The organism is uncultured Pseudoflavonifractor sp., assembly GCF_944387805.1.
GTDB lineage: Bacteria > Bacillota > Clostridia > Oscillospirales > Oscillospiraceae > Pseudoflavonifractor.
In genome coordinates, this window is the sequence record NZ_CALXGI010000012.1 from 1 (window position 1) to 56157 (window position 56157).

57 protein-coding genes and 1 riboswitch are annotated in these 56157 nt (G+C 60.7%); of the genes, 40 read left to right on the forward strand and 17 right to left on the reverse strand.

Translation table 11 applies throughout. The features are described 5' to 3' along the window. Positions 1–493 precede the first annotated feature (493 nt). Positions 494–1171 carry a tRNA (guanosine(46)-N7)-methyltransferase TrmB gene (gene trmB, locus Q0K06_RS05090; RefSeq protein ID WP_294549583.1) on the forward strand — a complete coding sequence of 226 codons (678 nt, stop codon included), beginning with the start codon at positions 494–496 and terminating at the stop codon, positions 1169–1171. Positions 1172–1243: 72 nt separating this feature from the next. Here trmB and Q0K06_RS05095 read toward each other — a convergent pair whose 3' ends face one another. Continuing rightward, positions 1244–1990 (reverse strand): hemolysin III family protein, encoded by a 747-nt coding sequence (locus tag Q0K06_RS05095; protein WP_294549393.1) that lies wholly within the window; start codon positions 1988–1990, stop codon positions 1244–1246. Positions 1991–2316: 326 nt separating this feature from the next. Here Q0K06_RS05095 and Q0K06_RS05100 point away from each other — a divergent pair, with 326 nt between their 5' ends. Both Q0K06_RS05100 and Q0K06_RS05105 read left to right on the forward strand, forming a co-directional pair. Further along, the gene (locus Q0K06_RS05100) at positions 2317–4287 is read left to right on the forward strand and encodes a bifunctional UDP-sugar hydrolase/5'-nucleotidase (RefSeq protein ID WP_294549397.1); all 1971 of its coding nucleotides are present in this window, start codon (positions 2317–2319) and stop codon (positions 4285–4287) included. A gap of 33 nt (positions 4288–4320) precedes the next feature. Beyond that, entirely contained in the window at positions 4321–5064 is a 744-nt protein-coding gene (locus Q0K06_RS05105; protein WP_294549400.1) for a class I SAM-dependent methyltransferase, read from the forward strand. Positions 5065–5114: 50 nt separating this feature from the next. On the opposite strand, the gene spoVAE is transcribed toward Q0K06_RS05105, so the two are convergent. Continuing rightward, positions 5115–5483, reverse strand: a complete 369-nt coding sequence (gene spoVAE, locus Q0K06_RS05110; RefSeq protein ID WP_294549403.1) for a stage V sporulation protein AE — start codon at positions 5481–5483, stop codon at positions 5115–5117. Positions 5484–5498: 15 nt separating this feature from the next. Beyond that, positions 5499–6524, reverse strand: coding sequence for a stage V sporulation protein AD (gene spoVAD, locus Q0K06_RS05115; RefSeq protein WP_294549406.1), 1026 nt, complete (start codon positions 6522–6524; stop codon positions 5499–5501). 176 nt (positions 6525–6700) lie between these two features. On the opposite strand from spoVAD, the gene Q0K06_RS05120 reads away from it, so the two are divergent. From Q0K06_RS05120 to Q0K06_RS05165, 10 genes are all read left to right on the forward strand, one after another. Beyond that, a complete protein-coding gene (locus Q0K06_RS05120) occupies positions 6701–7318 on the forward strand; it encodes a hypothetical protein (RefSeq protein WP_294549410.1) in 618 nt (205 codons plus the stop codon). Between the two features lie 86 nt (positions 7319–7404). Continuing rightward, complete coding sequence (locus Q0K06_RS05125) at positions 7405–8142, forward strand: acyl-ACP thioesterase domain-containing protein (protein WP_294549412.1); 738 nt, start codon at positions 7405–7407, stop codon at positions 8140–8142. Positions 8143–8306: 164 nt separating this feature from the next. After that, complete coding sequence (guaB, locus tag Q0K06_RS05130; RefSeq protein WP_294549415.1) at positions 8307–9782, forward strand: IMP dehydrogenase; 1476 nt, start codon at positions 8307–8309, stop codon at positions 9780–9782. 163 nt (positions 9783–9945) lie between these two features. Continuing rightward, the gene (locus Q0K06_RS05135) at positions 9946–10737 is read left to right on the forward strand and encodes a cell wall hydrolase (RefSeq protein WP_294549418.1); all 792 of its coding nucleotides are present in this window, start codon (positions 9946–9948) and stop codon (positions 10735–10737) included. A 127-nt stretch (positions 10738–10864) separates the two neighbouring features. Continuing rightward, complete coding sequence (gene yfcE, locus Q0K06_RS05140; protein WP_294549421.1) at positions 10865–11407, forward strand: phosphodiesterase; 543 nt, start codon at positions 10865–10867, stop codon at positions 11405–11407. Positions 11408–11540: 133 nt separating this feature from the next. Further along, positions 11541–12410, forward strand: coding sequence for a helix-turn-helix transcriptional regulator (locus Q0K06_RS05145; protein ID WP_294549424.1), 870 nt, complete (start codon positions 11541–11543; stop codon positions 12408–12410). A gap of 145 nt (positions 12411–12555) precedes the next feature. Further along, on the forward strand, positions 12556–14982 hold the full coding sequence (leuS, locus tag Q0K06_RS05150) for a leucine--tRNA ligase (RefSeq protein ID WP_294549586.1): 2427 nt from the start codon (positions 12556–12558) through the stop codon (positions 14980–14982). Positions 14983–15171: 189 nt separating this feature from the next. Beyond that, entirely contained in the window at positions 15172–15354 is a 183-nt protein-coding gene (gene rpsU, locus Q0K06_RS05155; protein WP_294520882.1) for a 30S ribosomal protein S21, read from the forward strand. 109 nt (positions 15355–15463) lie between these two features. Continuing rightward, on the forward strand, positions 15464–15637 hold the full coding sequence (locus Q0K06_RS05160; protein WP_294549427.1) for a hypothetical protein: 174 nt from the start codon (positions 15464–15466) through the stop codon (positions 15635–15637). A gap of 149 nt (positions 15638–15786) precedes the next feature. Continuing rightward, positions 15787–17151 (forward strand): MATE family efflux transporter, encoded by a 1365-nt coding sequence (locus Q0K06_RS05165; protein WP_294549432.1) that lies wholly within the window; start codon positions 15787–15789, stop codon positions 17149–17151. A gap of 169 nt (positions 17152–17320) precedes the next feature. Here the strand turns inward: Q0K06_RS05165 and Q0K06_RS05170 are convergent, their stop codons facing one another. The 5 genes from Q0K06_RS05170 to Q0K06_RS05190 all read right to left on the reverse strand — a co-directional run bounded on the left by Q0K06_RS05170 (position 17321) and on the right by Q0K06_RS05190 (position 21204). Beyond that, complete coding sequence (locus Q0K06_RS05170) at positions 17321–17758, reverse strand: cupin domain-containing protein (RefSeq protein ID WP_294549435.1); 438 nt, start codon at positions 17756–17758, stop codon at positions 17321–17323. Positions 17759–17769: 11 nt separating this feature from the next. Continuing rightward, complete coding sequence (locus Q0K06_RS05175; protein WP_294549438.1) at positions 17770–18897, reverse strand: aldo/keto reductase; 1128 nt, start codon at positions 18895–18897, stop codon at positions 17770–17772. 21 nt (positions 18898–18918) lie between these two features. Continuing rightward, positions 18919–19668: a carboxymuconolactone decarboxylase family protein gene (locus Q0K06_RS05180; RefSeq protein ID WP_294549442.1), complete on the reverse strand. Its 750-nt coding sequence runs from the start codon at positions 19666–19668 to the stop codon at positions 18919–18921. Positions 19669–19877: 209 nt separating this feature from the next. Beyond that, a complete protein-coding gene (locus Q0K06_RS05185; protein WP_294549445.1) occupies positions 19878–20228 on the reverse strand; it encodes a MerR family transcriptional regulator in 351 nt (116 codons plus the stop codon). Positions 20229–20316: 88 nt separating this feature from the next. Further along, positions 20317–21204 (reverse strand): LysR family transcriptional regulator, encoded by an 888-nt coding sequence (locus Q0K06_RS05190; protein WP_294549447.1) that lies wholly within the window; start codon positions 21202–21204, stop codon positions 20317–20319. A gap of 176 nt (positions 21205–21380) precedes the next feature. Here Q0K06_RS05190 and Q0K06_RS05195 point away from each other — a divergent pair, with 176 nt between their 5' ends. Continuing rightward, the gene (locus tag Q0K06_RS05195) at positions 21381–21857 is read left to right on the forward strand and encodes a flavodoxin (protein ID WP_294549450.1); all 477 of its coding nucleotides are present in this window, start codon (positions 21381–21383) and stop codon (positions 21855–21857) included. Positions 21858–22081: 224 nt separating this feature from the next. Here Q0K06_RS05195 and Q0K06_RS05200 read toward each other — a convergent pair whose 3' ends face one another. The 6 genes from Q0K06_RS05200 to Q0K06_RS05225 form a co-directional block, all read right to left on the reverse strand. Further along, on the reverse strand, positions 22082–24319 hold the full coding sequence (locus Q0K06_RS05200) for a DUF6273 domain-containing protein (RefSeq protein WP_294549453.1): 2238 nt from the start codon (positions 24317–24319) through the stop codon (positions 22082–22084). Positions 24320–24351: 32 nt separating this feature from the next. Next, entirely contained in the window at positions 24352–25380 is a 1029-nt protein-coding gene (locus Q0K06_RS05205; protein ID WP_294549456.1) for an aminotransferase class I/II-fold pyridoxal phosphate-dependent enzyme, read from the reverse strand. A gap of 73 nt (positions 25381–25453) precedes the next feature. Continuing rightward, entirely contained in the window at positions 25454–27136 is a 1683-nt protein-coding gene (locus Q0K06_RS05210) for a glutamine--tRNA ligase/YqeY domain fusion protein (protein ID WP_294549459.1), read from the reverse strand. Positions 27137–27273: 137 nt separating this feature from the next. Next, on the reverse strand, positions 27274–28224 hold the full coding sequence (locus Q0K06_RS05215) for an NAD(P)-dependent oxidoreductase (protein WP_294549463.1): 951 nt from the start codon (positions 28222–28224) through the stop codon (positions 27274–27276). A gap of 114 nt (positions 28225–28338) precedes the next feature. Next, positions 28339–28893: a Fe-S-containing hydro-lyase gene (locus Q0K06_RS05220; RefSeq protein ID WP_294549466.1), complete on the reverse strand. Its 555-nt coding sequence runs from the start codon at positions 28891–28893 to the stop codon at positions 28339–28341. A gap of 3 nt (positions 28894–28896) precedes the next feature. Further along, a complete protein-coding gene (locus Q0K06_RS05225) occupies positions 28897–29586 on the reverse strand; it encodes a hypothetical protein (protein WP_294549469.1) in 690 nt (229 codons plus the stop codon). 204 nt (positions 29587–29790) lie between these two features. On the opposite strand from Q0K06_RS05225, the gene Q0K06_RS05230 reads away from it, so the two are divergent. The 12 genes from Q0K06_RS05230 to Q0K06_RS05285 all read left to right on the forward strand — a co-directional run bounded on the left by Q0K06_RS05230 (position 29791) and on the right by Q0K06_RS05285 (position 41460). Further along, positions 29791–30273, forward strand: coding sequence for a sigma-70 family RNA polymerase sigma factor (locus Q0K06_RS05230; RefSeq protein WP_294549473.1), 483 nt, complete (start codon positions 29791–29793; stop codon positions 30271–30273). Next, positions 30266–31267 carry a DUF4179 domain-containing protein gene (locus Q0K06_RS05235; RefSeq protein WP_294549476.1) on the forward strand — a complete coding sequence of 334 codons (1002 nt, stop codon included), beginning with the start codon at positions 30266–30268 and terminating at the stop codon, positions 31265–31267. The genes Q0K06_RS05230 and Q0K06_RS05235 overlap by 8 nt, the downstream gene beginning before the upstream one ends. A gap of 52 nt (positions 31268–31319) precedes the next feature. Then, a complete protein-coding gene (locus tag Q0K06_RS05240) occupies positions 31320–31574 on the forward strand; it encodes a hypothetical protein (protein ID WP_294549479.1) in 255 nt (84 codons plus the stop codon). 42 nt (positions 31575–31616) lie between these two features. Next, entirely contained in the window at positions 31617–32483 is an 867-nt protein-coding gene (locus Q0K06_RS05245) for a class I SAM-dependent methyltransferase (RefSeq protein ID WP_294549482.1), read from the forward strand. 27 nt (positions 32484–32510) lie between these two features. Continuing rightward, positions 32511–33359 carry an energy-coupling factor transporter ATPase gene (locus tag Q0K06_RS05250; protein ID WP_294549485.1) on the forward strand — a complete coding sequence of 283 codons (849 nt, stop codon included), beginning with the start codon at positions 32511–32513 and terminating at the stop codon, positions 33357–33359. A 68-nt stretch (positions 33360–33427) separates the two neighbouring features. Continuing rightward, positions 33428–34297, forward strand: coding sequence for an energy-coupling factor transporter ATPase (locus Q0K06_RS05255; RefSeq protein ID WP_294549488.1), 870 nt, complete (start codon positions 33428–33430; stop codon positions 34295–34297). Then, the gene (locus tag Q0K06_RS05260) at positions 34298–35104 is read left to right on the forward strand and encodes an energy-coupling factor transporter transmembrane component T (protein ID WP_294549492.1); all 807 of its coding nucleotides are present in this window, start codon (positions 34298–34300) and stop codon (positions 35102–35104) included. 375 nt (positions 35105–35479) lie between these two features. After that, a complete protein-coding gene (gene truA / locus Q0K06_RS05265; protein WP_294549495.1) occupies positions 35480–36229 on the forward strand; it encodes a tRNA pseudouridine(38-40) synthase TruA in 750 nt (249 codons plus the stop codon). Positions 36230–36263: 34 nt separating this feature from the next. Then, entirely contained in the window at positions 36264–37460 is a 1197-nt protein-coding gene (locus tag Q0K06_RS05270; protein WP_294549498.1) for a DUF5711 family protein, read from the forward strand. Positions 37461–37498: 38 nt separating this feature from the next. Beyond that, the gene (locus Q0K06_RS05275; RefSeq protein ID WP_294549501.1) at positions 37499–38203 is read left to right on the forward strand and encodes a CvpA family protein; all 705 of its coding nucleotides are present in this window, start codon (positions 37499–37501) and stop codon (positions 38201–38203) included. A gap of 41 nt (positions 38204–38244) precedes the next feature. Continuing rightward, positions 38245–38778: a CDP-alcohol phosphatidyltransferase family protein gene (locus Q0K06_RS05280; RefSeq protein WP_294549504.1), complete on the forward strand. Its 534-nt coding sequence runs from the start codon at positions 38245–38247 to the stop codon at positions 38776–38778. Positions 38779–38925: 147 nt separating this feature from the next. Next, the gene (locus Q0K06_RS05285; RefSeq protein ID WP_294549507.1) at positions 38926–41460 is read left to right on the forward strand and encodes an ATP-dependent Clp protease ATP-binding subunit; all 2535 of its coding nucleotides are present in this window, start codon (positions 38926–38928) and stop codon (positions 41458–41460) included. Positions 41461–41514: 54 nt separating this feature from the next. On the opposite strand, the gene Q0K06_RS05290 is transcribed toward Q0K06_RS05285, so the two are convergent. Further along, on the reverse strand, positions 41515–42225 hold the full coding sequence (locus Q0K06_RS05290) for a 4Fe-4S binding protein (RefSeq protein ID WP_294549510.1): 711 nt from the start codon (positions 42223–42225) through the stop codon (positions 41515–41517). An 87-nt stretch (positions 42226–42312) separates the two neighbouring features. Here Q0K06_RS05290 and Q0K06_RS05295 point away from each other — a divergent pair, with 87 nt between their 5' ends. From Q0K06_RS05295 to Q0K06_RS05305, 3 genes are all read left to right on the forward strand, one after another. Beyond that, positions 42313–42975 carry a Crp/Fnr family transcriptional regulator gene (locus Q0K06_RS05295; protein WP_294549513.1) on the forward strand — a complete coding sequence of 221 codons (663 nt, stop codon included), beginning with the start codon at positions 42313–42315 and terminating at the stop codon, positions 42973–42975. Between the two features lie 92 nt (positions 42976–43067). Further along, positions 43068–43613: a sigma-70 family RNA polymerase sigma factor gene (locus tag Q0K06_RS05300; protein ID WP_294549516.1), complete on the forward strand. Its 546-nt coding sequence runs from the start codon at positions 43068–43070 to the stop codon at positions 43611–43613. Next, positions 43610–45040, forward strand: coding sequence for a hypothetical protein (locus Q0K06_RS05305; RefSeq protein WP_294549519.1), 1431 nt, complete (start codon positions 43610–43612; stop codon positions 45038–45040). The genes Q0K06_RS05300 and Q0K06_RS05305 overlap by 4 nt, the downstream gene beginning before the upstream one ends. A gap of 74 nt (positions 45041–45114) precedes the next feature. Here the strand turns inward: Q0K06_RS05305 and murC are convergent, their stop codons facing one another. After that, positions 45115–46491: a UDP-N-acetylmuramate--L-alanine ligase gene (gene murC, locus Q0K06_RS05310; RefSeq protein WP_294549522.1), complete on the reverse strand. Its 1377-nt coding sequence runs from the start codon at positions 46489–46491 to the stop codon at positions 45115–45117. Between the two features lie 79 nt (positions 46492–46570). Between murC and Q0K06_RS05315 the strand changes: the two genes are divergently transcribed. The 11 genes from Q0K06_RS05315 (at position 46571) to Q0K06_RS05365 (ending at position 55046) form a co-directional block, all read left to right on the forward strand. Further along, on the forward strand, positions 46571–47824 hold the full coding sequence (locus Q0K06_RS05315; protein ID WP_294549525.1) for a tRNA nucleotidyltransferase: 1254 nt from the start codon (positions 46571–46573) through the stop codon (positions 47822–47824). 11 nt (positions 47825–47835) lie between these two features. Then, positions 47836–48174, forward strand: a complete 339-nt coding sequence (locus Q0K06_RS05320) for a hypothetical protein (protein WP_294549528.1) — start codon at positions 47836–47838, stop codon at positions 48172–48174. A gap of 121 nt (positions 48175–48295) precedes the next feature. Beyond that, positions 48296–48577 (forward strand): YabP/YqfC family sporulation protein, encoded by a 282-nt coding sequence (locus Q0K06_RS05325; RefSeq protein ID WP_294549531.1) that lies wholly within the window; start codon positions 48296–48298, stop codon positions 48575–48577. 18 nt (positions 48578–48595) lie between these two features. Continuing rightward, complete coding sequence (locus Q0K06_RS05330) at positions 48596–49846, forward strand: sporulation protein YqfD (RefSeq protein ID WP_294549534.1); 1251 nt, start codon at positions 48596–48598, stop codon at positions 49844–49846. Positions 49847–49888: 42 nt separating this feature from the next. After that, complete coding sequence (locus Q0K06_RS05335; RefSeq protein WP_294549589.1) at positions 49889–50845, forward strand: PhoH family protein; 957 nt, start codon at positions 49889–49891, stop codon at positions 50843–50845. A 26-nt stretch (positions 50846–50871) separates the two neighbouring features. Further along, positions 50872–51363 carry a hypothetical protein gene (locus tag Q0K06_RS05340; protein ID WP_294549537.1) on the forward strand — a complete coding sequence of 164 codons (492 nt, stop codon included), beginning with the start codon at positions 50872–50874 and terminating at the stop codon, positions 51361–51363. Beyond that, on the forward strand, positions 51360–51857 hold the full coding sequence (ybeY, locus tag Q0K06_RS05345; protein WP_294549540.1) for an rRNA maturation RNase YbeY: 498 nt from the start codon (positions 51360–51362) through the stop codon (positions 51855–51857). The genes Q0K06_RS05340 and ybeY overlap by 4 nt, the downstream gene beginning before the upstream one ends. Continuing rightward, on the forward strand, positions 51854–52111 hold the full coding sequence (locus Q0K06_RS05350) for a hypothetical protein (protein WP_294549543.1): 258 nt from the start codon (positions 51854–51856) through the stop codon (positions 52109–52111). Before ybeY ends, Q0K06_RS05350 begins: the two co-directional genes overlap by 4 nt. 62 nt (positions 52112–52173) lie before the next feature. Beyond that, a complete protein-coding gene (gene era / locus Q0K06_RS05355) occupies positions 52174–53067 on the forward strand; it encodes a GTPase Era (RefSeq protein WP_294549547.1) in 894 nt (297 codons plus the stop codon). Between the two features lie 300 nt (positions 53068–53367). Continuing rightward, positions 53368–54126, forward strand: a complete 759-nt coding sequence (gene recO / locus Q0K06_RS05360) for a DNA repair protein RecO (protein ID WP_294549549.1) — start codon at positions 53368–53370, stop codon at positions 54124–54126. Between the two features lie 97 nt (positions 54127–54223). Beyond that, positions 54224–54340, forward strand: a riboswitch (THF riboswitch). A 91-nt stretch (positions 54341–54431) separates the two neighbouring features. Continuing rightward, the gene (locus Q0K06_RS05365) at positions 54432–55046 is read left to right on the forward strand and encodes a folate family ECF transporter S component (RefSeq protein ID WP_294549552.1); all 615 of its coding nucleotides are present in this window, start codon (positions 54432–54434) and stop codon (positions 55044–55046) included. 38 nt (positions 55047–55084) lie between these two features. Here Q0K06_RS05365 and Q0K06_RS05370 read toward each other — a convergent pair whose 3' ends face one another. Further along, positions 55085–56023 (reverse strand): S1 RNA-binding domain-containing protein, encoded by a 939-nt coding sequence (locus Q0K06_RS05370; protein ID WP_365924765.1) that lies wholly within the window; start codon positions 56021–56023, stop codon positions 55085–55087. Positions 56024–56157 lie beyond the last annotated feature (134 nt).

A 56157-nucleotide genomic window follows, 5' to 3' on the forward strand; every position in this document is an offset into this window, starting at 1 on the left:
TCGAACCTGCGGCATCCTGCTCCCAAAGCAGGCGCGCTACCAACTGCGCTACACCCGGATATGAAGTTGTGGGGTGGTCTGGGCGGATTCTCCCAAAGCAAGCGCGCTACCAACTGCGCTACACCCGGATATGGAATTTTCCAACTGTGGTCAAATATGGGGTCAGCGCCGGTTTTGGACCAATTTCCGGCGAGGGATAAAACTCCGTCAGCCTTAGCGTCCCAGAGCTTTCCGGGATTTTTGGGAAATGCGGCTCGAACTCCGGCCTCACGCTCCCAAAGCAAGCGCGCTACCAACTGCGCTACACCCGGATATGAAGTTGTGGAGTAATCTCCTGGAATTTGCCTCAGCTTAAAGGATATGCCAGCAGATTGATAAGACATATTATATAGTATACGATAAAAGAGACGATATTGCAAGAGTGCCTTTACAGAAAAGTGTGGGATATGGTATGATACTAACGATTTTTAAGAGAGGTGCAGACAGTATGCGAATGCGGAAAAAGCCAAATCTGATTCCGAGGATGGAGCGCTGTGCGGCATGTCAGATTCGCGATCCTGAGACCCGGCGCGGGCACTGGAGGGACCTGATGCCGGCGGCCAGAGAGCTGCGATTGGAACTGGGCTGCGGCAAGGGAAGATTCACCGCGGAGACGGCGGCGCAGAATCCGGATATTCTTTTTATTGCCGTGGAGCGTGTGCCGGACGCCATGGTCATTGCTATGGAGCGGGTGACAGCTCAGGAGCTCCACAATGTATTTTTTGTAGACGGCGACGCGGCTAAGCTGCCGGAATATTTTGCCCCCGGCGAGGTAGACCTCATCTATATCAACTTTTGCGATCCCTGGCCCACCAAGCGGCACGCCAAGCGAAGACTGACATTTTCGGCCTTTCTGAAAAAGTACAGGGAAGTACTGAAGGAAGGGGGACAGATCCACTTCAAGACGGACAACCGGGATCTGTTCGAGTGGTCGCTGACCCAGTTTCCCCAGGCGGGCTTTGAACTCTCTGAAGTGACCCGGGATCTGCACGCCAATGGTATCTGCGGCGTAATGACCGACTATGAGGAGAAGTTCCATAATATGGGGACGCCCATCAACCGCTACGTGGGTACGATGAGGGAGCTTCCGCCCGAGGAGCCTGAGACAGAGGAAGAGAAGAAAGCGGAATAAAACACGGCATTGGAATGCGAGAAGAGCCTGTGCGGTTGAAGGAACCACACAGGCTCTTTTGATGCGCACCATTTAAAGGAAGCAGAGTACCCGGTACATCAACATAAAATGGCAGATGCTGCCCAGAACAATAAAGACATGGAAAATTTCGTGGCAGCCGAAATGGGGATTATTCCGACCAGGCCATTTCAGGGCATAGGAAACGCCGCCGACTGTGTAGAGCACGCCGCCGGCCAGAAGCCAGGAAAGGCCGGTCCAACCCACCGTCAGGTAGAGAGGATAGACAGCCACCACGGCCATCCAGCCCATGAAGATATAGATAGCGGCAGTGAGCTGGCGGGGCATATTGATCCAGCCCATGGTAAGGACAATGCCGGCCAGAGCCAGAACCCAGATAATGGAGAACAGCGCCCAGCCCCAGGCGCCCACTGTGCGGAGCACGGTCAGGCAGATGGGGGTGTAGCTGCCGGCAATGAGCAGGTAGATGGAAGCGTGGTCAAACTTGCGCAGGGCGATACGGCCGCGCACACCGGTATGCAGGCAGTGGTACAGGGTGCTGGCGGTGTAGAGCCCAATCATGGACGCACCATAGATGGCAAAAGAGACAATGTGCCAGCCGTCCAGCCCCATCAGAGCGGAGCGAACCAACAGCAGTACAGTTCCCAGCACGGCCAGCGCTGCGCCTGCGCCATGGGTAATGGCGGACCAGGGACGCAGACCATCGTAGGGGTTCCGTCCTTTTTCCTGGGGACGGCGGCTGACTCTGACAGGGGAGACCCGTGGAGCAGAAAATTCGGGATACATCGTAAGTTCGTCCATAAGAAACCTCCATGCGCTGCTGCGCGGTTGAAAAAATGAGGTGTTCTCCGCCGCACGCTGCGGACGGGGAGAGGTGTACAGAGGAAAGAAACAGTATAGAATATTGGCTCTGCTGTTCTTTGGTATAGTATAACACGGTTATTCTTTGATATCAATAGAAAAATCATGTAATCTAATATTTAAAATTATATTAAAAAATATGGGTAAAAAAGGAAAATAAAAATATGCCCTGGAGGATGAAGTAGTTTGTATAACTTGTGCAAATTTAGCTTTCAATTTCGCTGGAATTATGGCATAATGAGAGCATAACACTGGGAGGGACGTTCATGAAAAAGCGTACAAGGCAAATCCTCATACTGTTTGTCACCTTAATATTGGCGGTGGGGTGCCTGCACACGCCTGCATTTGCCCAGGAGGAAGAGAGTAAGATCGCCACAATTCTGTTTACCCATGATATGCACTCCCATCTGTTGCCGGCTGAGAAGGAGGGAGGCGGGGAGTACGGAGGCTTTGCCAGGCTGATGACTGCGCTGGAACAGGAGCGGGCCCAGGCGGCGGCCTCTGGGTATGCCTGCATCACCGTGGACGGCGGTGACTTCTCCATGGGCACTCTGTTCCAGACCATTTACACCACCCAGGCCAGTGAGCTGCGCAGCCTGGGCGCCTTGGGGTATGACGCGGCCACCTTTGGGAACCACGAGTATGAGTATCGGGCGGACGGCCTGGCCAAGATGCTGGAGGCGGCTGCCCGGAGCGGAGACCCGCTGCCTGCCCTGGTCCAGGCCAACTATGTGACGCCCAAGGATCCGGAGGGAGACGCGGAGGTGGTGCAGGCCATGGCCGACTGCGGCGTCACGGACTATGTGATAATCGAGCGGGACGGGGTGCGTTTCGCTGTGTTTGGCGTCCTGGGTGAGGACGCCGATGCCTGCGCGCCCATGTCCGGCATGGAATTCGAGCCCATTGCCCAGGCGGCGCAGCGGGTGGTGGATGAGATCAAAGCCAAAGAGGAGTACGATTTTCTCATCTGCCTGTCTCACAGCGGAACCAATCCAGACCCCAAAAAGTCGGAGGATGAGCTGCTGGCCAAAAGTGTGGATGGCATCGACTTCATCGTCTCCGGACACACCCACTCCACAATGGTGGAGCCCACCATTGTGAACAACACTGTGATCGGCTGCACGGGAGAGTACTGCACCAACCTGGGTAAGGTGACCATCAAGAAGGATACAGAGGGGAATAACGCGGTTCTGGACTACGAGCTGATTCCCATTGACGAGAACGTGGCTGAAGACCCCCAGATTGCCGCCCAGGTGGCCGGGTACAAAGAGCTGGTGGAGACAGAGTACCTGTCTCAGTTTGGAATGACCTTTGACCAGGTGCTGGCATACACCCCATTTGATTTCACGCCCATCTCCCAGTTTGCACGGGAGCAGGAAGAGGACAGTCTGGGCAACTTGATTACGGATGCCTATATCTACGCCGTCCGGCAGACTGAGGCAGGCACCAATGCGGCGCCCATCACTGCGGCTTTTGTCAACTCGGGCGTTATCCGGGCCAGCTTTTCCCAGGGGGACATTACGGTCTCCGACGCCTTCAACGTCAGTTCAATCGGGTCGGGAGCGGACGGATCTCCGGGCTATCCGCTGATCGACGTGTGGCTCACGGGCAAAGAGCTGAAGACTGTGCTGGAGCTGGATCCGTCGGTGGGGCCCATCTTCTCGGGCGCCCAGCTGTACAGCTCTGGCATATGCTACACCTTTAATATGCACCGGATGATTTTCAACCGGGTCACCGACCCGGCGCTCCTCAGCTCCAACGGCGCTACCTCGCCCATTGACGACAACAAACTCTACCGGGTGGTGACCAACCTCTACTCCAGTCAGATGCTGGGCACCGTAACCGACATGTCCTACGGCATACTGAAGATTACCCCCAAGGACGAGTGGGGCAACCCCATCACCGACTACGAGGATCATATTATTCACCTGGAGGACGGTTCTGAGCTGAAGGAGTGGTACGCGGTGGCCACCTATCTGACTTCCTTCGCGCCCAACGACGGCGTGCCCCAGGTACCCCAGCGGTACGCAGGGCCGGAAGGACGCAAGGTGCGGGATGACAGCGTCAACCCCATCGCGCTGCTCCGCCAGCCCAACTGGATTACCCTGATTGTGCTGGGTGCAGCGCTGCTGCTGGTGGCGCTGGTGGTGTTCATCATCTACCGGGTGGCAACCAGACGCCGCCGCCGTTCCCGCCGCTCCGGTATCCGGAGAGGATACCGGGGTTACCGGGGCTGAAAAAATCCCAAACAGGAAAGCAGAGAAACATCCATGAAAGAGAATCAATACGATGACAGCCGCTTTTTTGAGCAATACAGCCGTTTCCCGCGCTCTGTGGAGGGGCTGAGCGCCGCCGGAGAGTGGCACGCGCTGAAAGCGCTTCTCCCCGACTTCCGGGGCAGGCGGGTGCTGGACCTGGGGTGCGGCTTCGGCTGGCACTGCCGGTACGCCGCAGAGCAGGGCGCAGCAGAGGTGCTGGGCATTGACCTGTCGGAGAAGATGCTGGCCCAGGCTGAGGTGCGCAACGCCCATCCCATGATCACCTACCGCAGGGCGGCCATTGAGGACCTGGACCTGCCGGAAAGCTCCTTTGATGTGGTGATTAGTTCGCTGGCGCTCCACTATGTGGAGGATTTGGACCAGGTGTGCCGGATGGTGTACCGCCTGCTGACGCCGGGCGGAACCTTTGTGCTCTCCTGTGAGCATCCCGTGTTCACCGCCAGAGGGGACCAGGAGTGGTACCGGGACGGTGAGGGGAACATCCTCCACTGGCCTGTGGACCGCTACTTTGACGAGGGCGCCCGGACGGCTCATTTTCTGGGCTGCGACGTGACAAAATATCACCGCACTCTGACCAGCGATGTGGGGGCCCTGCTGAAGGCGGGGTTTGTCCTCACGGATTTGGTCGAGCCCCAGCCGGATCCCGGACTCATGGATGTGCCCGGCATGGCGGACGAGCTGCGCCGCCCCATGATGCTGATTCTCTCCGGCCGTAAGCCGGCAGAACCGGCGTAAACGAGAAAACAGAAGGCTCCCGGACTGCTTAAACGGTTCGGGAGCTTCTTTTAGTCCTTGGGCTTGGGCCGGAAGATGAGGGCGGCAAGCCAGCTGAAGAAAATGGCGGCGGTGATACCCCCGGCTGCAGCGGTGATGCCGCCGGTGAGGACACCCAGCACACCCTGCTCCTCCACTGCCTTGGCTACGCCCTTGGCCAGCAGATAGCCGAAGCCGGTGAGGGGTACGGTGGCGCCTGCGCCGCCGAACTCCACCACGTATTTATACAGTCCCAGGCCGCCCAGCACAACGCCGGAGACCACATAGGTCACCAGAATGCGGGCGGGGGTCAGCTTGGTCTTGTCGATAAGCAGCTGGCCGATGAGGCACAGCAGGCCGCCGCACAGAAAGGCGCGGCCGTATTCCCACAGTATTTCCATTGTCATGCCTCCTTATTACGCCGTCTCACAGCCCGGGGCCGCCAGGGCCGCTGCGTGACAGATGGCGGGAATGGACTCCCCCTGCTGAGTGGAGGTGGGGGAGAGAAGGGCCCCGGTGCCGCAGAAGAGGAGCCGCTTCCAGCGGCCCTTCTTCAGGCCGTCCATCAGGTACCCGTTGAGCACCACGGCAGAGCAGCCGCAGCCGGAGCCGCCGCAGTGGACATCTTGGCCCTCCAGGTCATAGATCATGGTGCCGCAGTCAGCCAGGTTGGACAGATCCACACCGTCTCGACGGAACAGGTCCAGCACAATATCCCGGCCCAGCTGGCCCAGATCACCGGTGAGAATCAGGTCGTAGCTGGATGGCCTGCGCCCAGTGTCCTGAAGGTGGGCTTTGATGGTCTCGTAGGCGGCGGGAGCCATAGCCGCCCCCATGTTGTTGGCGTCTTTGATTCCCTTGTCCACAATCTTGCCTGTGGTCACATGGGTTACCCGGGGGCCGTTTCCCTGCGCGGCAAGGATGGTACAGCCCGAGCCGGTTACCGTCCACTGGGCTGTGGGAGTGCGCTGGCCGCCGTATTCCAGCGGGGTACGGTACTGCCGCTCCGCCGAGCAGAAATGGGAGGAAGTCAGGGCCGCCGCATGAGAGGCAAATTTGCCGTCGATCATCAGCGCCGCCAGGGACAGGCTCTCCGCCATGGTGGAGCAGGCGCCGTACAGCCCATAGAAGGGAATATCCTGCCCCCGCAGGGCAAAGCCGCTGCCAATGCACTGGTTCAGCAGGTCCCCGGCAAAGATATAATCCAGGACCGTGGCGGCCATCCCCGCCTTGTTCAGCGCCATGGAGAGGGCCAGCCGCTGCATAGCGCTCTCCGCCTTTTCCCAGCTCTTTTCTCCAAAACTGTCGTCCTGCTCGATGTGGTCGAAGAAGGAGGAGAGCGGACCGTCCCCCTCCTTTTTGCCCACTACGCTGGCATAGCCCGCCACAGCCGGCGGACAGGCCAGCGCCACCGTCTGGACACCCAGACGCTTTGTCTCCATATGCGCCACCTCACATGTTTGGATATGGACCTAGTTTGAACAAAAAGAGAAGAAAATATAAGCATACATTTTGTCGGTGGATGTGCTGGTCAAACAGCAGTATTTGAGGTATAATGCTATTATCTGCCCGCAGAGACGGCATTGCTGTTTCCAGCGGCGAAATGAGGGATTTTTTCATGGAACAAGAGATCAAACGGACGCTGGCCTATATCTGCCCCTCCTGTCATCAGAGCGTGATTGTAGAGCGCAGCGTCTTTCAGCTGGCCGCCTCGGCCAACGAGCTGCCCTGTCCCTGCGGCAAGTCCGCCCTCCGGGTGGAGATGATGGGAGATCGGGTGAAGCTGACCGTGCCCTGCCTGTTCTGCCAGACCGAGCACACGGTCACCTGCTCCGCCAAGGCCTTCCTCCACGAGAAGGCGCTGGCCTTTTCCTGCGGCGCGTCCGGTCTGGACTGCTGCTACGTGGGGGAGGAGGGCCCGGTGTTCGCCGCCGTGCGCCGCCTGGAGGAAGCGGTGGACAAGCTGGAACAGGACGCGGGGGAGAAGGGGGCATTTCTGGACGAGCTGGTGATGCACGAGGTGCTCTCCGAACTCAAGGATATCGCGGCCAGAGGCGGCATTTCCTGCGCCTGCGGCTCCAAGCGGTGGAAAATGCAGGTCAATTACAGCTCCATCGACCTGTTCTGCGCCGACTGCGGCGCGGCCATGCGCATCCCCGCCGCCACCGCCTCGGACATCGACGATATCTGCTGCAAGAACACCATTGTGATCCACGGCGCCCACAGCGGGAGCTGAGGAGAAGTGTTGTCACCGGAGCCGGACGGTGAGACTGCCGTGGAAGCCACCGACAGCCTGGTTATACTGGGAAAGGAAGAGAAAACGTGAGCGTTTATTATGAAAACACCTACCCTGTGGACTCCCGGGACGTGGACCCCTTTGACCAGTGCAGGCCGTCGGCTCTGCTGGGGATTCTCCAGGAGGCGGCTACCTCGGCGGCGGTGGAACTCCACGTGTCCCGGGACGAGATGATCGCGCGGTACAACGTGTTCTGGATGCTCTCCCGCATCTGGTACCGCCTCTTTCGCCCTCTCCACTGGAGCGAGCCGGTAACGGTGCGCACCTGGCACCGGGGCGGCAAGGGCGCGGCCATGTACCGGGACTTTGACCTTTTTGTGAAGGGAGAACCGGTGGGGGAGGCGGTATCCTCCTGGGTGCTGGCCGACCTGGACACGCATAAGCTGTTCCGCCTCAGCAATGTGGAGGAGTTTTCAGACAGCGACGGCGGCGAGCTGTGCAAGGACAGACGCCTCACCGGACTGCGTATGCCGGCGGGACTGACTCTGGCCGAGCACCGTACCCTCCATTACAGCGACGCCGACATCAATGGACATGTCAACAACGTCCGCTATGCCGACTTTGCCTGCGACGCCCTCCACCTGGAGCGGCTGGACGGCGGGCAGTATGTGTCTGAGCTTCAGCTGTGCTATCTGGCCGAGTGCCGCCCCGGCGAGGCCATCGACCTGTTCACCGGAGCGTCGGAAGGCAGGCATCTGGTCCAGGGTATGGGCGAAGAGGGCAAAATCCGCTTCGACGCGGCCCTCACTTTGGCAAACCTGTAAGAATGGACAGGCCGCCTCTTGACAAGACGGCCCGTCCGCCGTAAAATAGGAAAAATTTATTCGGATGGGACAGGTGTCCATTTGCTTTGCAGAGCTCCCTGCACATGGAGTTTTATCCCGTACGCCGAGTGAAAATTCACTGGAAAAGATAAAGGAGATGCGATATGGTCAATACCGATGAGCGCCAGAAGTTTACCAAGCAGGGGCTGACCTTTGACGATGTGCTGCTGGTCCCCGCAGAGAGCAGCGTGCTCCCCGCAGACATCGACCTGCACACCCAGCTAACCAAGAAGATTCAGCTGAACATCCCTCTCATGAGCGCCGCTATGGATACCGTTACGGAGTACCGCATGGCCATCGCCATTGCCCGTGAGGGCGGCATCGGCATCATCCACAAGAATATGTCCATCGGCGCCCAGGCCGAGCAGGTGGACATGGTCAAACGCAGCGAGAACGGCGTTATCACCAACCCCTTCTGGCTGGCCCCGGGCCACACCCTGGCCGAGGCAGATGAGCTGATGGCCAAGTACCGCATCTCCGGCGTGCCTATCTGCGACAATGGAAAGCTCATCGGTATCATCACCAACCGGGACATGAAGTTCGAAGTGGACATGTCCCAGCTCATCGACAATGTGATGACCAAGGACAATCTGGTTACCGCCAAAGAGGGCATCACCCTGGAGGAGGCCAAGGAGATCCTCCGCAAGCACAAGATTGAGAAGCTGCCTCTGGTGGACGATGAGTTCCGCCTCAAGGGCCTTATTACCATCAAGGACATTGAGAAGGCTACCGTGTACCCCAACTCTGCCCGTGACGCCAAGGGACGGCTGCTGGTGGGTGCTGCAATCGGCGTGACCGACGATGTGCTGGACCGTGTGGCTGCTCTGGTAGAGGCCGGCGCCGATGTGCTGTGCCTGGACTCCGCCCACGGCCACAGCCACAACATTATCGACTGCGTCAAGCGTATCAAGGCCCTGTACCCCGACGTACAGCTCATCGCCGGCAACGTGGCCACCGCCGAGGGTACCCGCGCCCTTATTGAGGCGGGCGCCGACTGCGTGAAGATCGGTATTGGCCCCGGCTCCATCTGCACCACCCGTGTGGTAGCCGGTATCGGCGTGCCCCAGATTACCGCTGTATACGATGCCGCCTGTGTGGCGGACAAGTACGGCATTCCCATTATCGCTGACGGCGGTATCAAGTACTCCGGCGACATCGCCAAGGCCATTGCTGCCGGCGCCAACGTGGTCATGCTGGGCTCCCTGCTGGCCGGCTGCGAGGAATCCCCCGGCGACACCGAGGTCTATCAGGGCCGTCAGTTCAAGGTCTACCGGGGCATGGGTTCCCTGGGCGCCATGGCCAAGGGTTCCAAGGACCGCTACTTCCAGCAGAACAACAAAAAGCTGGTGCCCGAGGGCGTGGAGGGCCGCGTGCCTTACAAGGGATCCACCTCCGACACCATCTATCAGATGATGGGCGGCCTGCGGGCCGGCATGGGCTACTGCGGCTGTCCCACCGTGTACGACCTGCAGAAGAAGGCCCAGTTTATCCGGATTACGGCTGCCGGTCTCCGGGAGAGCCATCCCCACGACGTGTATATCACCAAGGAGGCCCCCAACTACACCATCAGCGCCCAGTAAACGCAACAGAAAAGTACCCGTATCTGAAGGATACGGGTACTTTTCTGCATTTTCTCGGGGTGAGACAGGAAATGACAAAGAAAACTCTTGCAATTTGGAAACAGATAGGTTACAATATGGCAACAAAAAGTTTCCAAACAGAAACGGCATGAGGAGTGGACACATGAAGAAGCGTTTTTCCTGCGCCTTACTCGGACTTGCACTGATGATTGGCCTCAGCGGTCATGCGCTGGCGGCAGAGAACGTCACTGCCCCTGTGGTGGTGGACGGCGTGGAGCAGACGAATTTTCACGCCACCCTTTACGGCGATACCACCTACACCTCCTTCTACGGCGTCACCCTGGCCCTCCGGCCCGACGCGGTCATCACCTGGGAGAACAACCAGCTGGTGGCCCGGGCGGACGACTTCACCATGTACGCCCGCATCGGCACCAACTTTCTGGTTATCAACGACCGGTACCTGTACATCCCCGACGGCGTGAAGGTTGACGACACCGGCGACACTCTGGTGCCCACCCGCGTGCTGGCCACCGCCCTGGGCGCTTCCATCGGCTGGGACGGAGCCGTGACCTACACCTCCGGCGGCACCCCGCTCTCCTCGGGCAGCACCTACTACGACGCCGCCACCGTGGATCTGCTGGCCCGGGTTATCACCCACGAGAGCGGCAACCAGCCCCTGGCGGGTAAGATTGCCGTGGGAAACGTCATCCTCAACCGGGTGGCCAGTCCCTCTTTCCCCAATACAGTGGCGGAGGTGCTCAGCCAGCCCAACCAGTTCCCCGGCGCCACCAGCTGTGAGCCCAACAGCGAGTCCATCCTGGCCGCCAAGCTCTGCCTGGAGGGCGCCATGGAGGCCCCCGGCGCCTACTGGTTCAACGGCGCAGGTATCTCCTGCTGGGCCTCCAACAACAAGAGCCACATCGTCACCATCGGCGGACATTCCTTCTACGGTTAATCAGACAGCGGCCTCCTTTCAGGAGACCGCTGTTTTTTCACTCTTGACTTTCAGGCGGGAACATGGTATTCCTGTCACTGGAACATAAAATGCCGCCCGGCGGACGCGCCGGAAGAGGAGAATGAATATGAATCTGATGATTGCCTCGGATATCCACGGCTCTGCCCGGTACTGTCGAGACCTGCTGGCCGCCTTTGACAGGGAGAAGGTCGGCCGTCTGCTCCTGTTGGGGGACCTGCTGTACCACGGCCCCCGGAACGACCTGCCTGACGAATACGCCCCCAAGGAGGTCATCGCCCTTTTGAACGGGCGGAAGGACCGCCTGCTGTGCGTCCGTGGCAACTGCGAGGCCGAGGTGGACCAGATGGTGCTGGAGTTCCCCGTGCTGGCTGACTATGCCATACTGTGGGCGGGGGAACGGATGATTTTTGCCACCCACGGCCACCACTACAACAAAAACGCCATGCCGCCCCTTCGGCCCGGGGATATCCTGCTCCACGGCCACACCCATGTCCCGGCCTGGGAGCCGGTAGGGGAGAATCTGTACCTGAACCCCGGATCGGTGTCCATCCCCAAGGAGGGGAGCGCGCGGGGCTATATGACCTTTGACGGAGAAACCTTCCTCTGGAAGGAACTGTCCGGCCAGGTCTACCACACGTTCCGACTGTAATCGGGCCCGGCGTGCCGCTTTACTCCCTAAAATCTCGCGCCGCAACTGACAGTTGCGAAAAATCCAGGGCTGCTTGGTGGACAAAAATTGTGCGCCGAAGCTATACTGAGAAAAAAGCGAGAGGAGAATTTGCATGACATTGGGGGAGACCATCGCCCGTCTGCGGGCGGAACGCCGCATGTCTCAGGAAGCTTTGGCTGACGCCATGGGGGTGTCCCGGCAGGCGGTATCTAAATGGGAGACCAACGGATCGGTGCCTGATCTGGACAAACTGGTAAAGCTGGGCGAGCTGTTCGGCGTGACCCTGGACGAACTGGCGAAGGGCGCTCCAGCAGGAGCAAAGCGGCGGGAGACTGCGTCCCATGGCGCGCTGCGGCAGTCCGAAATTCCTCGGGAGAGGCTGGTGCTGGGCGGGGTTCTTCTGGCGGTTGGACTGATGGGCCTGCTGTTTCTGTTCCTGCTGGCCGGACTTGAGGGGCTCAAATTCGGCCTGATGTTCCTGGCTCCCTTTGTGCTGAGCGGGCTCATCTGTATGAAGGCCCGTCGTCACGCAGGCCTGTGGTGCGCCTGGGGAGTATATCTGCCCCAGCAGGTCTACTGGACCTATGCCACTGGCCTGAGATGGACCGCAGCCCTGCGAATTCTTACGTGGACGCCGGAAGAGAACTATATGCGCCTGGTCATTGCCTGGGTTATGCTGCTGGCGTGGGTGCTGCTGGTGATTGGGACGGTACGGACCTTCCGAAAAACCAGCCTCCCGCCGGGGCGGAGAACCTGGATCTGTCTGGCGGCAGCCTGGGGGATGGCCCTGCTCTGGCCGCTGCTCTGGCAGGGGCTGACCGCCGCCCTGTATCATATGGGAAAGACGATTTCCACCGCCTGGGTTCTGGCGCTGAACATTGTACCTGGGGCTGTCTGGCCGGCGTTCCTGGCAGCCGCTTTGGCGCTGACCGCCGCAGCTCTCCGGGGCTGCCGCAGGAAAGGCCCACCTATCATCTGCTGAAAAGAAGGCCGCTGTTGGTTCCAGCAGCGGCTTTTTTGCGCATGGAGAGGGAAACCACTTGCAAGCCCGGTGTTTTTCAAGTATAATAGCACAGATAATGTGTCCCTGCGGGGAGAACGACAGATGGAAAGAAAGCGTGAGAGATTTGAAGTACGATTTTGCCAGTATTGAGCCCAAGTGGCAGAAGAAATGGGCGGAAGAAAAGACATTCCACTGTGAGAACCACAGTGACAAGCCCAAGTTCTACGCTCTGGTGGAGTTTCCCTATCCCTCCGGACAGGGCCTCCATGTGGGCCACACCCGCCCCTATACCGCCATGGACGTGGTGGCCCGTAAGCGCCGCATGGACGGGTACAACGTGCTCTTCCCCATGGGATATGACGCCTTCGGCCTGCCGACCGAGAACTACGCCATCAAAAACCACATCCACCCCGCCAAGGTGACCCACGACAACATTGAGAACTTCACCCGGCAGCTTCATATGCTGGGTTACTCCTTCGACTGGGACCGCGTCATCAACACCACCGACCCCAGTTACTACAAGTGGACTCAGTGGATCTTCCTCCAGCTGTACAAGCACGGCCTGGCCTACAAGACCACTATGCCGGTGAACTGGTGTACCTCCTGCAAGTGTGTGCTGGCCAACGAGGAGGTTGTGGAGGGCGTGTGCGAGCGCTGCGGCTCTCCCGTCATCCGCAAGGAGAAGAGCCAGTGGATGCTGAAGATTACCGAGTATGCCCAGCGTCTTATTGACGACCTGGACGACCTGGACTATATTGAGCGGGTGAAGATCCAGCAGAAGAACTGGATTGGCCGCTCCACCGGCGCTGAGGTGACCTTCAAGGCCACCACCGGAGATGACATTGTGGTGTACACCACCCGGCCCGACACTCTCTTCGGCGCCACTTATATGGTTCTCTCTCCCGAGCACGAGCTGGTGAAGGGATGGCTGGAGAAGGGGATTCTGAATAACGCCGACGATGTGAAGGCCTATCAGCGGGCCGCCGCCTCCAAGTCTGACCTGGAGCGCACTGAGCTGAACAAGGAGAAGACCGGCGTGTGCCTGGACGGTGTGAAGGGAGTCAACCCGGTCAACGGCAAGGAGATTCCCATCTTTATCTCCGACTATGTGCTCTCCACCTACGGCACCGGCGCCATCATGGCCGTGCCTGCCCACGACGACCGCGACTGGGAGTTTGCCAAGAAGTTCGGCTGCGAGATTATTGAGGTGGTCTCCGGAGGCGAGGACGTGCAGAAGGCCGCCTTTACCGCCAAGGACGAGACCGGCATCCTGGTCAACTCCGACTTCCTCAACGGCCTGACTGTGAAGGACGCGATTCCCGTTATCACCAAGTGGCTGGAGGAGAAGGGCATTGGCCACGCCAAGGTGAACTTCAAGCTCCGGGACTGGGTGTTCTCCCGCCAGCGGTACTGGGGCGAGCCCATCCCGATGGTGTACTGTGAGAAGTGCGGCTGGCAGCCCCTGCCCGAGGATCAGCTGCCTCTGCTGCTTCCCGACGTGGACTCCTACGAGCCTACTGACGACGGCGAGTCTCCCCTGAGCAAGATGACCGGCTGGGTGAACACCACCTGCCCCCACTGCGGCGGCCCCGCCAAGCGGGAGACAGACACCATGCCCCAGTGGGCCGGCTCCAGCTGGTACTTCCTGCGGTATATGGACCCCCACAACGACAAGGCCCTGGCCTCCCCGGAGGCTCTGAAGTACTGGTCCCCGGTGGACTGGTACAACGGCGGCATGGAGCACACCACCCTCCACCTGCTGTACAGCCGGTTCTGGCACAAGTTCCTCTACGACATCGGCGTGGTGCCCACCAAGGAGCCCTACCAGAAGCGCACCTCCCACGGAATGATCCTGGGCGAGGGCGGCGAAAAGATGTCCAAGAGCCGGGGCAATGTGGTCAACCCCAATGACGTGGTGGCCCAGTACGGTGCCGACACCATGCGCACCTATATCATGTTCATCGGCGACTTCGAGAAGGCCGCCTCCTGGAGCGACAACGCCGTCAAGGGCTGCAAGCGCTTCCTGGACCGTGTTTGGAACCTGTCGGAGAATCTGACGGACAGCATGGATTATTCCGCCGCAAACGAGAGCGCCATCCACAAGACCATCAAGAAGGTGTCCGACGACATCGAGGCCATGAAGTTCAACACTGCCATCGCCGCTCTCATGGCCCTGGTCAACGACTTCTACGCCAACGGCTGCTCCAAGGGCGACTACGCCGCTCTGCTGCTCATGCTCTCCCCCTTCGCGCCCCACATGGTGGAGGAGCTGTGGGAGACTCTGGGCTACGCTGCCCAGCGCGGCGGAATGGCCTGCCAGCAGTCCTGGCCTGCCTACGACGAGAGCAAGACCATTGACGCCCAGGTGCAGATGGCTGTCCAGGTGTGCGGCAAGCTCCGCGCGACCATCACCGTGCCCATGGACAGCGATGAGGCCACTGTGGTGGCCGAGGCCATGAAGGACCCCAAGGTCCAGAAGTTTACCGAGGGCAAGAACCTGGTCAAGACCATTCTGGTGCCCAACAAGCTGGTCAACCTGATCGCAAAATAAGCGGAAGATCACCGCGGGGCACTGTGGTTAGTTCAAGGAAAATTTTTTCCCTTCAAAAGATTCCCTTGACAAGAAGCTGAATTTTTCATATAATACTACTGTTAAAGCCATATCTAGTAGGCGCAACCGCCTATGCCTGTGGCCCTTTCGTGGCAGACAGGTCTGCCGCGTCGGAGGGAGGGGAAATCAATGTCGGAAGTCCGTGTGAAAGAGGGCGAGTCCCTGGAGAACGCCCTGAAGCGTTTTAAGCGCAGCTGCGCCAAGTCGGGCGTCCTGGCCGAGGTGCGTAAGCGCGAGTGCTATGAGAGTCCGAGCGTCAAGCGCCGCAAGAAGTCTGAGGCCGCGCGCAAGAACCGCAAGAAGTTCTACTAAGAATATAAAACCCCGCAGCCGAAAGGCTGCGGGGTTTTTGCTGTTCTGACGCAGAAAGGGAGTATCAACCGCTCCATTTCTGCGCACACTGTGGGCGAGGTGATGCGGTATGAGGCGGGAATACAACGACATGTATGCCCTTTTCCGCCATGAGCCGAGAGCGGAGGAGTACTTTGAGCGGCTGCCCAGCTATCTGCAGGACCGAATTCGCCCCCGGTACCAGATGGTAAACTCATTTGCTATGCTGGAGACGTGCGCAGAGCGGTTCTGTGAGCCGGAATGAATAGAAGTTGGGGCCAGAGACGGACCCAAATGCGTCAGATCTGACAATTGAAAAATTTTGTCTGTGCTCTATAATGGGGAAAGTTCCTTTTGGAACTTTCCCCATAGTCTATGTTTGTGTGCAGAATTCAGCAGAGAGCCAGGTGTGTAATGGAAAAGACAATAGTAAAGAAGCGAGAGACAGCTGGTCGGGAGAACAACATTCTCCTGCTGACCGGTCCGATTTTTGTAGAGCTGCTGCTCCAGATGCTGGTGGGCAACGCGGATCAGATCATGGTGGGCTGGGTGGACCCCAACGGTGTGGGCGCCATCGGCAATGCAAATCAGGTGACCAACCTGCTGCTGCTGGTGTTCTCCGTGGTGTGTACCGCCTCCATGATCCTTGTTTCACAGTACATCGGCGCGCGGGACACCAGAAGCGTCAACGAGACCTATACCGTGTCCCTCTTCACCAACATTGTATTCGGCGTGGCGGTGAGCCTGATTTTGATGCTGGGGTGCGGACCTATTTTCCGCCTTATGGGCGTCCATGAGGAGATTTTTGAAAAAACCTGCCTCTACATGCGCATCATCGGCGCGGGCACGGTGTTCCAGGCGGTGTATCTGACCTTCACTGCCTTCTTCCGATCCAGCCAGATGATGAAGGAGACCATGGTTATCTCCGTATTCATGAACTGTCTGAACATTGCGGGCAACTATATTCTCATTAACGGCGTGGGTCCCCTGCCCGCTCTGGGGATTGCCGGCGCGGCCATTTCCAGCAGCCTGAGCCGTCTGGTGGGTGTGGTTGTCATCGCCCTGCTGTTCTGGAAGAAGTTCGGACCGGTGATTCAGTTTTCCCAGCTGAGGCCCTTCCCCAAGGGGCAGCTGCGGCGGCTGCTCCGCATCGGTGTGCCCGCCGGCGGCGAGTCAGTGAGCTACAACATGTCCCAGATCTGCATCCAGACCGTGTGCAACCGCTTCGCCACCTACGTAGTGAACACCCGTGTGTACGCCAATATCTTCGCCAACGTCACCTATATGTTTGGCTCCGCCATGAGTCAGGCCTGCCAGGTGGTGGCCGCCCGGCTCATGGGTGCGGAAGAGGTGGAGGAGACCAACCGGCAGGTGTACCGCACAGTGCTCTTTTCCCTGGTAATCTCGGGGACCGTATCGGTGCTGCTGTTTCTGCTCTGTGAGCCGGTATACAGCCTCTTTACGACTGATCCCCAGGTGCTGACCCTGGCCAAGACCATTATGCTCATTGAGATCCCCCTGGAACTGGGCCGGGCGGTAAACATGACCATGTGCCGGGCCCTCCAGGCCTGCGGAGATATCCGGTTCCCCATCATCATCTGCGTCATTGACGCCTGGATTGTGGGCGTGGGCGGCAGCTGGCTGCTGGGCGTGGTGTTTGATATGGGCCTGGCGGGCCTTTGGATTGCCATGGCGGCGGATGAGTGCATTCGGGCTGTGCTCTTCCTCTGGCGCTGGCACAGCCGAGCCTGGGTGGATAAGCACCTGCTGACGGCGTGAAAGAAAAGACTGTCTGTGAGTCTGGCATTAGTAAAGAAGCCTGTTAAGCGCTTATCAATAGAGCAGGGGCATGTGGAACGCCACATGCCCCTGCTCGCTTCTTTATATATCAGGTGAAGCCGTAGTCCCGGCGCACAAAACAATTTGTGTGGAACCGCTCATCTGTGTCTTACCCCAACTGCGCGTAGTCCTCGTCTGAAACCGCTTCCAGCCATTCGTTGGAGGTATCTGTGCCCGGCACCTCTACAGCTATATGGGAAAACCAGCTGTCCTTTTTGGCGCCGTGCCAATGTTTGATTTCAGGGGGGATGGTAATAACCATACCGGGAACCAGGCTGACGGCAGGCTTACCCTCCTCCTGATACCAGCCCTCGCCGGCAGTACAGATAAGCAGCTGTCCGCCGCCCTCCTTCGCATGGTGAATGTGCCAGTTGTTGCGGCAGCCGGGCTCAAAGGTCACATTAGCCAGAAAGACCGGACACTGGCCGGGGGTGGTCAGGGGATTGAGGTAAGAATTGCCTACAAAAAACTGCGCATAAGCGGTGTTTGCCTGTCCCAGACCGAATATATTTTGCCGGGCGAATGCCTCTCGATTCATACACTTCATAGAATACCTCCTTACAGCATGGAGCTGAAATCAGCCATAGCCTCTGAAATCTTCAACTGCTGCGGGCAGACGGCTTCACAGCTGCGGCAGCCGATGCAGGCACTGGGCTGCTTATCTGCCGGAATGGCGGAGAGCGCCATGGGGGCGATGAAGCCGCCGCCGGTAAATCGGTGCTCGTTGTACAGCGACAACAGGTGAGGAATATCCAGCCCCTGAGGGCAGTGACTGGTGCAGTAGCGGCAAGCAGTACAGGCCAGCGCCTTGGGGTTGGTCATCTCGCCGCCCAGGGTCAGAAGAGCATCCCATTCCTTTTCTGTCAGAGGCGCTTCGGTCTCAAAGGTGGAAAGATTGTCCCTCAACTGTTCCAGATTGGACATGCCTGAGAGAATGACCGTTACAGAGGGAATACGCTGCAGGAACCGGAAGGCCCAGGAGGGAATAGGACGCTGAGGATCAAGAGCCTGGAGCACCGCAGATTCCTTTTCGCTGAGGCGGGCCAGCCGGCCGCCCCGGAGGGGTTCCATCACCCACACGGGGATGTGGTACTGTTCCAGCAGCTCCACTTTTTCCTTTCCGCTCTGGAACGTCCAATCGATGTAGTTGAGCTGAAGCTGGCAGAATTCCATATGCTCGCCATAGGCCTCCAGAAACCGCTTCAGTACTGGCATGGCTCCGTGGCAGGAGAAGCCCAGGTGACGGATACGGCCATTTTTCTTCTGTTCCAGCAGATAGTCCAGAATACCGTATTTGGGGTCCAGATAGGCGTCAATATTCATCTCGCACACATTGTGGAACAGATAGAAGTCGAAGAAGTCCACCCGGCACTTTTTCAGCTGCTCTTCGAAGATCTCCTTGACCTTGCCCATGTTGCCCAGGTCATAACCGGGGAATTTGTTGGCCAGGTAAAATTTCTCCCGGGGATAGGCGGACAGAGCTTTCCCGATGGCCAGCTCAGAATTGCCGCCGTGGTAAGCCCAAGCGGTGTCGTAGTAGTTGACGCCATGCTCCATGGCCAGGGCCACCATCTCCTCCACGGCGGCCTGATCCACAACGGCGTCATTCCCATCCACCACAGGCAGGCGCATGCAGCCCATACCCAGGTTGGAAAGCTTCATACCTTGAAAATCCTTATAAATCATGTGAACAGCTCCTTGCATTCTCTATTTTGCTGCCTCATTGATGCAGCGCAGCGCATTCAAGCTGCGGGGATAGCCGATGTAGGGCAGACACTGGGAGACCACATCGATGAGAAAGCGCTTGTCGTTTCCGATGCGCAGGTTGGCGGCGGCGTGGCTCACAAGCTGGGGTTCGCAGCCGCCCTGGGCGGCCAGAAAGCAGAAGGTAATGAGTTCCCTCTGACGGTAATCCAGACCGCCTCTGGTGTAATAGTCGCCGAAGCAGTTGCCCGCAAGCCAGCGATTGATGTGCCGGCTCTCCTCCGGGCCGCTGTCCTGGAAGCCGCGCATTCCCTCTCCGAAGATGTCAACCTGGGCCTGATTTCCAGCTGCAATCCGGGTATCTGGCGTGGTGGAGCCCTGCTCCGGAAGCGGGAGGGATACACCCTGCTTCTCAAGGGCGGCGTTGGCCCCATGCAGGAAGGGGAGCACCCGGCCGAGGCCCAGATAGGCAGCGCCCTGGTAGACCAGTTCCTTAATCTCCACAGGCGTCACGCCGCTTTTGAGAGCGCCTGGCACCATCGCGCAGAAGGCGTCCACTCCCTGACAGCCCATAAGCGTAGCCAGGACGGCCAAAAAGCGGGTCTTATCGTCCAGCTTACTCTCATGAACCACCTCATCAAAGGCAAAGTTGGAAAACAGTGCGGAGAATTCCGGATCGCTCTGCGCCAGTCCGAAGGGAACCTGGGCAAAGTGCTCTTCACAGTATTGCTTGGCAGACATAGATAATTCCATATTATGACCTCCCCAAAATTGATACAGAGTAAGTACGGCGGATGCCACGGCAGTCTGGCCGCCGAAACGGCTGGACTGCCGCTCCGGCCGTATGGGCGGAGATTACTGGGGCGCCCCGCGTATCTGATTCTCCTCAGGCCGTCAATGCACAGGCAAAGACCAGTGCGGTCAACAGTGAAAAATCCGTTTTATTGCACGGCGCCCTCTGCTCACCTCTGGGATTTCCGAATTTCATGCCGCAGATAATCCAGCCGCTGGAGCTGATGCTCTTTAAAATGGATTTCATCCAGGGCGGCGCTGCGTTTTTCTTCCAACATGCGGAGCCGCTGCGCGCAGGAAGGCGCCCCCTCCTGCAGAAGCCGCATATAGACCTCCACCTCTTCTGTGGTGAATCCAATATCATGGAGGGTCATAATGGTGCTCAGCTGTTCCAGATCCGTGTCGTCGTACTGCCAAGCGCCCATTACCTTCTTGACTGCTCCGCACAGGCCCCAGCTCTCATATTCCCGCAGGATATGCATGGGGATCTGATAGCGTTCGCTTGCCTCCTGTATGGTCATATCGCAACCTCCGAACTGAAAATAAAAATGCAGGTGTCCGCCCTTGGACACCCACATTTTAGAACAATTTCTCTATTATGTCTAATGCTTATTTTGGATTATCAGAAATAGCTGAAAGGCATTCTTTTATGTGCTCCAGCAGCGCGGATACGGCGGGCGGAAAGGTCTCGGTTTTCTTCCAGGCCAGCACTGTACTGGACTCCAGGGGGGGAGACAGCGGCAGAAAGCGAAGCCCTTCATAGCTGCAGCGCAGCCGAATGGTGAGGAATGCCCCTACGCCCGCCCTGGACAGCAGGGCCATGTTGTACGGCAGGTTGCCGGTGGCGGCGACCCGGAGATCCTTGGCATAGGGGCCGAACCAACGCTCCAATTCCTTTTGAACTACGCCGCGCCTTGTATAGATGAGCGGCAGTTTTGAGAGATCCTGGGCAGTGACAGAGGGGTTCTGTGCCAACGGAGAATTTTCCTGCACATGGACGCCCCACTGTTCCTTCACCGGCAGACGAATCATATCGTACTTGCTGATATCCACAGGTTCCAGCAGCAGCCCCAGGTCCAGGGTGCCCCGCTCAAGTTGCTCCTTGATGTTGTCTGCGTTTCCGCTGTATATCTGATATGTTACCTGTGGATGGAGCTTCTGGAAGGAGGCCAAAAATTCAGCCAGAACATGCATACCCTCCAAATCCCCGCTGCCGATGGAGATCTCCCCCCGCAGTTCCGGCTCTCTGCGGAATTCCTGAGCTGTTTTCTCCGCCAGGTCTATCAGCTCCTGGGCCCTGCGCCGCAGCAGCATTCCCTCATCGGTCAGCACAATATGGTACCGGCTGCGGTGAAAGAGCTTTACGCCCAGCTCTTCTTCCAGCTGCATCAGCTGACGCGAAAGGGTGGGCTGGGTCAGATGAAGCAGAGCCGCCGCTTTGGTGATGTTCTCCTCCCGCGCGACTGCGAGAAAATATTTCAAAACACGAAGCTCCACAGCCAGGCCTCCTTTTTCTCATCGTATCATATTTGTGGGCATCCGGCAAGTTAAAAATGCTTTTAGAGAATATTTGTAAATAGAGAATGAGTATTTTACATTTTTGAAGAACGGATTTACAATAGAACAAAAGAGGAAGCCAAAATATGCGGGTCCTATTGAAGGAGGTTATTTTCATGAGCGCATTGGTTGCATATTTCTCTGCAAGCGGCACCACCGCCAAGGCGGCAAAGACGCTGGAAAAGGCCGTGGGGGGAGATCTCTATGAGATCAAGCCCGCCGTACCCTATACCAGCGCTGATCTCAACTGGATGGATAAGCACTCCCGCAGCAGCGTGGAGATGAATGATAAGCATTCCCGCCCGGCGCTGGCGGATACAGCCGCTCCCATAGCTGGGCATGACGTTATTTTTTTGGGCTTCCCCATCTGGTGGTATATGGCCCCCACCATCATCAATACATTTCTGGAGAGCTATGACTTCACCGGAAAGACGATCGTGCTCTTTGCAACCTCTGGCGGAAGCGGCCTGGGCAAGTCGGCCGCCGGCCTGAGAAGCAGCGCCCCCGGAGCCAAAATCCTGGATGGCCGTATGCTCAATGGCCGGCAGGATGAAGAGGCCCTGAAGGCATGGGTATCCAGTTTAAAGCTCTGAGGCGGCGGCTGTTAAATTCCTCTCCCTCTGGCGGAAGGTATGGCCAGAATATGTCCCGCAGCGGGAGAGCGCTATGCGTGGCCTGCGGGAGGCGGGAAGCAGAGCTGCGAGCGAGGAGCGCCCATGCGGCGCAAAACAAAACAGGCGGACGGTAGAAACCGTCCGCCTGTTTGTATATCTGCCGGCTGCAAGGATTCCTGTGAAAGCAAACCTCCAGACAGAGTTTATATGGCCGGGATAAAGGGATCGTCTGCGCTGCCTGAACCGGTGAGCGCTGTCCCGGCCGACAGGATCACCACCGGGCGCACGCCCCAGGTATCAGCGGCGTCCCTCATGTAGAAGTACCCGTCGGCGCCCAGGATACGCACCATGGAGCCGTTGTTGAAATAGGGGGTATCCATCCAGCAGGGGGCGCCGGAGAGCAGCCCTGCCCGGGACAGAGAGGCCATCAGGCCGATGTCGGGCAGGCGGACAGTGTCGGTGCAGTCCATGGCCACCGCCTCCGCCATGCCCCGGTCGCTGTACGCTGGGACATGGAAGGCGAAGAAATCGTTGAAGCCGGAGTCGGCCAGCTCCCGGTCTGTGATGGACAGAAGCACCCGGTGACGGTCGGTCACCAGTATTTCCTGTTCCGACTGGTCAAAGGCGGCGGTGAGAAAGTCGCCGTTGAGCCAATCCCGCAGGTCGGACTCGCTCCACAGGTTGCTGCCGAAGTCCCCGTCCTGGTCAAAGGCCCGGTTGTCCACCGCTTCCACCGCCAGGAGCAGCCAGCTGCCGTCCTCCTGCTGCTCCGCCGCCTGCCACAGAAGGGGCTTCCCCTCCCAGGCGCCCAGCTGGATATAGGCCCCGGTCTCCAGGGCGGCGTGAGGAAGACGCGCCCGCATCAGAGCGGCTCCGGCAGGTACGGCCAGCAGCAGGCAGAGCACCACGGCGGTGCCGCCCGCCAGCACGACGGCGGGGCGGCGCACCCGCTCGGACAGGGACAGCCGGTATCCCAGCCAGACCAGCACCAGCAGGAGCAGCAGGTCGATGAACTGGGCGAAGGCGAACATGTGCTTGGCCAGGTCCCCCTCGCCGTTGGTGACTGTGGGCATCAGGAACTGATAGGCCATGGAGCCCAGTACGGTGAGCACCAGGAGGGCGGCGGAGAGCCTGTGGCGTCCTGTGCCCTTCCGGCCCGCCACGGCCTGCCACAGGGCCCAACAGCCGGCAGCCGTGATGAGGCCGGCGGCCAGCCAGGTGTTGATGGGCAGCTGGCTTCGCAGCCAGCTCCAGCCGCCAAAGCGGCCTGCAAAGGTGAGCCGGGGGTGGGCAGCATCCAGATTGGAGAGGTAGTAAGGCCGGATAAAGCCGGTGTGGGCCATGGCTACGTCCAGCTTTTCCAGGTAGTAGCCCGGGTGGGAGAGGTAGAAGAACAGCAGGTCAAACTTGGACACCTGGGAGAAGTCCTCTTTGAACTGTTCGCTCTCCCGGGCAGGAGCCACCCGGTCCATGTAGTAGTTGGAGTCGGCGTACTCCGCCATATACTCCGGCAGGCCAAGAGCGGAGAGATATTGCTGGGTCTGCTCCGGAGTGGTGTCCTTGAGAACGCCGTAGAACACGGCGTTGTAGTTGGTCTCGTAGTCCATCCAGCCGGGGAGGGAGAGGTACACCGCCCCCAGCACCGCCACGCAGGCCGCAGCGCCGCCGCACAGCCACTTCCGCCATTTCGGCTCCCCACGGAGGAAGAGAACCGTCCCCATGCCCAGGGCACACAGAGCGGCCACCGGCAGGTTGATGAATTTGCTCCAGCCGTACACCACGCAGGAGAGGAAGTACCAGCCAGCGTTCCAGCCCAGTCTGCCCCGGCCCGTCAGCAGCCGCAGGCCAAAGACCGCCATGGCCAGCAGGCCCAGCATCTGCACCGGCTCGCTGTACAGGGAGTTGAAGTAGGTGATATATCCCTCGTCGCACAGGACGAAGAGAAAGGCCAGCTTTACCAGCAGGTCGCACCACAGAACAGGGAGCCGGAAGGAGCGGAAGAGCAGAAGCAGCAGTCCGGCGTAACACAGCAGGTAGATGAGGCCCAGCACCTGGATATGATAGGTGTCCAGGCTCTGGCCGGTGAGCACGTTGAGGGCCAGATTACCCGCCAGGGAGGCCCGGACGAACACCAGATGGATGGACGGGTAGGCGGCGGTGTTGTCCAGACTGAAGAGGAGGTTCCACAGCTTCTCTCCGGCGGAATTGCCCTGAAAGACCATGCGGAAGGTATCCTCATACACAAAGGAGCCGGTGCTCCCGGCATAGTCCAGGGAGTTGGTGCTCATGACCCGGCCGAAGTCCCCGTTGTTGGACAGTCCCGCCCCGCCGCCGGCAAAGAGAACCAGGGCCATGATGACCGCAGCCAGCGCGGCCAGCAGGAAGGGGCCGAACCGCTCATAGAATTGTGACGCCCGGAGGGAGAAAGGCTGTCTGTTCATAGGTCACCTCATTAAAGTTGGGGATGGTGGGCTTACAGGGCCGCCTTCAGGTCGGCCAGGAATCCCTCCACATCGGCGGCCTGGGTGGCAAAGGAGGTAACCAGCCGGATCACTGTGTGGTTCTCGTCCTGGCGGGTCCACACCTCGTAGGCGCACAGCTTGTCCAGCACGGGCAGCAGGCGGTCAGGCACCACGGGGAACACCATGTTGCTGGCCGAGCGGGACATCATGGACAGACCCATAGCCTCCAGGCCGGACTGGAGCGTCTGGGCCATGTCCACCGCGTGGCGGGCAATGGTCCAGTAGAGCCCATCCTCCAGCAGAGTCTGGAACTGGAGGCCCAGCAGCCAGCCTTTGGCCAGCACGGCGCCCCGCTGCTTCTTGATGCGGAAGAAGCCCTCTTGGAGGGCAGGGTTGACGATGACCAAGGCTTCGCCCATCAGGGCGCCGTTTTTGGTGCCGCCAATGTAGAACGCGTCGGTGAGGCGGGCAAGGTCGGGGAGGGCCACGTCGCTCCCCGCCGCCCCGAAAGCGGCTCCCAGCCGGGCGCCGTCCAGAAAGAGAAGAAGATTGTTGGCCTTGCAGCAGGCGGAAAGGGCCTCCAGTTCGGACAGGGTGTACACCGCGCCATTCTCCGTGGCATCCGAGATATATACCAGCTTGGGCAGCACCACATGCTCATTGCGGCCCTCTTCCACCAGGGGAAGGATGAGCTCAGGAGTCAGCTTTCCGTCGGGAGCGGCGTGGGCCAGGAGCAGCTTGTGACCGGTGGCCTCCACCGCGCCGCCCTCGTGGCCGTTGACATGGCCGGTGTGGGCGCAGATCGCGCCCTCCCAGGGGCGGAGAAAAGCGGCGATGGCGGTAAAGTTGGTCTGGGTGCCGCCGATAAGAAACTGAACATCCGCCCCGGGACAGCGGCACAGGTCACGGATAAGCTGGGCTGCCCGGGCACAGTATTGGTCGGCGCCGTAGCCGATGACGTGCTCCTCGTTGTGGGCGGCGATGGCGGCGAGGACGGCAGGATGAGCCGCCTCAGAGTAGTCGTTGCGGAAATTGTACATGTTCATTCACCTCACAGATAAAAAGGCCGCAGGCCGCCCTGAAAGCTGGGGCAGGGCCTGCGGCCGCCGGGAGTTAGAATTTAAAGCTGTCCTTCAGACTCACAGACCGGTTGAACACCAGATGACCGGGGGCAGAGTCCTTGCTGTCCACGCAGAAATAGCCCTGGCGCAGGAACTGGAAGGAAGCGGGGGCGGCGGCACCGGCCAGGCTGGCCTCCACCTTGGCGCCGGAGAGCACCTCCAGGGAGTTGGGGTTCAGGCAGTCCAGGAAGTTCTTGTCGCCGGCGTCGGGGTCAGCGTCAGAGAACAGGTTGTCGTACAGACGGATTTCCGCGTCCACGGCGGTGGCGGCGTCCACCCAGTGGATGGTGGCGCCCTTCACTTTGCGGCCGTCGGCGGGGTCGCCGCCGCGGGAGTCAGGGTCGTACTCGCAGAGGACCTCCACCACATTGCCGTTCTCGTCCTTCACGCAGCCGGTGCACTTGATGAGGTAGGCGCCCTTCAGGCGGCACTCGGGGCCATCAGGATAGAGACGCTTGTACTTGGGCACAGGGGTCTCCAGGAAGTCTTCAGCCTCGATATACAGGTGGCGGGAGAAGGACACCTCACGGGTGCCGTCCTCGGGACGGCTGGGGTTGTTCTCCACAGTGAAGGTCTCGCTCTGGCCCTCGGGGTAGTTGGTGACGGTGAGCTTGATGGGACGCAGCACCGCCATGCGGCGCAGGGCCACCTCGTTCAGGTCCTCCCGAAGGCAGTGCTCCAGGAAGGCGAACTCCACGGTGGAGGCCGCCTTGCTCACGCCGTTGCGCTCGGAGAAGTTGCGGATGGACCGGGGGGTGTAGCCCCGGCGGCGCAGGCCGCACAGAGTGGGCATACGGGGATCGTCCCAGCCGGAGACACGGCCCTCCTCCACCAGCTGGCGCAGCTTCCGCTTGCTCATGACGGTGTAGTTGATGCCCAGGCGGGCGAACTCGATCTGCCGGGGCTTGGCGGGCAGGTCGCAGTGTTCAATGACCCAGTCGTACAGGGGACGGTGGTCCTCAAACTCCAGGGAGCAGAGGGAGTGCGTAATGCCCTCCAGGGCGTCCTCGATGGGGTGGGCGAAGTCGTACATGGGGTAGATGCACCACTTGTCACCCTGGCGGTGGTGGCGCATATGGTTGATGCGGTAGATGACAGGGTCGCGCATGTTGAAGTTGCCGCTGCTGAGGTCGATTTTGGCCCGCAGGGTCATGCGTCCGTTCTCAAACTCGCCGGCCCGCATCCGGGCGAACAGATCCAGAGACTCCTCCACCGGGCGGTCCCGCCAGGGGGAGCGGGCGGGGGTGTTTACATCGCCCCGATACTCCTTGAACTGCTCGGGGGTCAGTTCGCAGACGTAGGCCAGGCCCTTCTTAATGAGTTCCACGGCGCAGTCGTACATCTTCTCAAAGTAGTCGGAGGCATAGTAGAACCGGTCGCCCCAGTCGTAGCCCAGCCAGTGGATGTCCTCCTGGATAGCCTCGACATACTCCACGTCCTCCTTGGTGGGGTTGGTGTCGTCCATACGGAGGTTGCACAGGCCGCCGTACTTCTCGGCGGTGCCGAAGTCAATATAGATGGCCTTGGCATGGCCGATGTGGAGGTAGCCGTTGGGCTCGGGAGGAAAACGGGTATGGACGGTCATGCCTTGGAACTGACCACCCTGGGCGATGTCCTCGTCAATGAAATCATGGATGAAGTTTTGGGTCATGGTGGTGTTCAGCTCTTCGGTCATGTTGTTTCACTCCTTAAATGTTCCATTTCTGCTGTGCTGCCGGAAGGCAGCCAGCTAAATTCTTATTTTACCCGTTGGCGGAGGAAATTGCAATGGATTTCTGAGAACAGGACGGAAAAATCTGCCTCTGTCCGCCCTTAATCCACCACGTTGATGGGGCGGCCCTCCAGATAGGCGGCGATATTCCCCGCCAGCAGGGAGATGAGCCGCTGGCGGGTCTCCAGGCCCTTCCAGCCCATATGGGGAGTGAGGATGACGTTTTCCATGGTATAGAGGGGGTTATCCGCCGCAGGAGGCTCGGTTTCCTGCACATCCAGACCCGCGCCTGCAATGCTTCCGGCCTTCAGAGCGCCGATGAGGGCGGCCTCGTCTACCAGAGCGCCCCGGGCGGTGTTGATGAGAAAGGCGGTGGGCTTCATGAGGGACAGAGTTTCCCGGTTGATGAGGTGCCGGGTGGCGTCGGTGAGGGGACAGTGGAGGGAGACATAGTCGCTCCGGCGGAGCAGTTCATCCAGGGGCACGCAGGTCACGCCGGGGCCATAGTCCCGGGGGGTGCGGCAGTAAACCAGCACCTCCATTTCCAGGGCCAGGGCCACCTTCATCACCGCCCGGCCGATGTTGCCCGCGCCGATGAGGCCAAGGGTTTTGCCGTTGACCTCCACATGGTCCAGACCCAGGCAGCGGGTGAAATTGCTCCGGTCGCCCCGCTCCAGCATTCGGATCTGGGCGCCCATGGAGGAGCTGAGACAGAGCAGGAGCATGATGGCTGTGTGGGCCACCCGCTGGGAGCTGTACGCGGGGATGTTGCACACGGTGATTCCCCTGGCCCTGGCGGCGGCCAGGTCGATGTTGTTGTAGCCGGTGCCTGCCTCGCAGATGAGCTTCACCGAGTCGGGGAACCGGGCGATAAGCTCTGCGGGTACGGGCAGCTCCTTGGTCACGGCGATCTCGCAGCCATGAAGCCGCTGAGGAATCTGTTCCGGCGTGCTGTCGTCATAGATGGTTACGTGGGGAGCCAGGGAAGAGAGATCCAGTTTTCCGTCGTAATTCATTTTCGCGGCGTTGAGCACCACGGTGGTTCCGTTCATTTCAATCCTTCCTCTCGAGACTGATTGAGCTTACTATACCAGCCCGGGGTGGCGTTGACAAGGGGACAAAAAACGCGGCGCGGAAATTTCCGCGCCGCTGAGAGCTTTAAAGCATTACCGGGCGTAGGCAGCCCGGCCGGTCTCGTAGAGGTTGCCGCCCTGGGCGTCGATGGCCACAGTGAGGGGCAGGTCTTCGACTGTCATCCGCTTGACTGACTCACATCCCAGGTCCTCAAAGGCGATGACCTCTGACGTTCTGATGCACCTGGCGATAAGGGCGCCCGCGCCGCCCACGGCGGCGAAGTACACCCCTCCGTTGCGGACTATGGCGTCTACCACGGCCCGGGACCGCTGGCCCTTGCCTATCATGGCCCGCAATCCCAGATCCAGAAGCCGGGGGGCGTAGGGGTCCATCCGGCTGGAGGTGGTGGGGCCGCAGGCGCCCACCGCCATGCCCTGCTGGCCGGGGGTGGGCCCGGCGTAGTAGATAACCGCATCCTTCAGGGGAAAGGGCGGCTCCCTGCCCTGGTCCAGCAGGGCGAAGATGCGCTTGTGGGCGGCGTCACGGGCGGTGTAAATGGTGCCCGACAGCAGCACCCGGTCCCCGGCACGCAAGGTCGGAGCTGCGGCAGGCAGCTGCCCGGTGGTAAGAGAAATGGTCTGTGACATGGCTTATTCCTCCGTCAGGGGCGTGGGGGCCTTGGGGGGCTCACCCTCACGGCAGACCTGGAGCAGCTTCTCCAGGGCGGTGTCGTGCTCGGCAAACTCGGCGGTGATGTGCTCCAGACTGCGGGCAACCCGGTCCAGCTCTCCGGAGGCGTGGGAGATGGTGGCGTCCACGTCGGTGCGCAGACGGTCGTACCCCGCCTCCACCCGGGTCAGCCACTGATTGACCTGCTCCCGGGTCTCCCTGGCCTTTTTCTCAGCCTCGGCCTGGACGGCCTGGGCCCGGTAGTGGGCGTCCAGCTCAATGCAGGCCACACGGTCCTTGACGCCGGCGTAGGCCTCGGCGTCCGCCTCCGAGCGGGACAGGCGGGACTGGGCGGCGGAGAGCTCCTCCTCCACCCGCACCAGCCGGGCGGTCTTTTCCTCCAGCTGGGCCCGGATGGCGTCCAGCGCGTCGCTCTTCTCCTTCAGCTCGGCGGCCAGGGCCTCGGCCCGGGCGGACAGCTCCTCCTCCCGGACGGCGGCATCCGCCGCCTTCTTCTCCGCCTCGGAGGCGGCCTTGCGGGCCTCCTCCAGGTCTCTGGTCAGAACGGCTACCTTCTCCCGGTGCTGCCGGGAGGAGGTCTCCACATAGTTCAGCACATCCTGCTTATGAAATCCGCCAAAGGCTACCGTGCGGAACTGCTGCTCACTCATATGAGACACCTCGTCTTTTTCTCAGAACTGCGGGCTGCTGCCCGCGGGTAAACTCCATGTTTTTCATTGTAGCATAGATTCAGAGACGATACAATCATTTATGCCGCCGTGACGGGGGGAAGAAAAAATTCTTCCTGCCGCTGAGATATTCCGCCGTTTCCCGGGGTATTATGGATGAAAAGCTTTTCAGGGAGGAGCCCGGGCATGGAGCAGCAGGCCTTCAACGCACTGGCACAACAGCATATGGACATGGTGTACCGTCTGGCGTTTCACTATCTCCGCTCACCCCAGGACGCGGACGACGTCACCCAGGAGACCTTTCTCCGCCTGTTCCGCCGCAGGGAGGGCTTCGACAGCGGAGAGCATGCCAGACACTGGCTGGTCCGGGTGGCGCTCAATGAGTGCAAGCGGCTGGCTATGTCCCCCTGGCGGCGGCACACTGAGCCGCTGGAGGAGTACGCAGGTACCCTGACCTGGGAGACGCCGGAGCAGAGCACCCTGTTCCAGGCGGTGATGGACCTGCCGCGGAAGTACCGCGTGCCCCTGTACCTCTATTATTATGAGGGGTACGCCGTCAGCGAGATTTCCGCCATGCTGGGGCGCAACCCATCCACCGTTCAGACCCATCTGGCCAGAGGGCGAGAACAGCTGAAGCATCTTTTCAAGGAGGAATGGAGCGATGTATGACAGAGAACTGTACCACGAGACCTTTTCCCGTCTCCACACCTCCCCGGAGACCAGGAGGAAAATTATGAATCTGAGTGAGAAACGTTCCCGCCGGTTTCAGCCCGCACGGGTGGCGGCGGTGGCGGCGGCGGCCGCCGTCCTGAGCATTACCGCCATGGCCGTGGCCTTTGGAGGCGGTATGCTGGACTGGTTCGGCAGGGAGTGGGACAGCTGGACAGGCCAGTCCCTGGGCGAGAACCAGACAGAGACCATCCAGCGACTGACCCAGTCCGTGGGGGAGAGCGCCACGGACGGAGATATCACCGTGACTGTGGACAGCATCACTGTGGGCACGGACAACCTGTGGGCCCTGCTGAAGGTGAGCGGCATGGATTTCTCCCAGCAGAAGGAGTACGGCTTCGGGGATGTCTCTGTGGAGATTACGCCTGACCCTGCCGATTTGTCAGCCGGCGTGGTGTCTTACGGCACCCGGCTGATGGGCGTGGATGAGAACGGGAGCCTCAATCTGGTCCTGGAGTACTTCGCCACCCTGCCCACCGACGCCCAGCTCAGCGCCGGCGGCTATACGCTGGAGCTCTCCCTGACCGGCCTGACCGAAGGAGGGTACGGCAGCGCGGAGCCTGAGATAGCGGCGGAGGGGACATGGCGCTTCTCCATCCCCCTGACCGTGGAGAGCCGCTCACCGGTGGTGACCATTGAGAAGGCGGAGGTGCCCTCCTGGAACCCGGCCACCGACGCATATTCCAGTGAGCCGGTGACTCTGACGGATATCCAGCTCTCTGACACCGGCATCCGCTTCCGGGCGGCGGGGGAGTTTATCTCCGATGTGTCCGCCGTGCTGGAGGACGGCACAGAGGTGCGAAACTCCGGCGGCGGAGGCGGCGAGGAGAAAGACGGAACCCACACGTTCTCCTACACCTGGGTGGTGCCGGTGGATGTGGAGGACATCGCCGCGCTCCGCTTTGGGGAGACCGAGATTCCGATAAAAAAATAAGAGGCAGCTTCAAGGGCGCTCCGTGCCATGGCACGGAGCGCCCTTTGGCCTGTTGAAACGACTTCTTCGACAGGCTGCTGCACTCTTTCAAGCTTTTAAAAGATTGAAAGAGTGGTTTGATTCCACGCAAAAGACAACCCTGACGGCTTTCTTTCACACGATCCTTCCCTCCGGAGTCTTGCACCGCAAGATGTATCAACAGTGCCCTTTTTCGCCCGGACTGGCAGAGCTGACCGAAGGCGAAGATGTAAAAAGCCGTTTTCCAGGCGGTTTTCGAATTGACGTTCCAGCAGAAGGGGTGATATAATATACTGATTTTGTATGCACATATGTTTTGAGGGATATGCTTATGTGGATTTCTGACAAGTGGAACGACTATGAGCTGATTGACTGCGGCGGCGGGGAAAAGCTGGAGCGCTGGGGCAAGTACACCCTGGTGCGGCCCGACCCCCAGGCCATCTGGAATACGCCCCGGGAGAACCGGCTGTGGCGGCGGCCTGACGCCCGGTATGCCCGCTCCTCCACCGGCGGCGGCCAGTGGGAGAAGAAGGACGTGCCCGAACGCTGGCAGATATCCTATGGGGATCTGACGTTCAACATCAAGCCCATGAACTTCAAGCACACCGGGCTCTTCCCCGAGCAGGCCGCCAACTGGGATTTTGCCCGGGAGCAGATTAAGAAGGCGGGGCGGCCCATCAGCGTGCTCAACCTGTTCGCCTACACCGGCGGGGCCACGGTGGCCTGCGCCGCCGCCGGCGCCAGCGTGTGCCATGTGGACGCGGCCAAGGGCATGGTGGCCTGGGCCAGGGAGAACGCCAAGTCCTCCGGCGTGGAGGACCGGCCCATCCGCTGGATCATTGACGACTGCGGCAAGTTTGTGGAGCGGGAGATCCGCCGGGGCCGGAAGTACGACGCGGTGATCATGGACCCGCCGTCCTACGGCAGGGGACCCTCCGGCGAGATCTGGAAACTGGAGGAGAATCTCTACCCCTTTGTGGAGCTGGTGGCCCAGGTGCTCTCTGACGAGCCCCTGTTTTTCCTCATCAACTCCTACACCACGGGCCTTGCCCCCTCGGTGCTGACCTACATTCTGGAGACCGTGGTGTCCAAGCGGCACGGCGGCCACACCGAGAGCGCCGAGCTGGGTCTGAGAGTCACTGAGACCGGTCTGGCGCTGCCCTGCGGCGCCACCGGCCGCTGGATGGCCGACCGGTAAAGAACGACAGGGAATGGGAGACAAGAAATGGCCAATTCCATTGTAAAAACCGAACATCTCCGCTTCTCCTATGAGGCCGAGGGAGGACTCTCCCCGGTGGTGCTGGACGGGGTGGACCTGGAAATTGAAGAGGGCAGCTTTGTGGCGGTGCTGGGTCACAACGGGTCGGGCAAATCCACTCTGGCCAAGCACATGAACGCCATCCTGCTGCCCACCGGCGGCAAGGTGTACGTGGACGGCATGGATACCTGCGACGACGACCTGCTGCTGGACATCCGCCGCACCGTGGGCATGGTGTTCCAGAACCCGGACAACCAGATTGTGGCCAACGTGGTGGAGGAGGATGTGGCTTTCGCCCCTGAGAACCTGGGCGTGCCCCCGGAGGAGATCCGCCGCCGGGTGGACGAGGCTCTCAAGCTGGTGGACATGTACGAGTACCGGGAGCACGCGCCCCATCTGCTCTCCGGCGGACAGAAGCAGCGGGTGGCCATTGCGGGCGTCATCGCCATGCGGCCCCGGTGCATCGTGCTGGACGAGCCCACCGCCATGCTGGACCCCATCGGCCGCAAGGAGGTACTCCACACCATCCGCCAGCTCAACCGGAATGCGGGCATCACTGTGGTGCTTATCACCCATCACATGGACGAGGCTGCCCAGGCCGACCGCCTGGTGGTCATGAGCAAGGGCAAGGTCATTGCCGACGGAGCTCCCCGGCAGGTGTTCCAGCGGGTGGAGGAGCTGAAGGCCGTGGGCCTGACGGTACCCGAGACGGTGGAGCTGTGCTGGGAGCTGCGGAAGGAGGGGCTGGATGCCCCTCTGGACGCCCTCAGCGACGAGGAGTGCGCCAAGGCGCTGTATGAGCTGATCACCCGGTAAACCGGCATATTTTGCGGGCGTTACCTCCATGAGAGGAATGCACCACTGATTAAAAAGGACTGAAGTCATTGGAAGCGATTATCCAGACAGAAAAACTCAGCCACATCTATTCCGCCGGCACCCCCTTTGAGCACGGCGCGCTGATTGATGTGGATTTCACAGCCTACCGGGGGGAGTATCTGGGCATCATCGGCCACACCGGATCGGGCAAATCCACCCTGATTCAGCACCTTAACGGCCTGCTTAAGCCCACCTCCGGCCGGGTGCTCTTTGAGGGAAAGGACATCTGGGAGACTAAGGAGCGCACCCATCAGACCCGCTTCCAGGTGGGACTGGTGTTCCAGTACCCGGAGTATCAGCTCTTTGAGGAGACAGTGTATAAGGACATCGCATTCGGTCCCCGGAATATGAAACTCTCCGAGGCGGAAATTGACCGCCGGGTCCGGGAGGCGGCGGCCTTTGTGGGGCTGTCCGACGCCATACTGGAGCAGTCTCCCTTTGAGCTGTCCGGAGGACAGAAGCGCCGGGTAGCCATTGCGGGCGTCATCGCCATGGAGCCCTCCGTCCTCATCCTGGACGAGCCAACCGCCGGCCTGGACCCGGTGGGCGTGGAAAATATCCTGTCCAATATCCACGACTACCATGTGGCCAAGAACGCCACCATCATTATCGTCTCCCACTCCATGGAGGAGGTGGCCCGGACGGTGGACCGGCTGGTGGTGGTCAACGACGGCCGCATTCCCTTCGCCGGTGCACCCTGTGAGGTTTTTGCCCATGAGGAGGAACTGATTGCCATGGGCCTGGGTGTGCCCCAGGTGACCCGGGTGCTCCACCAGCTGAAAAAGCTGGGCGTGGACGTGGACGACACGGTCTACACCATGGAACAGGCCAAAGCGGCTGTCATGGCGGCGTACAGAGCGCGGAAGGGGGCGGTGTAAGTGGCACTGAAGGACATTACCCTGGGGCAGTATTTCCCCGGGAACTCCATTCTCCACCGCCTGGATCCCCGGACCAAGATCCTCCTCACCGTCATGTATATCGTGGCCCTGTTCCTGGCCAAGCAGCTGGTGGGGTATGGTATCATGATGGTGGTGCTGGCCTCGGCCATTGCCGTTTCCAAGGTAAAACTGAAGACCATCTTCCGGGGCCTCAAGCCCATTCTCATCATTATCATCATCACTGCCTTCCTCAACCTGTTCTGGACGCCGGGACAGACCATCTGGAAGTGGGGCTTCCTCAACCTGACGGTGGAGGGCATCTGGTCGGCTGTCTTTATGGTGCTGCGCATTTCCATGCTTATCCTGTGCACCTTCCTGCTGACCTACACCACCTCGCCCATTCTCCTGACCGACGGACTGGAAAATCTGATGAATCCGCTGAAGAAGATTCATGTGCCCGTCCATGAGCTGTCCATGATGATGTCCATCGCCCTCCGCTTCATCCCCACCCTTATTGAGGAGACGGACAAGATTATGTCTGCTCAGAAGGCACGCGGCGCCGACTTTGATACCGGCGGACTGATGGACAAGGCCAAGGCTCTTATTCCCCTGCTGGTGCCCCTGTTCATCTCGGCGTTCCGCCGGGCGGACGAGCTGGCTATCGCCATGGAATGCCGCTGCTACCACGGCGGCGAGGGCCGCACCCGCCTGCGCCAGCTGAAGTACCGGAAGGCCGACGCAGCCTTCCTGGTGGGCGGATTGGCGGTCTGTGTGGCCGTAGGCGTGCTGGCCCACTTTGGCCTGTAAGAATTTTTAAGAAATTTCTAATGAAAGTTCTATGATTTTATGAAAAATATCGCGTTAAAATTGATGTACGTTGGGACGGCCTACCACGGATGGCACCGCAGCGTATAGCAAACGTGCCGGTGGCACGTTTGCAGCGTAGGCTCCGACGGCTATGCCGGCGGAGGGGAAGTAGGGCAGAAGCAGAGAGAAAAGGCGTGGGAGGCCGTTATGCGAAATATAGCACTAAAACTGATGTATGTTGGGACGGCCTACCACGGGTGGCACCGCAGCGTATAGCAAACGTGCCGGTGGCACGTTTGCAGCGTAGGCTCCGACGGCTATGCCGGCGGAGGGGAAGTAGGGTAGAAGCAGAGAGGAAAGGCGTGGGAGGCCGTTATGCGGAATATAGCACTAAAACTGATGTATGTTGGGACGGCCTACCACGGGTGGCAGATCCAGAAGAACGCTGTCACCATTGAGGAGACTTTAGAGAAGGCGCTGGCCACGGTGGTGGGCCACCCGGTGAAGTGCACCGGTGCTGGCCGCACCGATGCCGGCGTCCATGCGGAGACCTATATCGCCAACTTTCGAACCACCTCCACCATTCCCTGCGACCGTCTCCCTCTGGCGGTGAACACCCGCCTGCCGGAGGATATTGTGGTGGTTAAGGCCACGGAGGTTCATGATGACTTCAACGCCATCGGTTCCTGCATAAAAAAAGAGTACACCTATCGCATCTATAACTCCCGCATTCGCAACGCATTTTTTGTCAACCGGGTCTGGTTCTATCCCAAGCATCTGGACGAGAAGGTGATGCAGGCGGCGGCCGACCGGTTTGTGGGCACCCACGACTTTGCCGCTGTCCAGTCGGTGGGTACGGAAGTCCAGTCCACGGTGCGGACCGTGCACTACTTTAATATATCCCGCTCGGGAGATATGATTGAGTGCCGGGTGTGCGCCAACGGCTTTCTCTACAATATGGTGCGGGCCATGGTGGGCACTTGTGTCTACGCTGCAGAGGGTAAGTTCCCGCCGGAGGCGGTGAGCGATATTCTGGAGGGGCGCTGCCGCACGGCTGCCGGCCCAACCGCCCCTCCGGGCGGCCTGTACATGACCAAGCTGTGGTATGAAGAGAATGTGCTCTGAGGCGCAGAATTTTTAAGGAATTTGGTGCATACACATGAACGACAGACAGCCGGAGCCCGGCGGCAAGAAAAAAGGAAATATTCTGGTCCGTCTGCTGGCTTTCCTGGTAACGCTGGCGCTGATTTTCGGCGCGGTAACGCTGGTGGTCTACCGGGATCGGCTGAACTTTGACGTGATCCGGAGGTACTTTACCTACCGCAGCCTGGAGCGCAACGACAACGGCCAGGCCAAGTCCTTTGCACACGAGGGCAGCACGCGGGATATTTTTGTTTCGGCGGGGGAGAACCTGCTGGTGTGCTCCACCACCGGCGTGCGGCTGTTTTCCGGCAGCGGAACCCAATATGTGGACGAGCAGATTGTAATGGAGCAGCCGGTGGCCATGGCGGCTGGGGAGTGGTCCCTGGCCTACGATGCCGGCGGCAGCAGTCTCTACCTCTTCCGGGACAAGGAGAAGGTGTTTTCCCTGGGGGCGGAGGAGGGCAAGGATATTCTGTCCGCCCGGGTCAACTCTGCCGGCTGGCTGACCGTGGTGACCCAGGCTGCCAGCTACAAGGGGTCGGTGACTGTATATAATCCTCAGCAGCAGCCGGTGCTCCAGCTGAATCGATCCAGCGGCTTTGTCATGGATGCGGTGGTGACGGAGAATGGGGAGTATCTGGCCGCAGTCACCATCCGGCAGAGCGGCGCATCCTTTGACAGCAGCGTGGATCTCTACCGGCTGGACCGGACCGAGGAGGAGACAGAACCGGATGCCTCCAGCACTCTGGACGGCAGCGTGACCCTGGACCTGAGGCAGCAGGGCGACACACTGTGGGCCCTGGGGGACACGGGGGTGTACGCCATCTCGCTGGCGGAGAGGAATCTCGGGGAGCGAGAGGGCATGTACGGCTATCCGGACCAGTACCTGAAGGAGTTCTCGCTGGAGGGAGAGGGATATGCGGCGCTGCTGCTGGGTAAGTACCGGGCCGGCAGCCAGGCCCAGCTTCTGGTGACCGATGAGTCGGGAGCGGTGACCGGCGCCCTGGATATTGGGGAGCAGGTGCTCTCCCTGTCCGCGGCAGGGAGGTATATTGCCGTGCTCACTGCCGACCGGCTGGACATCTATACCGCGGATCTCCGGCTCTATGACAGCATGTCCGGCACTCAGAACGCCCAGAAAGTGCTTATGCGGGCCGACGGCACCGCGATGCTCATCGGTGCAAAAACTGCCCGGCTCTATATCCCGGACTGAAGTTAGAAACCTTTTTGAGATTCCATATGGAGGTTCCCATGGCTTATCTGATATTTGACATTGCAATTCTGGTCATTCTGGCACTTTTTGCCTGGCGGGGCGCGTCCAGGGGCTTTGTGCTCTCCCTGTGCGGCCTGTTGGCGGTGATCGTGGCCTTTGTGGGGGCCAGCTTCCTGGCCGGCCTGCTGGCGCCCAAGGTGGGAACCGCTTTGGAGCCAAAGTTTGCCCAGGCCATTGAGGAGCGGCTGGAGGAGCAATTCCAGCAGTCCGGCCCGGCGGGGGACGCCGCCGGCCAGGCGGAGGGAGAGAGCTACCCCCTGCAGGACGTACTGTCCGTGCTCAAGGACATGGGGCTCTATGAGGAACTGGTGGACACCATTGACCAGGCGGTACAGGACGGCATGACCACCGTGGCCGCCAACGCGGCAGCGGCCGTAGCCGCCGCCATCGCCCAGTCGGTGGCCTATACTGTGATCTTCACCGCCGCCTTTGCACTGATCCTCATCGCGTGGACCATTTTCTCCCACGCAGTGGACCTGGTGACAAAGCTGCCCGGCCTGAACTTCCTCAACAAGACCGGCGGGGCGGCGATGGGCCTGGTTAAGGGGGTTATTATCCTCTTCCTGGCGGCCTGGATCATCCAGTACACCGGCAAGCTTATCCCGGAGGAAACGGTTCAGCAGACCCATCTGCTCAAGTTCTTTATGACAACCAATCCCTTGGCGCTGCTCCAGGGGCTGTGACAGAGCATTTCCACCATTCCACACAAATGAAGGTGTTAACGATGAACGTGCCCAATTTTCTCTCTCTGCTCCGGCTGGCCATGGTGCCGGTCTTTGCGGTGGTATTCTTCCAGCCCATCCCCACAGCCCGATACTGGGCGGCCGGGGTATACGCCCTGGCCTTTGTTACCGACGTGGCCGACGGATACATCGCCCGCCACTTCAATCAGATCACCCGTCTGGGGCGGATTCTGGACCCGCTGGCCGATAAGCTGATGACCTTTACGGTGATTGTCTGTATCACAGTGGCAGGCATTATTCCCATTTGGGCGGTGGTCATTTTCTTCTGCAAGGAGGCCGCCATGGGCCTGGGCGCCCTGTCCATGCTCCACAAGATCGACGATGTGATCCCCTCCAATTGGCTGGGCAAAACTTCTACCTTCGTGTTCTTCGTGGTGTGCGCCGCTCTGGTGCTCTTTCCCCAGATTCCCCACAGCTGGGCGATTGGTATGATCTCCTTTGCCCTGGCCCTGACCATTTTGGCTTTTCTCTATTACCTGTGGCTATATATGAGCGTGCTTGGGAAAAAGAAATAAGGAGCCTCCGAAAAGGCTGGAAAATAAAAAACCAAGTAAATTACCAGAAATTCATACCCAGTTCACAATTTCGCACTAGAATTTTTTCTCCGGGGCAATACAGGGCCCCAAGGGGAGAAAATATCCCCCTTAAAGGAGCTGATCAATATGCAACCGACACTCTGTTCCAGATGTCATAAGAATGTGGCTGTTATTTTTATCCAGAAAATTGAGGGCGGGGAGACCAAGAGCGAGGGCCTCTGCCTCAAGTGCGCCCGGGAGCTGGGCATCAAACCTGTTGAGGACATGATGCAGAAGATGGGCATTACCGACGAGGACCTGGACGGTCTGACCAACGAGATGCTCTCCGCCTTTGGCGGCGCTGAGGGCATGGAGGGTCTGGTACCCCAGGGAGACGACTCGGACGGCGAGGAGGACGACGAGGGCCGTACGGCCACCTTCCCCTTCCTCAATAAGCTCTTCGGCGGCGCCCAGGGCGGCGACAGCCAGCCCAGCAAGGAGGAGTCCCGCCCCCGGGAGGACAAGCCCGGCAAGGAACGGGCCCCTAAGCGGAAATTTTTGGAGAACTACTGTATCTCCCTGACCCAGAAAGCCGCCGAGGGCAAGCTGGACAATATCGTGGGCCGGGATCAGGAGATTGAGCGTACCATCCAGATTCTCAACCGCCGGCAGAAGAACAACCCCTGCCTTATCGGCGAGCCCGGTGTGGGCAAAACAGCCATCGCTGAGGGTCTGGCCCAGCGGATTTATTCCGGCAACGTACCTTATAAGCTCCAGGATAAAGAGGTCTACCTGCTGGATCTGACTGCTCTGGTGGCGGGCACCCAGTTCCGCGGCCAGTTCGAGAGCCGGATGAAGGGCCTGATTGACGAGGTCAAGAAGCTGGGCAACATCATCCTGGTCATTGACGAGGTCCACAACATCGTAGGCGCCGGCGACGCCGAGGGCAGCATGAACGCCGCCAACATCCTCAAGCCTGCGCTCTCCCGCGGTGAAATTCAGGTCATCGGCGCCACGACCCTCACCGAGTACCGCAAGTACATTGAGAAGGACTCTGCCCTGGAGCGCCGGTTCCAGCCCATCATTGTGGAGGAGCCCTCCATTGAGGACGCGGTAAAAATTATTATGGGCATCAAGTCTTACTATGAGAAGTATCACTTCGTGTCCATTTCCCCCGAAATGGCCCGTATGGCCGTCACCATGAGCGAGCGGTACATCACCGACCGCTACCTGCCCGACAAGGCCATCGACCTCATTGATGAGGCCTGCTCCGACGTCAACCTCCACAACGCCAACCTGGCCCGGGAGGCCCAGCTGAAGAAAGAGCTGGAGCAGATCTCCAAGGAGCGGGAGGCTCTGGTGACCGAGGCCAACAGCCGGGACTTCAAGCGGCAGAGCGACTTGAAAGCAAACGAGAGCCGGCAGGGAGAGATCCGCCGGGAGCTGGCCAAGCTCACGGAGGAGCACAATGCTCTGGCTGCCGCCGGCGACCAGGAAGCCGGCATAAAGGACAATGAGCGGGAGCAGGCCCGCCTCCAGCGGGAGCTGCAGAAGCTGGTCCAGGACCGGAGCGCCCTCAACACCGCCTCCACCGGCGACGAGGACTATCAGCGCCTGGCCGTCATCAAGAGCCGGGAGCTCCAGCTCCAGCAGGAGCTGGACAAGCTGGAGGCCCAGAGCGCCCCGCCCCTGACCGTGGCCCACCTGGCCCGGGTCATCGAGCTGTGGACCAAGATTCCCGCCAGCCAGATTCAGGAGGCCGAGTACGAGCGCCTGGCCCAGCTGGAGACCCGCCTCAAAGAGCACATCATCGGCCAGGACGACGCGGTGAAGGCTGTGGCCGCCGCTGTCCGCCGCGGCCGGGTGGGCATCGCTTCCAAGCGCAAGCCCGTGTCCTTCATCTTCGTGGGCTCCACTGGTGTGGGTAAGACCGAGCTGGTCAAGCGGCTGGCCATGGACATGTTCCACTCCCCCGAGTCTCTCATCCGGCTGGACATGTCCGAGTTCATGGAGAAGTTCGCGGTCAGCCGCATCATCGGCTCTCCCCCGGGCTATGTGGGCTACGACGAGGCCGGCCAGCTGACCGAGAAGGTCCGCCGCAAGCCTTACTGCGTCATTCTCTTCGACGAGATTGAGAAAGCCCACCCCGACGTGCTCAACATTCTGCTCCAGATTCTGGATGACGGTCACATCACCGACGCCCAGGGCCGGAACGTGAACTTTGAGAATGCGGTCATCGTCATGACCTCCAACGCGGGCAGTGAGGCCAAGGGCTCCGGCAGCGTGGGCTTCGGCCGTACCGCCGCCGAGCAGGGCCGCGAGCGGGCCATGAAGGCCCTGGAGAGCTTCCTGCGGCCTGAGTTCATCAACCGGGTGGACGAGATTGTCTACTTCAAACGGCTCACCGAGGACAACTTCAAGGCCATCGCCGGCATCATGCTGGACGAGCTGAAGGGCACCCTGGGCGAGAAGAGCATCACCTTCACCTATGACGACAGCCTGCTGGACTACCTGGTGAAGAAGTCCTACTCCCTGACCTATGGCGCCCGCAACCTGCGCCGCCAGATTCAGAAGGACCTGGAGGACCCCATTGCCACCCGCATCATCGAGAGCTACCACAACCCCGTCCGTACCCTGCATGCCTCCTCCGACGGAGAGACCGTGCAGATTACCGGCGAATAAGCAGCATAAAAGGGCCCCGTCTCACAAAACTGAGACAGGGCCCTTTTTATGTCCTTATTGCTGGATGGTGCGGAGAATCTCGCCCTCGGCGGAGATGACGGTGATGGTGAGGGGAATGTGCTTGCCGGAGTTGGCCACGGCCAGCTCAGCGGCCCGCTGGATGCCGCCGCAGCAGGGCACCTCCATCCGGGCAACCGTGACGCTGCGCACGTTGTTGCGGCGGAAAATCTCGGTGAGCTTGTCGGTGTAGTCCCCCTCGTCCAGCTTGGGGCAGCCCACCAGCACCACACGGCCCCGGATAAAGTCCCGGTGGAAGGCGCCGTAGGCGTAGGCGGTGCAGTCGGCTGCGATGAGCACATCGGCGCCGCTGAGCCAGGGGGACATGGGGTTGACCAGCTTAATCTGCACCGGCCACTGCCGCAGCTCGCTGGGAATCTCACCGGCGGCAGCGGGGCGCTCCTGACGGTGAATAGCACGGCTCATGCTGCCTGGACAGCCGCAGGGCAGGGGAGCGGCAGCATTCTCCTTGGCCGCCTTGGCGGCCATGACGGCGGCGTGGTCATAGGCGGGGGCCTCCCGCTCCTCAAAGGTGATGGCTCCGGTGGGGCAGGCGGGGAGGCAGTCCCCCAGGCCGTCGCAGTAGTCCTCACGGAGCAGGCGTGCCTTGCCGTCCACCATACCGATGGCCCCCTCGTGGCAGGCCGCCGCACAGGCGCCGCAGCCGTTGCACTTGTCCGCGTCAATCTTGATAATCTTCCGAATCATAGGGAAAACCCTCCTTGTATTTGTAAGGAAAGCATACTATACTGGTATCAAATTTTCTGTTGCAGTTGCAACATGGGAGGAAAAAACATGGGGAAATTTCTGCCGGTGCTTCAGAGGTCGCCCCTCTTCGCCGGGATTTCAGAGCAGGATATGGAGACCATGCTGGACTGCCTGGGGGCGGTGGAGCGGAAATTCAGCAGGGGAGAGGCGGTACTCCGGGCCGGAGAGCCTGCCCGCTGGCTGGGTGTGGCGCTGTCCGGGCGGCTCCAGGTGTGCCGGGAGGACCGGGAGGGACGCAGAACCGTGCTCTCCTCAGTACCTCCGGCGGGTATCTTCGGCGAGGCTCACGCCTGCGCCGGGACAGCTGCTCTGCCGGTGTCGGTGTGGACGGTGGAGGACAGCGGTGTGCTGCTGCTGGACATCGCCCGGGTGGTAGGCGCCTGTCCCTCCTCCTGCGCCTTCCACAGCCGCCTGGTCACCAACCTGCTCTCCGTGCTGGCGGGGAAGAATATTCTCCTGTCTGCCAAGCTGGAGCATGTGTCCCAGCGGACCATCCGGGAAAAGCTGCTCTCCTACCTCAACGCCCAGGCGGCCCTGGCGGGAAGCGACTCCTTTGCCATCCCCTTTGACCGGCAGGCTCTGGCGGACTACCTCTGCGTGGACCGGAGCGCCCTGTCCCGGGAGCTGTCCGCCCTGCGGCGGGAGGGGATTCTGGAGGCGGAGAAAAACCGCTTCCGGCTGCTGCGGTAGGGAGAGAAAAATTTCCCCCGCATGTGAAACCTTTTTCCCCGTCCATCCGTATATCAGGGCGAAACCGGTTTTAGGAAGAGAGGAGTGGCGGCATGGAGGATGAAAAGCTGGTACGCCGCCTGCAAAAGGGGAGCCGCACGGCGCTGGAGCAGGCCATCAACCGATATACCGCCTATGTCAGCACCATTGTCTGGCGCACCCTGGGCGCCGCCGCCACCCGGGAGGACACGGAGGAGGTGGTCTCCGACGTGTTTCTCAGCCTGTGGTCCCACGCCCATGAGCTGGACCCCAAGCAGGGCCTGCGGCCATGGCTGGGGGCGGTAGCCCGCAACCGGGCCACCGACTGCCTTCGCAGAACAAAGCCCACCGTGCCTCTGCCGGAGGACGACGGGCCGTCCCCGGCCGAGGGACCGGAGGAGACCGCCGCCGCCAAAGAGCAGGCGGAGCGGCTCTGGCAGGCGGTGGACGGCCTGGGGGAGCCGGACCGGACCCTCTTCCTCCGCCACTACTACTACGGCGAGAAGCTCAATGAGGCGGTGCGGGGTCTGGGCCTGAGCACCGGCGCGGCCCGCATCCGCCTGTCCCGGGGCAGGAAGAAGCTCCGGGAGATTCTGACGAAAGGAGGGGAAGGACTGTGAGCAGCATGGAGAAGCTCTGGAAGGACATGGAGCTGAACGGCCCATGCCCGGAAATCAACCCCGCTGACATTCGGCGGAGGGTGAACACCGCCCTCAATGCCGACCCCTCGGAGAGGAGCATCTATATGAGACAGAAAATCCGCATTGCCGCCGTCATGGCCGCCGCAATTATCGCCCTCACCGGAACCGCCCTGGCGGTGGGCACCAACTGGGACGCCCTGATGGAGCACCTGGGCATCTTCGCCCCCTATGTCCAGGACGTGGACGGTGTGTCCGTCACCGACCAGGGACTGAAGGTCAGCGTGGTGGCCGCCCTCAGCGACGAGAGCGGCACCAAGACCTACGTGTCGGTCACCGACCTGACCGGCGACCGCCTGAGCGAGAACCTGACCTACAACGGCAAGCTGAGCAGCTGCTGCATCAGCTACGACCCTGAGACCCGCACCGCCCTGCTGGAGATGCCCATGATGACCAACCGGTATTTCAACGAGGACGGCAGTCTGACCCTGACCTTTGCCAGCTTCCAGCCCGGGCTCCGGGAGCTGACGGGCATCCCCTTCCCGGAGGAGGCCCTGAGCACCGCCACCCGCCGCAGCCGCCTGTTCACTGACGAGGAGCTGACCGAGAAGTCGGTGAACTCGGGCGCTGAGGCCAGAGGCCTGCTGCCCGGCCAGAACCCGGTGAAGCTGGAGGGCACCGACCTTATCTGGATTTCCTCCTCCGGCTTTGATGAAAACGGCGTGTTCCACATCCTCTACGAGATGGCGGAGGGGGTAACGTGCGCCGCAAACCCCACCCCCTTTATGAAGCTGGACAACCGGGAGATACTCAGTTACAGAATCAACCAGCTCGTCTGGGAGGACGGACGCTATCTGGACGTCAGCTTCCCCGACAGCGATGTGTTTACCAGGGAGAGCCTGTCCCATCTGGAGCTGGAGGACATGGACATCAGGCTCTATACCGAGGCGAGCATTGAGGGAAACTGGGAGCTGACCTTCTTCCCCAAAAATCTGCCCCAGCGGTCGGCCGCCATGTCCGAGACCCTCAGCGGCATGTCCATGACCAGTGTGGACCTGACCGCCATCAGCCTCCGTCTGGAGCTGACCAGCAAGGGCGGCACTCCCGCCTCCTATCCGGTCAGCGTCTACCTAGCCGACGGCACCCGGATCGATATCGAGGGTTGGGGCCAGATTTCCGACCTGGATGAGCAGATGACCCGGGTTGTTAAGGATGGAAAGGTGTACTACGGGGTTGACGTGACAGAGCCGGGAAAGGAGCGGCACTTTGCCGTGACCTGGTATTTCCCCGCGCCTATTGACCCGGCGCAGGTCACCGGCTTCTCCCTGGGCTACCGGATGTACGCCATCCAGGACGGCGCCGCCGTCCCCACCGGCTGGCTTGCCGAGCTGCCCGGACAGGAAAAGTAACGCATAACAGTAAGACCCTCTGCTCAGAACGTCTGTGCTCTGAGCAGAGGGTCGTTTTCTGCCTTTTGGGGGACTCAGTCCTGACGCTTGACCAGAGCCTCGCCCACGGTATAGATATCGCCGGCGCCCACGGTGAGGATCAGGTCGCCGGGCCGGGCCAGCTCCGCCAGGGCGTCGGTCAGCGCGGGGAGGGTGGCGAAGTACCGGGAGCCGGGAATCCGGGCCGCCAGATCCCGGGAGGAGATGCCAATGGTATTGTCCTCCCGGGCGGCGAAAATCTCCGCCAGCAGGGTGACGTCCGGCTCCTGAAGCACCTGGACGAAGTCGTCAAACAGGGCCTTGGTGCGGGAGTAGGTGTGGGGCTGGAAGGCGCAGACAATCCGCTCATAGCCCAGGCTCCTGGCGGCAGCAAAGAGAGCCTTCAGCTCGCCGGGGTGATGGGCGTAGTCGTCGTAGACCTCAGCGCCGTGGTAGCTGCCCTTGTGCTCAAAGCGGCGTGCAGCACCCCGGAAGGCAGACAGACCCTCTTCCACGGCCTTGGCGGGCATGCCCAGCACAATGGCCGACGCGGCGGCGGCCAGGGCGTTCTTCACGTTGTGTTCCCCGGGCACCCGGAGGGACACGTGGGCGAAGGGCTGGCCCTTCCAGATGACGTCAAAGGTGGGCAGGCCGCGGCTCCAGGTCAGGTTGGCGGCGTGGACATCGCCCTCCTCCAGGCCGAAGGTGACCATGGGACGGGTCTCGCCCTCCAAGGTGTGCATGGTGTTCTCGTCGTCCCGGTTGGCCACGATGACGCCGTCCTCGGGCACTAGGTCGGCAAAGGTGCGGAAGGACTTCTCCACGTCTTCCAGGTCCTTGAAGAAGTCCAGGTGGTCGGCCTCAATGTCCAGAATCACCGCCACGGTGGGGAAGAAGGAGAGGAAGGAGTTGCAGTACTCGCAGCTCTCCAGGATGATGGTGTCGCCCCGGCCCACCCGGTGGCCGGCGCCCAGCAGGGGCAGGGTGCCGCCGATCATCACCGTGGGGTCGGCCTGGGCGGCCATGGCAATGTGGGTGCACATAGAGGTGGTGGTGGTCTTGCCATGGGTGCCCGAGATGCACAGGGCGTTCTTGTAGCCACGCATGATGGCGCCCCAGGCCTGGGCACGCTCAAACACCGGGATGCCCCGGGCGTGAGCGCCGGAGATCTCGGGGTTGTCATCGTGGGCGGCGGCGGTGCGGATGACCAGCTTGGCGCCCTTCAGGTTCTCGGCCCGGTGGCCGATGGCAATGTCGATGCCCAGGGAGCGGAGATGCTCCACTGTGGCGCTCTCATGCATGTCGGAGCCGGTGATGACCATGCCCATGCCGTGGAGCACCTCAGCCAGGGGGGCCATGGACACGCCGCCGATGCCCACCAGGTGAGCGTGGCAGCCGGGGACGAAATAATCGTGAATATTTAAATCAGACACAGGGAGCACTCCCTTTTTGAAAATATGAAATGATACTTGGCCTCTTCCAGAAAAAATATTATAATATGAACGAAGGAAAATGGCAAGGCCAATTCCATATGTCACCATTATAGACGGCAACAGTGAAAAACATACCGGAGAGAAGGTGAGCGGCGTGGAGATAAGAGAAATTCCCAGTGGCGTGGCGGCGCTGTGCGCCCGGCTGCAGTCGGCGGGATGGGAGGCCTACCCGGTGGGGGGCTGCGTCCGGGACCTGCTGCTGGGGCGTACCCCGGGGGATTGGGATGTGACCACCTCCGCCCGGCCGGAGAAGGTCATGGACCTTTTTGAACATACGGTGCCTACCGGAATCAAGCACGGCACCGTGACCGTGCTGACCGGGGACGGCGGGGTGGAGGTTACCACCTTCCGTACGGAGAGCGGCTATGCCGACGGACGGCACCCGGACGCAGTGACCTTCGGCGGCGACCTGACGGGTGACCTGTCCCGCCGGGACTTCACCATCAACGCCATGGCCCTGGGGCCGGACGGAGAGGTGATTGACCCCTTCGGCGGCCAGAAGGACTTGAAAGCCCGGCTTGTTCGCTGCGTGGGGGAGCCGGAGCGCCGCTTCCGGGAGGACGCCCTGCGGATGCTGCGGGCGGCGCGGTTCTCCGCCCAGCTGGGCTTTGCCATTGAGAGCGCCACAGCGGAGGCCCTGAGAAAGAACGCCGGACTGGCCGGACGCCTGTCCGCCGAGCGAGTGCGCACCGAGCTGGAAAAGACCCTGCTTTCCCAGTGGCCGGAGCGGGGGGAGGGGCTGTTTGCCTGGGGGCTGCTGGCCGCCTTTGTGGGAGAGAATGCCCTGCCGGACCTGACCACCCTCCACCGGGTGCCCGCCGGACCGCTGGAGCGGTGGGCGGCCCTGTGTGCCCTGCTGCTGGATGAAGGGAGTATCCGCAGCGCGGAGGAGTTCCTCAAGGCCCTGCGGCTGGACGGACGCACCGTCCGGGCCTGTGCCGCCGGCGCGGAGCTGGTCAAAACCATGCCCCGGGGTACCGTGGGATGGCGCCATGCTCTGGCGGAGCACGGTGAGGACGCCTGCACGGCAGCTGCCGCCATCGGAGCCGCCATGGTGGGCGGCACCTATCTCCAGGAGCTTGCGGAGACTTTAGCGGAGGGGAGCTGCCTGACGGTCCGGGAGCTGGCCCTCTCCGGCGCGGGGCTGGCGGCCATGGGCTACCACGGCGCGGACATCGGCGCGGCCCAGCGCCGTCTGCTGGATCATGTGCTGGACCACCCGGAGGACAACCGGCCGGAGCGGCTGAGAGAATTGCTGAAAGCAGAGTGTTAGGGGGGAGTGCAGTGGAGGAAGAAATGGGTGACGTCCGACTCACTGTGGAGCGATGGCGGGCGATCATGGCGAAGGAGCTAAATCAGGCGTCCAGGTTTGAAATCCACTGCTGGGCGGAAGAGACGGGGGAGATTGCCGCCGCGCTGGCATACGGAACCCGAAAAGAGACATCCTGGCCTTATGGGACAGTGATTACCGGAGAGGTAACGGCGGCGTTTTCCGCTTTTCTGTTGAGCCTGCCCAAGCCTGCTGATACGGAGGTCTGTGACAAAGTAACACCGTTTTTCTCTGTTTTTCTTGACAATGGCTTTAGCTCTGAGCACTATGGGACAGAGCTTAACCGGTGCTGATTCCGGCAGGGAAAGAGAATAAAGGGGACGGTCCCGCTTGGGGGCCGTCCCTTTTTTGCGTGGGACAGGCAAGCAGGGCGGCGCTGCGTCATATGGATAACAGGACGAGGAGGTGGGTGCGGTGGAGAAGCGGCAGAAGCGGGAGGGGTTGTTGGAGCGTACAGCCCAGGTCCTGGACCTGCCCGGGGACGTGGTGGCCGGGCTGCCCCGTGTGGAGCTGACGGGCAGCCGGGAGCTGCGAATGGAGAACCACAAGGGGATTCTCTCCTACGGCACGGAGGAGATTCACGTCTCAGGCGGCAAGCTGATTCTGAAAATCCGGGGCAAGGGGCTGGAGCTGAAGGCCATGAACGCCAGTGAGCTGCTGATTACAGGGGAGATTGAAGGGGTGGACCTGACATAGGGCCGCTGGAGGTGGAGCATGCAGAAGGTGATCAATTTTCTCCGGGGCAGCGTGCGCCTGGAGGCGGAGGGGGCCTTTCCCGAGCGGTTTCTCAACCTGTGCGCCCAGAACGGCGTGGCCTTCTGGGCCGTGGAGTGGCTGGAGACAGGCCGGGTGGCCATTACCGTCCCCCGGCGTGACGCCAGACGGGCCCAGGCCCTGGGGGAGCGGGCCTCCTGTCAGGTCCAGCGGCAGAGGACCGGCGGCGTCCCCTTTTTCCTGGCCCGGTTCCGCAAACGGTACGCCCTGCTGACAGGATTGGTTTTTTCCCTGGCGGCTGTGTGCGTCTTGTCCCAGTTTGTGCTCAATGTGGAGGTGTCGGGCAACGAGGCTGTCACCACGGCGGAGATTCTCACCGAGTTGCGCCGCCTGGGGGTGCGCCCCGGGGTGTATGGACCGGGCATCGACCCGGCGGCCACGGCCCAGAAGCTGCTGCTGCAGCTGGACGATCTGTCCTGGTGCGCCATAAACCTGAAGGGCACCGTGGCCGAGGTGCTGGTGCGGGAGCGCATCGAGCCGCCGGAGGTGGTGGACGAGACCGAACTGGGGGATGTGGTGGCCACGGTACCCGGCATTGTGACCCAGGTGGAGGTGCTGGGCGGCGAGCCCGCTGTGGAGGAAGGGGACACGGTGGTGGAGGGACAGGTGCTCATCACCGGCAATATCCACATGGAGGGGGCGGAGTACAGCGGCATCGACCTGGGGTGGCGTCAGGTGCGTGCCCAGGGCCGGGTATACGCCCGCACCTGGCGCACCCTGGAGGCGGAAATCCCCCTGACGGCCCAGGTTAAGGTCTACACCGGGGAGGAGAAATCCTTCTGGTCCCTGAGCCTGCTGGGGTGGCGGGTCAATTTTTATGGAAACAGTGGAATTTCCTATGAGAGGTATGATAAAATAAACGACGTATGGACCGCCCATCTGCCAGGCGGACAGGAGATGCCCCTGTCCCTGACCAGAGAGACGGTCCGGGCTTACGAGACCGCCACCGCCCAGATGGACGCCGCTGCGGCGGAGAAGCTGCTCCGGGCGCAGCTGGAGGAGGACCTTCTGGCTGCTCTGGGAGAGACGGGAGAGGTGGTCTCCATGGATTTTGCCGCCCAGGAACTGGACGGCATGCTCATCGTCCGGCTCCAGGCCGAGTGCCGGGAGGAGATCGGGCGGTTTGTGCCCTATGAGGGACAGCAGGAAAATGAAACCCAGCCGGCGGAGGAACAAGGCTCTTCCGGCTGAAGCAGCGAGGAGCGTAGAAGCTTGATTGAACAGACGATAAGCATGGAGCGAATGGAGGAGGCCGTCAATATCTTCGGCTCCTTCGACGAGAATATCCGCATCATCGAGCGGGAGCTGGGCGTCACGGTGGTGAGCCGGGACGGAGAGCTGAAGGTGTCCGGTGAGGCGGAAAACGTGATGTACGGCGTCAAGGCCATTGAGGGGCTCATGTCCCTCTCCGCCCGGGGCGAGACCATCAACGAGCAGAACGTGCGCTATATCATCTCCCTGATCCGGTCGGGCAATGAGGACCGGATCGGGGACCTGGCCAGAGACGTGCTGTGCGTCACCGCCAAGGGCAAGCCCATCAAGGCCAAGACCATCGGACAGAAGAAGTACGTGGAGGCCATCAAGAAGAACCTGGTCACCCTGGGCATCGGCCCAGCGGGTACCGGCAAGACCTATCTGGCGGTGGCCGCGGCGGTGGCCGCCTTCCGGGACAAGCAGGTCAACCGCATCATCCTCACCCGCCCGGCGGTGGAGGCCGGCGAGCGGCTGGGCTTCCTGCCCGGCGACCTGCAGAGCAAGGTGGACCCTTATCTGCGGCCCCTGTACGACGCGCTCTTTGAGATGCTGGGGCCTGAGACCTATCAGAAGTATCTGGAGCGGGGCAACATCGAGGTGGCCCCTCTGGCCTACATGCGTGGCCGCACCCTGGACGACAGCTTCATCATTCTGGACGAGGCACAGAACACCTCTCGGGAGCAGATGAAGATGTTCCTGACCCGCATGGGCTTTGGCTCCAAGATTGTCATCACCGGCGACGTGACCCAGATTGACCTGCCCAGCGACAAGGTCTCCGGCCTGAAGGAGGCCATGCGGGTGCTCAATGGTGTGGAGGACATCGCCATCTGCCGTCTGGGCCAGGCCGACGTGGTGCGTCACGTCATTGTCCAGCGGATCATCAAGGCCTACGAGGAGGACGAAAACCGCCGTAACGCAAAGAAGGAGAAGCGGTGAAGGGATTTCCCAAGGAGGGATAAAGTGTGACCCGTTTTGAATGGTTCGGCTATACGGTGGAGGTGGACGAGCCTGCCACCCGGGATTATTACGCCCAGGCGGAGCCCTGGGACTGTGAATGCGGCCACTGCCGCAATTTCGTGGCTCTGGCCCGGGAACGGAAGCTGCCGGAGGCGCTGCTGGCGATTCTGGACAGTGCGTCCATCCCGCCGGAGAAGGCCACCTATGTGTGTGAGCTTTACCACGAGGAGAATTGGCGGGAGAAGGGGCTGCTCTACGAGCTGTCCTGGCGCGTGGCGGGCACCATTCTGGACAGGCCCGCCGGGAAGGATAACGGCCCCGATTGGGGGCCGCTGGTGAAGCTCCCCTGGGGCGACATGATACTGGGCCATGAGACCTTCCCGGTGGCGCCGGAATTTCCACTGCCCCACTTTGACATGGATTTTACCCTGTATCTGCCCTGGGTGCTGGAGGAGCATGTGGACAGCCCGGAGAAAAAGAAGGAGGATGCTCCATGAACCATGAACTGATTATTGAGACCGAGGTGGAGGGCGCCGAGCCTTACGCCGACCTGCTGCGGCAGGTCATTCCCGCCGCCCTGGAGGCGGAGGGAGTGGACGTGCCCTGGGAGGTGGACGTGCTCTTCACCGACGACGAGGGCATCCACCAGATCAACCTGGAGCAGCGGGAGGTGGACCGCCCCACTGATGTGCTGTCCTTCCCCATGTTTGACCTCCAGCCAGGAGAGCACCCCACTGAGGAGGACGCCGACCCGGGCACCGGCCTGGTGCCCCTGGGGGACATGGTCATCTCCCTGGAGCGGGCCCAGGCCCAGGGGGAGGAGTACGGCCACGGCACCCGCCGGGAGGTGGCCTATCTGGCCGTCCACTCGCTGCTCCACCTGCTGGGGTACGACCACATGGACGAGGGTCCCATGAAAGCCCAGATGCGGGAGCGTGAAGAGGCCATCCTGGAGCAGCTGGGGATTACCAGAGAACAGGAGGGGCAATGATGCGGTACGGATACATCATCGGCGGGGGCCTGCTCTCCATCGCCCTTTTCTATCTTATCATGATGGTGCTGGGCGGCCTGGGCGCGGGAGATGGAATCATCGAGCTGCTGGTGGTGCTTCTCGTCATGGCTTTGCCGGGCATCGTCATCGGTGCGGCTGCGGCTGTGCGGGAGATGCGTGAGAAGGAGCTCTCCGAGCTGAAGGAGGAGTTGTCCGCCATTCGCGCCCTGCTGGAGAAGCAGGACAAACAGTGAAGTATACGGCCTGAAAAAGACCGCAAATGAATAAAATTGCTCAAGAAAGTTGAGGATAACCTATGGAAATCAAAAAATCCGGCATGATCGCCATTGTGGGACGGCCCAATGTGGGCAAGTCCACCCTGACAAACGCCCTGGTGGGCGAGAAAATCGCCATCGTCACCAACAAGCCCCAGACCACCCGCAACCGCATCTGCGCCGTGCTCAACCGGGATGAGTGCCAGTTTGTGTTTATGGACACGCCGGGCCTCCACCGGGCCCGGACCCGTCTGGGCGACTACATGGTGAAGGTGGTGCGGGACAGCGTGGCCGACGTGGACGCGGTCATGCTGCTGGTGGAGCCCATCCCCCACGTGGGCGGGCCGGAGGAGGAGCTCATCAAGCGCATCAAGGCCCTGGGGGTGCCCTCCGTGCTGGTCATCAATAAGATTGATACCGTGAAGAAGGACGAACTGCTCTCTGTCATGCAGGCCTACGGCGAGAAGCACAGCTTCGACGCTATCCTGCCCATCTCCGCCAAGAACGGCGAGGGCCTGGAGGAGCTGCTCAAGGTGCTGGGTGAGTTCCTGCCCGAGGGCCCCCAGCTCTTCCCCGAGGACATGGTCACCGACCAGCCCGAGCGGCAGGTATGCGCCGAGATTGTCCGGGAGAAGCTGCTCCTCTGCCTGGACAAGGAGATTCCCCACGGCACCGCCGTGGAGGTCACCCGGTTCATCGAACGGGACGACGGGGTCATTGAGATGGACGCCACCATTTACTGCGAGAAGGACTCTCACAAGGGCATTATCATCGGCAAGGGCGGCGCCATGCTCAAGAAGATCTCCACCCTGGCCCGGCAGGACATCGAGCGCTTTATGGGCACCAAGGTGTTCCTCCAGACCTGGGTGAAGGTAAAAGAAAACTGGCGCGATAATCTGAATCTCATCCAGAACTTTGGCTATCGGGACGAGTAAGTCTGCTCTGAAAGATGTATTTTCGACAGTCTGCCGCAAAATTTACCGTTCATAAACAAGCCGCTCCGGGCCAAGCTATGGGCGAGGGGGCTTGGATATGGACTGTGAGACCATGTGGCGGCTGTTTCTTGCCACCGGACTGCCCGAGGCGTACAGCCTGTACGCCCGCCTGCGGGAAGAGACGGAGCGGGAGGAAGAGAGCAAAACCGCATAGCGCACTGTTTCGGCCGGCCCGGTGAACCACACTGTTCGCCGGGCCGGTTCGGTCCAGCGCGAACTACATACTGCGTGGTGAAGCATATGAATGTGACAACACAGGGCATTGTCCTGCGGGAGGTCAATTACAAGGAATCGGATAAAATCCTCACCGTCCTTACCCGGGACCTGGGGAAGCTGACAGTGAAGGCCAGGGGCTGCCGGCGGAAGAACAGCCCGCTGGCTGCCGCGTCTCAGCTGCTGGTGTATTCGGAACTGACCCTGTTCGAGTACCGGGACTACTGGTCCATGGACCAGGGGGACTCGCTGGAGCAGTTCTGGGGCGTGCGGCAGGACGTGGAGAAGCTGGCCCTTGGCTCCTACTTTGCTGAGGTGATGGAGGCGGTGGCCGAGGAGGGAAGGCCGGACCCGGCCCTTCTGTCCCTCATCCTCAACTCCCTCTACGCACTGGACAAGCTCAGCAAGCCCCTGCCCCTGGTGAAGGCGGCCTATGAGCTCAAGCTGCTGTCCCTGGCGGGGTACGAGCCCATGCTGGATGCCTGCGCAGTGTGCGGCGTGCCCGAGCCGGAGGAGCCCCGGCTCCACCTGAGGGAGGGTGTGCTTCACTGCGCCCGCTGCCGGGGCGGCGTAGGGGACGGGGTGTCCATGCCCCTGGACGGTCCGTCTCTGGCCGCTATGCGCCATGTGGTGATGGGCGATCCCAAGCGGTTGTTCTCCTTTCGACTGGATGCGCCCGCCCAGAAAAAGATGAGCGATGTGTGCGAGGCCTTTCTGCTCACCCAGCTGGAGCGGGGCTTCGGCACACTGGACTTTTACAAGCGTATCACTGCCTTCCAGCCGTGATATGCACGGTCCGCCGGCCCTGGAGATATCACAGTTCCGCATCCGGCGGATTTTTCCTTGCATTTTTCCTGAGGCAGGGCTATAATGGCCTCTATCAGGCAGAGTAGGAGCGCGTGTGCAGTACCTCGCAAGAGGTCCAGTGCCGGCGGGACGGGGAGTTGTCCGCCGGACGAAAAGCCACAGGCTTGCAGTACGCCCTCCGCATCCCGCTGCCGCATATCAGGCGCGCCGTGGGAGAGCACGGCCCTCCTCTGTGCGGCATTCCCGCCCTGTGCGGGCTGCCGAATACAGAAGGAGGATTTTTTATGCTCATTTACCAGAACCGGACCATGTTCAAAACGCCTTTCTCCGCCGGCTATTGGCGCTGTGCCGTGGAGGAGTTCCGCAGTCTGCGCAGCATGGTGTTCGCGGCATTGATGATTGCCGCCTGCATTATTCTCTCCAAGTTCTCCATCCCCATCTACGCGGGCCTGAAAATCAGCTTCGGCTTTCTGGCCCGGTCCCTGTGCGCTCTGGTGTGCGGTCCGGTGACTGCCCTGGTGTTCGGCGCGGCGGAGGATACCCTGTCGTTCTTTCTCTCCTCCAGCGGCGACCCCTATTTCCCGGGTTATATGCTCACCACCATGCTGGGCACCCTGATTTATGCCCTGTTCTTCTACCGGGCCCGGGTGACGGTGCTGCGGATTTTCCTGGCCAAGCTGTGCACCAACATTCTCAATGTGTTCCTGGGCAGTCTGTGGAGCGCAATTCTGTACAGCAAGGGCTACCTCTATTATATGACCAACAGCATGATTAAGAATACTCTGATGCTCCCTGTTCAGACGCTCATGCTGGTGGTGCTCTTCGGGGCTCTGGTGCCGGTACTTTACCGGATGGGAGCCCTGCCCAACCAGGCCGAGCGGCGCCTGGCGCTGATTTGAATGAAAAAGAGGAGGATGCGCCAGCATCCTCCTCTTTTTCATCGAAATACAGTCTCCGCGCCTGCTTTGCTGCATCCCTCCGGCGCATAGTGCCAGCAGTCCAGCCGTCCGCTGGGGGGCAGAAAGTAAGCCGGAGGCTGGGGCCTCTCCGGCGGCAGCTTCTCAATGACCAGCAGCTTGATTTTCATCCGCTCGGGGAAGATGGCCTTGATGTATACAGATACCCGGTCCCCCTCGTGCAGGTCTCCTCTGGGTTCTGCCAGACCGGACAGATTGGGGGAGAGCTCCACAAAGACGCCATATTCTTTGATGCCGCGCACCCAGCCGGGGACCGTCATGCCGGCGGCGAACCGGGCGGCGTTTTCCTGCCAGGTGCCCAGCAGCTCCCGGTGGGAGAGGACGACCCGTCCCAGCTCCGGGCAGGTCTCCAGCACCACGGCGAAAATTTCCTGTCCAACGGTAAAACGCCGGTCCGGGTGGGGAATCCGGGAGACAGAGATACGCTCGATGCTGATCATGGACGGCACACCGCAGCCGACGTCCACAAAAGCGCCAAAGGGCTCCAGATGGGTTACGGTGGCAGGGAGAACCATGCCGGGCTCCACAGTATCCATCAGCCGTTCCAATGCCATAGCCTGGGCGGCCCGCCGGGAGAGCCGAGGCCGGATCAGCCCGGCTTCCTGTTCGACTGCCTCAACTGTAAAGGAAATAGGTTTTCCAACACGGGAGAGAATTGCAATTTCCCGTGTGGTTCCCTCCGCAATACCCAGCGCCGCTTCCTTCCGGGGAATATAGCCTGTAAAGGGGCCTAGTACGACAGATAGATTGTGCTCTGCGTCGCAGAGAATAGCCTTTCCCTCCAGCACCCGCCGTTCCTTCATGGCCTGGATGAGCCCTGTTTTTGTGGCGCAGAGGGCCCGATTTTCCTCGGTGTGCAGCAGCCGCCCTTCAGGCGGTAACAGAGTCGTCAATTTCACCAAATCCTTTCGGCCGCAGCGGAGATTTTTTCCGATAGGTCACTATATGCGGTTTGGCTCTGCGAATTGACAGAGAAAGGGAAAGAAACTTATAATATAGAAAACATAGCCAATTCTATTTCAGATGACCTGGG

Coding starts and splice junctions, on each gene's coding strand:
- trmB (WP_294549583.1), top strand. CDS start 494: ATGCGGAAAAAGCCAAATCTGATTCCGAGGATGGAGCGCTGTGCGGCA.
- Q0K06_RS05095 (WP_294549393.1), bottom strand. CDS start 1,990: ATGGACGAACTTACGATGTATCCCGAATTTTCTGCTCCACGGGTCTCC.
- Q0K06_RS05100 (WP_294549397.1), top strand. CDS start 2,317: ATGAAAAAGCGTACAAGGCAAATCCTCATACTGTTTGTCACCTTAATA.
- Q0K06_RS05105 (WP_294549400.1), top strand. CDS start 4,321: ATGAAAGAGAATCAATACGATGACAGCCGCTTTTTTGAGCAATACAGC.
- spoVAE (WP_294549403.1), bottom strand. CDS start 5,483: ATGGAAATACTGTGGGAATACGGCCGCGCCTTTCTGTGCGGCGGCCTG.
- spoVAD (WP_294549406.1), bottom strand. CDS start 6,524: ATGGAGACAAAGCGTCTGGGTGTCCAGACGGTGGCGCTGGCCTGTCCG.
- Q0K06_RS05120 (WP_294549410.1), top strand. CDS start 6,701: ATGGAACAAGAGATCAAACGGACGCTGGCCTATATCTGCCCCTCCTGT.
- guaB (WP_294549415.1), top strand. CDS start 8,307: ATGGTCAATACCGATGAGCGCCAGAAGTTTACCAAGCAGGGGCTGACC.
- Q0K06_RS05135 (WP_294549418.1), top strand. CDS start 9,946: ATGAAGAAGCGTTTTTCCTGCGCCTTACTCGGACTTGCACTGATGATT.
- yfcE (WP_294549421.1), top strand. CDS start 10,865: ATGAATCTGATGATTGCCTCGGATATCCACGGCTCTGCCCGGTACTGT.
- Q0K06_RS05145 (WP_294549424.1), top strand. CDS start 11,541: ATGACATTGGGGGAGACCATCGCCCGTCTGCGGGCGGAACGCCGCATG.
- rpsU (WP_294520882.1), top strand. CDS start 15,172: ATGTCGGAAGTCCGTGTGAAAGAGGGCGAGTCCCTGGAGAACGCCCTG.
- Q0K06_RS05160 (WP_294549427.1), top strand. CDS start 15,464: ATGAGGCGGGAATACAACGACATGTATGCCCTTTTCCGCCATGAGCCG.
- Q0K06_RS05165 (WP_294549432.1), top strand. CDS start 15,787: ATGGAAAAGACAATAGTAAAGAAGCGAGAGACAGCTGGTCGGGAGAAC.
- Q0K06_RS05170 (WP_294549435.1), bottom strand. CDS start 17,758: ATGAAGTGTATGAATCGAGAGGCATTCGCCCGGCAAAATATATTCGGT.
- Q0K06_RS05175 (WP_294549438.1), bottom strand. CDS start 18,897: ATGATTTATAAGGATTTTCAAGGTATGAAGCTTTCCAACCTGGGTATG.
- Q0K06_RS05180 (WP_294549442.1), bottom strand. CDS start 19,668: ATGGAATTATCTATGTCTGCCAAGCAATACTGTGAAGAGCACTTTGCC.
- Q0K06_RS05185 (WP_294549445.1), bottom strand. CDS start 20,228: ATGACCATACAGGAGGCAAGCGAACGCTATCAGATCCCCATGCATATC.
- Q0K06_RS05195 (WP_294549450.1), top strand. CDS start 21,381: ATGAGCGCATTGGTTGCATATTTCTCTGCAAGCGGCACCACCGCCAAG.
- Q0K06_RS05200 (WP_294549453.1), bottom strand. CDS start 24,319: ATGAACAGACAGCCTTTCTCCCTCCGGGCGTCACAATTCTATGAGCGG.
- Q0K06_RS05205 (WP_294549456.1), bottom strand. CDS start 25,380: ATGTACAATTTCCGCAACGACTACTCTGAGGCGGCTCATCCTGCCGTC.
- Q0K06_RS05210 (WP_294549459.1), bottom strand. CDS start 27,136: ATGACCGAAGAGCTGAACACCACCATGACCCAAAACTTCATCCATGAT.
- Q0K06_RS05215 (WP_294549463.1), bottom strand. CDS start 28,224: ATGAACGGAACCACCGTGGTGCTCAACGCCGCGAAAATGAATTACGAC.
- Q0K06_RS05220 (WP_294549466.1), bottom strand. CDS start 28,893: ATGTCACAGACCATTTCTCTTACCACCGGGCAGCTGCCTGCCGCAGCT.
- Q0K06_RS05225 (WP_294549469.1), bottom strand. CDS start 29,586: ATGAGTGAGCAGCAGTTCCGCACGGTAGCCTTTGGCGGATTTCATAAG.
- Q0K06_RS05230 (WP_294549473.1), top strand. CDS start 29,791: ATGGAGCAGCAGGCCTTCAACGCACTGGCACAACAGCATATGGACATG.
- Q0K06_RS05235 (WP_294549476.1), top strand. CDS start 30,266: ATGTATGACAGAGAACTGTACCACGAGACCTTTTCCCGTCTCCACACC.
- Q0K06_RS05245 (WP_294549482.1), top strand. CDS start 31,617: ATGTGGATTTCTGACAAGTGGAACGACTATGAGCTGATTGACTGCGGC.
- Q0K06_RS05250 (WP_294549485.1), top strand. CDS start 32,511: ATGGCCAATTCCATTGTAAAAACCGAACATCTCCGCTTCTCCTATGAG.
- truA (WP_294549495.1), top strand. CDS start 35,480: ATGCGGAATATAGCACTAAAACTGATGTATGTTGGGACGGCCTACCAC.
- Q0K06_RS05270 (WP_294549498.1), top strand. CDS start 36,264: ATGAACGACAGACAGCCGGAGCCCGGCGGCAAGAAAAAAGGAAATATT.
- Q0K06_RS05275 (WP_294549501.1), top strand. CDS start 37,499: ATGGCTTATCTGATATTTGACATTGCAATTCTGGTCATTCTGGCACTT.
- Q0K06_RS05280 (WP_294549504.1), top strand. CDS start 38,245: ATGAACGTGCCCAATTTTCTCTCTCTGCTCCGGCTGGCCATGGTGCCG.
- Q0K06_RS05285 (WP_294549507.1), top strand. CDS start 38,926: ATGCAACCGACACTCTGTTCCAGATGTCATAAGAATGTGGCTGTTATT.
- Q0K06_RS05290 (WP_294549510.1), bottom strand. CDS start 42,225: ATGATTCGGAAGATTATCAAGATTGACGCGGACAAGTGCAACGGCTGC.
- Q0K06_RS05295 (WP_294549513.1), top strand. CDS start 42,313: ATGGGGAAATTTCTGCCGGTGCTTCAGAGGTCGCCCCTCTTCGCCGGG.
- Q0K06_RS05300 (WP_294549516.1), top strand. CDS start 43,068: ATGGAGGATGAAAAGCTGGTACGCCGCCTGCAAAAGGGGAGCCGCACG.
- Q0K06_RS05315 (WP_294549525.1), top strand. CDS start 46,571: ATGGCAAGGCCAATTCCATATGTCACCATTATAGACGGCAACAGTGAA.
- Q0K06_RS05330 (WP_294549534.1), top strand. CDS start 48,596: ATGCAGAAGGTGATCAATTTTCTCCGGGGCAGCGTGCGCCTGGAGGCG.
- Q0K06_RS05335 (WP_294549589.1), top strand. CDS start 49,889: ATGGAGCGAATGGAGGAGGCCGTCAATATCTTCGGCTCCTTCGACGAG.
- ybeY (WP_294549540.1), top strand. CDS start 51,360: ATGAACCATGAACTGATTATTGAGACCGAGGTGGAGGGCGCCGAGCCT.
- Q0K06_RS05350 (WP_294549543.1), top strand. CDS start 51,854: ATGATGCGGTACGGATACATCATCGGCGGGGGCCTGCTCTCCATCGCC.
- era (WP_294549547.1), top strand. CDS start 52,174: ATGGAAATCAAAAAATCCGGCATGATCGCCATTGTGGGACGGCCCAAT.
- recO (WP_294549549.1), top strand. CDS start 53,368: ATGAATGTGACAACACAGGGCATTGTCCTGCGGGAGGTCAATTACAAG.
- Q0K06_RS05365 (WP_294549552.1), top strand. CDS start 54,432: ATGCTCATTTACCAGAACCGGACCATGTTCAAAACGCCTTTCTCCGCC.